Source organism: Chitinophaga sp. CCNWYY40 (assembly GCF_037483205.1).
Lineage (GTDB): Bacteria > Bacteroidota > Bacteroidia > Chitinophagales > Chitinophagaceae > Chitinophaga > Chitinophaga ginsengisegetis.
On sequence record NZ_JBBHLF010000010.1, the window covers coordinates 115,344 to 173,014 of the forward strand.

At 46.3% G+C, this 57,671-nt stretch carries 43 protein-coding genes (2 of these 43 cut by a window edge); 16 read left to right on the forward strand and 27 right to left on the reverse strand.

Features of this window, described 5'->3' with window-relative positions:
• The 7 genes from V7S65_RS31085 to V7S65_RS31115 all read right to left on the reverse strand — a co-directional run.
• Window positions 1-75, reverse strand: the 5' portion of a protein-coding gene (locus V7S65_RS31085) for a hypothetical protein (protein ID WP_336389453.1). It extends 1,233 nt beyond the left edge of the window; 75 of the gene's 1,308 nt are visible here — the first part of the coding sequence; its start codon is at window positions 73-75; its stop codon lies off the left edge, out of view.
• Between the two features lie 21 nt (window positions 76-96).
• Complete coding sequence (locus tag V7S65_RS31090) at window positions 97-1,209, reverse strand: fasciclin domain-containing protein (RefSeq protein ID WP_336389454.1); 1,113 nt, start codon at window positions 1,207-1,209, stop codon at window positions 97-99.
• 29 nt (window positions 1,210-1,238) lie between these two features.
• Window positions 1,239-2,441, reverse strand: coding sequence for a hypothetical protein (locus tag V7S65_RS31095; RefSeq protein WP_336389455.1), 1,203 nt, complete (start codon window positions 2,439-2,441; stop codon window positions 1,239-1,241).
• Window positions 2,442-2,443: 2 nt separating this feature from the next.
• Window positions 2,444-4,135, reverse strand: a complete 1,692-nt coding sequence (locus V7S65_RS31100; RefSeq protein ID WP_336389456.1) for a hypothetical protein — start codon at window positions 4,133-4,135, stop codon at window positions 2,444-2,446.
• Between the two features lie 3 nt (window positions 4,136-4,138).
• Window positions 4,139-7,531 carry a TonB-dependent receptor gene (locus tag V7S65_RS31105; protein ID WP_336389457.1) on the reverse strand — a complete coding sequence of 1,131 codons (3,393 nt, stop codon included), beginning with the start codon at window positions 7,529-7,531 and terminating at the stop codon, window positions 4,139-4,141.
• Window positions 7,532-7,660: 129 nt separating this feature from the next.
• The gene (locus V7S65_RS31110) at window positions 7,661-8,668 is read right to left on the reverse strand and encodes a FecR family protein (RefSeq protein WP_336389458.1); all 1,008 of its coding nucleotides are present in this window, start codon (window positions 8,666-8,668) and stop codon (window positions 7,661-7,663) included.
• Window positions 8,669-8,800: 132 nt separating this feature from the next.
• On the reverse strand, window positions 8,801-9,391 hold the full coding sequence (locus V7S65_RS31115) for a sigma-70 family RNA polymerase sigma factor (RefSeq protein WP_336389459.1): 591 nt from the start codon (window positions 9,389-9,391) through the stop codon (window positions 8,801-8,803).
• 115 nt (window positions 9,392-9,506) lie between these two features.
• Here V7S65_RS31115 and V7S65_RS31120 point away from each other — a divergent pair, with 115 nt between their 5' ends.
• Window positions 9,507-10,016 carry a hypothetical protein gene (locus V7S65_RS31120; protein ID WP_336389460.1) on the forward strand — a complete coding sequence of 170 codons (510 nt, stop codon included), beginning with the start codon at window positions 9,507-9,509 and terminating at the stop codon, window positions 10,014-10,016.
• Between the two features lie 242 nt (window positions 10,017-10,258).
• Here V7S65_RS31120 and V7S65_RS31125 read toward each other — a convergent pair whose 3' ends face one another.
• The 11 genes from V7S65_RS31125 to V7S65_RS31175 form a co-directional block, all read right to left on the reverse strand.
• The gene (locus tag V7S65_RS31125; RefSeq protein WP_336389461.1) at window positions 10,259-10,474 is read right to left on the reverse strand and encodes a hypothetical protein; all 216 of its coding nucleotides are present in this window, start codon (window positions 10,472-10,474) and stop codon (window positions 10,259-10,261) included.
• A gap of 563 nt (window positions 10,475-11,037) precedes the next feature.
• Window positions 11,038-14,346, reverse strand: coding sequence for a TonB-dependent receptor (locus tag V7S65_RS31130; protein WP_336389462.1), 3,309 nt, complete (start codon window positions 14,344-14,346; stop codon window positions 11,038-11,040).
• 29 nt (window positions 14,347-14,375) lie between these two features.
• The gene (locus tag V7S65_RS31135; protein ID WP_336389463.1) at window positions 14,376-15,398 is read right to left on the reverse strand and encodes a fasciclin domain-containing protein; all 1,023 of its coding nucleotides are present in this window, start codon (window positions 15,396-15,398) and stop codon (window positions 14,376-14,378) included.
• A gap of 18 nt (window positions 15,399-15,416) precedes the next feature.
• Window positions 15,417-16,415, reverse strand: a complete 999-nt coding sequence (locus tag V7S65_RS31140) for a fasciclin domain-containing protein (RefSeq protein ID WP_336389464.1) — start codon at window positions 16,413-16,415, stop codon at window positions 15,417-15,419.
• Between the two features lie 15 nt (window positions 16,416-16,430).
• On the reverse strand, window positions 16,431-17,699 hold the full coding sequence (locus V7S65_RS31145; protein WP_336389465.1) for a fasciclin domain-containing protein: 1,269 nt from the start codon (window positions 17,697-17,699) through the stop codon (window positions 16,431-16,433).
• Window positions 17,700-17,721: 22 nt separating this feature from the next.
• Window positions 17,722-18,756 (reverse strand): fasciclin domain-containing protein, encoded by a 1,035-nt coding sequence (locus V7S65_RS31150; protein WP_336389466.1) that lies wholly within the window; start codon window positions 18,754-18,756, stop codon window positions 17,722-17,724.
• A 40-nt stretch (window positions 18,757-18,796) separates the two neighbouring features.
• The gene (locus tag V7S65_RS31155) at window positions 18,797-20,092 is read right to left on the reverse strand and encodes a hypothetical protein (RefSeq protein ID WP_336389467.1); all 1,296 of its coding nucleotides are present in this window, start codon (window positions 20,090-20,092) and stop codon (window positions 18,797-18,799) included.
• A gap of 36 nt (window positions 20,093-20,128) precedes the next feature.
• The gene (locus V7S65_RS31160) at window positions 20,129-21,922 is read right to left on the reverse strand and encodes a DUF4397 domain-containing protein (RefSeq protein ID WP_336389468.1); all 1,794 of its coding nucleotides are present in this window, start codon (window positions 21,920-21,922) and stop codon (window positions 20,129-20,131) included.
• A gap of 45 nt (window positions 21,923-21,967) precedes the next feature.
• Window positions 21,968-25,390 carry a TonB-dependent receptor gene (locus tag V7S65_RS31165; RefSeq protein ID WP_339546961.1) on the reverse strand — a complete coding sequence of 1,141 codons (3,423 nt, stop codon included), beginning with the start codon at window positions 25,388-25,390 and terminating at the stop codon, window positions 21,968-21,970.
• Window positions 25,391-25,469: 79 nt separating this feature from the next.
• A complete protein-coding gene (locus tag V7S65_RS31170) occupies window positions 25,470-26,423 on the reverse strand; it encodes a FecR family protein (protein WP_336389470.1) in 954 nt (317 codons plus the stop codon).
• Window positions 26,424-26,510: 87 nt separating this feature from the next.
• Window positions 26,511-27,095 (reverse strand): RNA polymerase sigma factor, encoded by a 585-nt coding sequence (locus tag V7S65_RS31175; protein WP_336389471.1) that lies wholly within the window; start codon window positions 27,093-27,095, stop codon window positions 26,511-26,513.
• Window positions 27,096-27,401: 306 nt separating this feature from the next.
• Here V7S65_RS31175 and V7S65_RS31180 point away from each other — a divergent pair, with 306 nt between their 5' ends.
• Window positions 27,402-28,193: a hypothetical protein gene (locus V7S65_RS31180; RefSeq protein ID WP_336389472.1), complete on the forward strand. Its 792-nt coding sequence runs from the start codon at window positions 27,402-27,404 to the stop codon at window positions 28,191-28,193.
• A 96-nt stretch (window positions 28,194-28,289) separates the two neighbouring features.
• Here V7S65_RS31180 and V7S65_RS31185 read toward each other — a convergent pair whose 3' ends face one another.
• On the reverse strand, window positions 28,290-29,960 hold the full coding sequence (locus V7S65_RS31185) for a hypothetical protein (protein ID WP_336389473.1): 1,671 nt from the start codon (window positions 29,958-29,960) through the stop codon (window positions 28,290-28,292).
• Between the two features lie 169 nt (window positions 29,961-30,129).
• Between V7S65_RS31185 and V7S65_RS31190 the strand changes: the two genes are divergently transcribed.
• Window positions 30,130-31,095, forward strand: coding sequence for a hypothetical protein (locus tag V7S65_RS31190; RefSeq protein WP_336389474.1), 966 nt, complete (start codon window positions 30,130-30,132; stop codon window positions 31,093-31,095).
• Window positions 31,096-31,100: 5 nt separating this feature from the next.
• On the opposite strand, the gene V7S65_RS31195 is transcribed toward V7S65_RS31190, so the two are convergent.
• Window positions 31,101-31,673, reverse strand: a complete 573-nt coding sequence (locus V7S65_RS31195) for a hypothetical protein (protein ID WP_336389475.1) — start codon at window positions 31,671-31,673, stop codon at window positions 31,101-31,103.
• A gap of 443 nt (window positions 31,674-32,116) precedes the next feature.
• Between V7S65_RS31195 and V7S65_RS31200 the strand changes: the two genes are divergently transcribed.
• The 12 genes from V7S65_RS31200 (at window position 32,117) to V7S65_RS31255 (ending at window position 46,109) form a co-directional block, all read left to right on the forward strand.
• Entirely contained in the window at window positions 32,117-33,337 is a 1,221-nt protein-coding gene (locus V7S65_RS31200; RefSeq protein WP_336389476.1) for an acyltransferase family protein, read from the forward strand.
• Window positions 33,338-33,475: 138 nt separating this feature from the next.
• Entirely contained in the window at window positions 33,476-34,237 is a 762-nt protein-coding gene (locus V7S65_RS31205; RefSeq protein ID WP_079472419.1) for a polysaccharide biosynthesis/export family protein, read from the forward strand.
• 8 nt (window positions 34,238-34,245) lie between these two features.
• Window positions 34,246-36,609, forward strand: coding sequence for a GumC family protein (locus V7S65_RS31210; RefSeq protein WP_336389477.1), 2,364 nt, complete (start codon window positions 34,246-34,248; stop codon window positions 36,607-36,609).
• Entirely contained in the window at window positions 36,602-37,948 is a 1,347-nt protein-coding gene (locus tag V7S65_RS31215; protein WP_336389478.1) for a flippase, read from the forward strand. Before V7S65_RS31210 ends, V7S65_RS31215 begins: the two co-directional genes overlap by 8 nt.
• Window positions 37,945-38,637 (forward strand): FkbM family methyltransferase, encoded by a 693-nt coding sequence (locus V7S65_RS31220; RefSeq protein ID WP_336389479.1) that lies wholly within the window; start codon window positions 37,945-37,947, stop codon window positions 38,635-38,637. Before V7S65_RS31215 ends, V7S65_RS31220 begins: the two co-directional genes overlap by 4 nt.
• Before the next feature lies 1 nt (window position 38,638).
• Window positions 38,639-39,286 carry a class I SAM-dependent methyltransferase gene (locus tag V7S65_RS31225; RefSeq protein ID WP_336389480.1) on the forward strand — a complete coding sequence of 216 codons (648 nt, stop codon included), beginning with the start codon at window positions 38,639-38,641 and terminating at the stop codon, window positions 39,284-39,286.
• Window positions 39,286-40,191 (forward strand): hypothetical protein, encoded by a 906-nt coding sequence (locus V7S65_RS31230; protein ID WP_336389481.1) that lies wholly within the window; start codon window positions 39,286-39,288, stop codon window positions 40,189-40,191. The genes V7S65_RS31225 and V7S65_RS31230 overlap by 1 nt, the downstream gene beginning before the upstream one ends.
• A gap of 13 nt (window positions 40,192-40,204) precedes the next feature.
• Window positions 40,205-41,614, forward strand: coding sequence for a hypothetical protein (locus tag V7S65_RS31235; protein WP_336389482.1), 1,410 nt, complete (start codon window positions 40,205-40,207; stop codon window positions 41,612-41,614).
• Window positions 41,614-42,717, forward strand: a complete 1,104-nt coding sequence (locus V7S65_RS31240; protein ID WP_336389483.1) for a glycosyltransferase family 4 protein — start codon at window positions 41,614-41,616, stop codon at window positions 42,715-42,717. Before V7S65_RS31235 ends, V7S65_RS31240 begins: the two co-directional genes overlap by 1 nt.
• Window positions 42,714-43,454 (forward strand): FkbM family methyltransferase, encoded by a 741-nt coding sequence (locus tag V7S65_RS31245; protein WP_079472427.1) that lies wholly within the window; start codon window positions 42,714-42,716, stop codon window positions 43,452-43,454. The genes V7S65_RS31240 and V7S65_RS31245 overlap by 4 nt, the downstream gene beginning before the upstream one ends.
• Window positions 43,451-44,641: a glycosyltransferase family 4 protein gene (locus V7S65_RS31250; RefSeq protein ID WP_336389484.1), complete on the forward strand. Its 1,191-nt coding sequence runs from the start codon at window positions 43,451-43,453 to the stop codon at window positions 44,639-44,641. The genes V7S65_RS31245 and V7S65_RS31250 overlap by 4 nt, the downstream gene beginning before the upstream one ends.
• A gap of 64 nt (window positions 44,642-44,705) precedes the next feature.
• The gene (locus V7S65_RS31255) at window positions 44,706-46,109 is read left to right on the forward strand and encodes an undecaprenyl-phosphate glucose phosphotransferase (RefSeq protein WP_079472429.1); all 1,404 of its coding nucleotides are present in this window, start codon (window positions 44,706-44,708) and stop codon (window positions 46,107-46,109) included.
• On the opposite strand, the gene V7S65_RS31260 is transcribed toward V7S65_RS31255, so the two are convergent.
• Complete coding sequence (locus V7S65_RS31260) at window positions 46,106-46,810, reverse strand: FkbM family methyltransferase (RefSeq protein WP_227024696.1); 705 nt, start codon at window positions 46,808-46,810, stop codon at window positions 46,106-46,108. The two genes, V7S65_RS31255 and V7S65_RS31260, sit on opposite strands and share 4 nt — an antisense overlap.
• A 276-nt stretch (window positions 46,811-47,086) precedes the next feature.
• On the opposite strand from V7S65_RS31260, the gene V7S65_RS31265 reads away from it, so the two are divergent.
• A complete protein-coding gene (locus tag V7S65_RS31265; RefSeq protein WP_336389485.1) occupies window positions 47,087-47,776 on the forward strand; it encodes a DUF3592 domain-containing protein in 690 nt (229 codons plus the stop codon).
• Window positions 47,777-47,791: 15 nt separating this feature from the next.
• On the opposite strand, the gene V7S65_RS31270 is transcribed toward V7S65_RS31265, so the two are convergent.
• From V7S65_RS31270 to V7S65_RS31295, 6 genes are all read right to left on the reverse strand, one after another.
• The gene (locus tag V7S65_RS31270) at window positions 47,792-48,871 is read right to left on the reverse strand and encodes a hypothetical protein (RefSeq protein ID WP_336389486.1); all 1,080 of its coding nucleotides are present in this window, start codon (window positions 48,869-48,871) and stop codon (window positions 47,792-47,794) included.
• Window positions 48,871-50,415: a hypothetical protein gene (locus V7S65_RS31275; protein ID WP_336389487.1), complete on the reverse strand. Its 1,545-nt coding sequence runs from the start codon at window positions 50,413-50,415 to the stop codon at window positions 48,871-48,873. The genes V7S65_RS31270 and V7S65_RS31275 overlap by 1 nt, the downstream gene beginning before the upstream one ends.
• A gap of 191 nt (window positions 50,416-50,606) precedes the next feature.
• The gene (locus tag V7S65_RS31280) at window positions 50,607-51,683 is read right to left on the reverse strand and encodes an alpha/beta hydrolase family protein (protein ID WP_339546970.1); all 1,077 of its coding nucleotides are present in this window, start codon (window positions 51,681-51,683) and stop codon (window positions 50,607-50,609) included.
• Window positions 51,680-53,662 (reverse strand): TlpA disulfide reductase family protein, encoded by a 1,983-nt coding sequence (locus V7S65_RS31285; RefSeq protein WP_336389489.1) that lies wholly within the window; start codon window positions 53,660-53,662, stop codon window positions 51,680-51,682. The genes V7S65_RS31280 and V7S65_RS31285 overlap by 4 nt, the downstream gene beginning before the upstream one ends.
• Window positions 53,663-53,682: 20 nt before the next feature.
• Complete coding sequence (locus V7S65_RS31290) at window positions 53,683-55,041, reverse strand: RagB/SusD family nutrient uptake outer membrane protein (protein WP_336389490.1); 1,359 nt, start codon at window positions 55,039-55,041, stop codon at window positions 53,683-53,685.
• 22 nt (window positions 55,042-55,063) lie between these two features.
• Window positions 55,064-57,671, reverse strand: partial view of a SusC/RagA family TonB-linked outer membrane protein gene (locus tag V7S65_RS31295; protein WP_336389491.1) — the 3' portion only. The gene runs 944 nt beyond the window's last position; only the last 2,608 of its 3,552 coding nucleotides appear in the window; its start codon lies off the right edge, out of view; it ends in the stop codon at window positions 55,064-55,066.

Genomic DNA, 57,671 nt, shown 5'->3' on the forward strand with positions numbered 1-57,671 from the left:
CGGCAGTGTAAACTCATTCTTCTTACAGCCTCCACACATGATCGCAAACAAACAAATAAGTATATAATATTTCATTTTCAAAATACTTTATGGTGATTACTTTTTAACAGCCCATTCCGGTTTCACCAGCAAGCCTGTCATATCATGCAGTACGCCGTTTTCGCAGAGATGATCCATGTTGGCAAAATCCTTTATACTTCCGCTTACCTGCTGATAAACCTGGTTGCCCGAAGGATCTTTAGGAGATGACCAGGTGATTAAATAGTAAGGGATGCGATTGGGGTATATTCCTTCTTCATAGGCTATCAAACTAAATGAGCTGCTATCATTCCTTACAAAGGTATTATAGCTCGACTCACTATTAATGATTTCAAAGACAACCTTATCTGAAAGAAAATAGCGCTTATTGTAGAGGATATAAGCTCCAAAAAGGCGGGCGCCAATGTATTTACCGGCTTCCAGCGTATCTATATCACTTTGGCCAAGACCAGCATCCGCAAATGCTTTATTGTTGGGAGCAAATATGGTAAAAGGACCAGCTCCTGCCAGTTCATCCCATAAGCCAAATTTCTTCAGACCAGATACGAAGATGCTGTAATCAGCATGAGCGGACAGCCAATCCTGTACTGTTTTACCGGGATAAAATTTCATCACTTTATTCAGCACGTGCAGTATACCATTAGCCAGCGGTACATCCTTCCGGTAGGCCATGCTACCGCCGAAATACAGTTTATTATACGGGTATGCAGCATTACCGGGGGCATAAGTAGCGAAAGAAGTGTACAGTTCGGTACCTGCCAGTGTCATATAACGTACATCCACTCCATTCACCGGCACTTCTGCCTCTGTTAAACGCCTGGGAAGCATATGGTAGCTCATCATCTGCCGCAGGCTATCTTTGTTCATTCTTTTAAAATCGTCCGGAAATTGTATGCCCAGTTCATTGAAAGCCTGGTTGTAAGGCGCCAGTATGGTAAAGGGCCCTTTACCATTAAGTGTTTCAGTAAGACCCGTATATTCCAGCGCTGCATAAAACAGGCTAAAATCATAATTATTCTTTAAGAAATCGCCCGCAGGGCGCATGTTATCATTTGGCTTAGGCAAAGTAAGATCTGCATGCTTACAGGAAGAAATCGTAAAAGTGCAGAGGACAAACAATGCGCAATAAGCTATCATCCCAAGTATTTTATCCTGATATCTGATACTCATATCTTATTTTTTATGTTCATAGCTGATGACTAATATACCGGGGCCGGATACTTCCGTTGCACAGTAGTGAGATAAACCCGGCTGTTCACTACCTCGATAGTGCTCACCGTAGCAAACGTGCGGGGATTGTACACCCCCGAATGAATGTTGACCAGCAGATTAGGCAAATTCATCCCATTATTTTTAAAGGAAACTCCCATGTTGGCAGGACTTCCATTAACAAGGCAATTAATGGCGGCGAAATTTCCATAAGTCTGGAACGTGCCATTGCCCGACGAGTTGTAAGGATTGTCGGCTATATCCAGGCCCGGCAACAGGAACTCAAAACGCTCCCAGATATCCGTACGGATACCATCAGCTGCCACATCGGCCCACAACGGAAAGCTGTAATAGGGGCTTACAATATTGCTGCCGCTGTCCCGTTGCAATGCACCCAGGAATTTGCCCCTGTAGTTACTTAGAAACGGAGCCGTTGCCGGTTCCTGTTGATTTTTGAAGAGTGTCAGGTAGATGTTCATGTTGTCTTTGATACCACTCCTGAAAGATCTCAGTTCAGCTCCTGAAGGCTTTAAACTATTATCCGCCTGCCAAAAACCTTTGGCGCTGTAGTTATAAAAATTGACATACACCAGCGAGTCGGACAGTGGCAGTTTATAAAAATTTTCCTGACGCAAAACCATTCCCACTCTCTTTGCATTAAAATCCTTTTGCAGTATATGAAGCGTATACACTTCCCTGGCGGTAAGCTCGATAGTAGTGTCAAGTAATACATCACGCTTTAGCTTATCGTCCAGTTGAAAGAAAGGAACTTCATTACGTGGACGATAGAGGAACATGATTCTTAATCTTCCCGACGGAACCTGCGCCCAGCTGCTGAGATCAAACCCGTTCAACACCGGTCCGGCCAGTACATCCCGTTTGCCCGGATATTCAGGATTATTTACCGATGTGCTGTTACCTATCTGGGAAGGATATGGCGGAGAGTAGGAGTCGCGCTGATCCAGGAAATTTTCTACCACCTCACCTCCTACCGGCATCCCGGTGGCATCCAGTGTTGGATTGATGATCATGCATAGAAATGGTACCTTATTGTCCTTTTCTGACATGCTCAGGATATAGTTAAGATTATTAAATACCCGCAGATAAGCAGGCTCCTTAATTTGCGTATATTCCGACTTGCTGCAGCCATATATTAAAAACAACAGGCAGAGCACTGATAGCTTTGTCTTCATATTTATCTCGTGTGTTTTACAATGATCATTCTGGCTTTATCTGATAACTCCACATTGGTTCCCGACCGGCCAATCAGCGCAATGGTGTATACACCCGGCTCCTGGTCGGGCAAGTCGCGTCCGGCATTTTCATAAAGCGCTTTGCGCATAATAAAGTCCTGGCTTTTCAGCACGGGAATATCTGAAGCCCAGATACCCGGTACTATCCCAGGTGCAGAACGGTAGGCCATCATCTCAAATGCAGTTTGCCAGTAAATTCCAATTGAATAGGGCTGTTGTAATAATGGCAGGCCAGGTTGCAGGTTAATACCCTCTGTTATCAACTTTCCATTATCCTGCGTAAAAGTGGTGTAAGGATTATCCGGCGACAGGTTAAGAAAACGCCTGCTGAAGAAGAAGCCCGACTGCAGGATGTTCCCACTGGGATCATCCACATTGCCGTTACCGGTGTATTGGGTTCCACTAAGATCATTAGCCACTAACACTAAAGATGCAGTACCTGTTGTAGTTGGATATAACCAGGCGGTATAATTTTGTGCCGGGCGGAGCACCTGTTCCGTTTTGGCGATCACCTTACCTGATGCATCCGTTGCTTCGATAACATGTTGCCCCTGTACATAATTGCCATAAGCGGACGTTTGCCCGAATGAAAGTGCTTTTGCCAGATCGATACCATCGATGCGGAAACCTATCGTTTGCCTGCCTGTAAATGCATTCACACCCTGCAAACGGCTATAGGTAATATTGCCGCCCGGACTCACATCTGTAATGACCCGGAACGCATTCTGAACGGCGCCGCTTTGTACTTCCCACGGCGAAGCATCAAAATTGAAATCATAAGGCGCTACTACAATGGTATAAACTCCGCCGGGCTGAAAAGTAGTGACCGGTGCATAAGTGAGGTTGGTAGAAGCAATTTCGTTGTTCCTGATGGCAGTTATAGTAGAAGTAGGCGGATCAATGGTTATTTCGGTAGTACCGGGAACCTGGCGGCCATCAGGCGTGAGCACCCGGAACTGGTAAGTGCCATAAGGCAATTCCACATATCCGGATACCCGTTTCTCCAGGGTAACATTACTGGTTTCAGGGGCTACCAGTGTACCATCAGCATAAGCAAGACTTAAAGGCCCTATAAGATCCTCCATTTGTCCACGGGGAGAAATAACCCCATATTTATACTTCGCGCATAAATTAATAATGCGGATCTTAAAATGATCTGGCTTCGATGGCTGTGCTATTCCCCGCTCTACCGTTACATATTCGGGCTGGCCGCTGATATCCATATTTGTCAACAAATAGTAATCCAATGGCTGCACACGATCTCCCTTCAGGTTCAATTCCGGGTTATGAATACCTTCACCGGGAACCGTAAATTTCAATTGTAATGATCCGTCTGCACCAAACAAATCCTGTGGCACCTGCCAGGTAGCGCCCATACGGCCATCCTTTGGGAAGTAGTCCGTGCCCGGGTATTTACCCGCATCCGGATCATTTGCCTCCCGCTCAATAAAATTAGTCAGCTTATTTCCATTGGCAATTACCTGGTTATATCCCCCAAGATTCACAATACGCAGATTGGAAAGCGTACGGTTATTAACCTCTGTCCGGTTATCCCGTTCCACATTCATTTTTTCCTTTTTACAGGAAAACAGAATGACAAAAAGAAGCAACAACAAACTTAATTTCTTCTTCATAAATTAAAACAGATTATAGGTGAAACCCAACATCACTTCGCTGCCACGCTTATAGCTGCGGTTTACATATTCATTCCCATACCATTTGCCACCGGTATAAGGATTGGCATAAACAGTTTTGATAGCGGGGTTGAGAATATTTTTGGCATATCCTTTAAACAGCAGGCGCCTGTTGATATGCTGGCTGAATACAAAATCCAGTACCGCCACAGGGCGGGTATACAAGTCAGGTTCGCCGGTGAGGTTAATCTGTACAAGACGCTCTCCCACCATATTAAAAGTCATGGTAAGATCTGTTCCCCAACGTTTATTATTATAATTCAGCCAGGCATTCACGGAGTAAGGCGCCTGTTCAAACAACGGACTGTTTTTTGGCGTATAGCGGTCGAGCGACTTATTTGCGGCATACCGTTCCGGGCTTTTGCGGATGTTACTCTGTGCCAGCAATAAATTGGAGCCCAGGAAAAAATGACGCGCCGGTTCCCACAACATGCCCAGGTCTTTCACCACTTCCAGTTCAACACCCCAAACAGAACCGGTGTTGGGATCGTTCTGAAACTGAATGGTAGGGAACTCCGGGTAAGTAGCTGCCAACCCATCCGTTTTAAGATTAAACACTTTCACTAACTGGTTCTTTATCTGTTTCCCAAACACAGATACCGCCAGTACTTCACCCGGATTGGGGAACCACTCCCAGCGGAAGTCCGCATTCTTCGACTCCTGGTTAATCAGATTCGGATTTCCTACCACCAGGCCCATCTGAAAGGCATCAAACTCAAACACGTTGGTAATTTCACGCAACTCAGGACGCGCCAGCGCTGTATTGAAAGCGCCGCGGAAATTCATTTTACCGTTTAGCGTATAAACAGCATTCACAGAATAATAAGGCTTGTAACTGGTTTTGTACACCGAGTTGGGTTCGGTAGGCACCAAGGGAACACCTTTGCCCGGCACCGTAAGGGCAGGATCCAGGAATACACCGGATGTATCTACTGCAGAACCAATGTCGGTCATCTCAAAACGCACCCCGCCGGCTATACGAAAACTGTTCGTTAACTTCAGCGCGAGCATGCCATAAAAAGCATTGGTAGCATAATAGCCGTCGTAGTTATTGGGTGATTTCTGACTGTTATACAGAAAGCCGCCAACAGGCATCATACCTTCGTTTTGCCCGGCAGTGGGCAGCTTCACACCAATAACGCTATTGCCCACCAGGCGGTTGAGGTCTCCTTCCACATCGTATAACGACAACGCCCCTCTGCTGGAAAAATTAGACCCCGGCAAAAAAAGCTGGTTCTCCGCAAACGTGCGTTCACGAAAAAGATAGTTCGCCCCAACTTTCAACTCCTGGTGCTGACCCAAAAAAGGAAAGGGTATAGAGAGATCTGCTTTGTAGTTATAATTCTTTTCATCCAGGTTGCGCCAGCGACGGCCATTAGGCTCTGCCTGTATGATGCCATAAGAGCCAAAACCGTTCACATAGCCGGAAGTGAGTGCATACAGATGTTTGGAATAAACAAACTGCGACAAATTGTTCTGATAATACCCACCGCCTCTCGGCGTATAATCCGCCAGTGAAACAAAACGATAATCCGGGTCCTGCTGGGTTGATCTGGAACTCGCCATGTTATAGCTGAGTCGTGGTGAGTATTCACCCGCAACAAACTTGTGCTCCCCCTGCAAATTAAAAATATGAAGCGTGCGGTACGTTTGCCGGAGCGAATAAGTAGTACTCGCCACATCGCCCGGAAGACCGGTATACTCATAATGTCCGGACAAATGCGTAGCCTGCGTTTCACCACCCCAGCTACCTAAATACTGCGCACTGATTTCATGACGCGGGGAGAAACGGTAAGTTAAACCTGCCAGCACACCATAGTTCAGGGTTTGCGTGCCTGTGTTTTCTTTATAGGTGAGGTACTTCCCCATCTGCAGGTTATTGGGCGTAATGTAATTGGGGATGTTACGCGGACTGTAAACATCCCTGTTCCCCGTTACTACTCCCTGGTAAATACTATACCTGGTAAGGTCTCCGCCGGTAATGTCCGTGGTGCGGCTGTAATAATTTCCTCCCAGGATCACACCTATTTTATGCTTCCTGAATACATTATAGCTGTTACCAAAAGTGGCAGAATAAAGCTGGTTCATCGGGGCCTTCCGGTACTGCGTAGTCATTACCGGGTCAAAGCTTTGCATGATGCCATTAATGCGGTCCACCTCTTTATAAGCGGTGGTGCTGAAATTGCTGTTGGCAATCATTTTATGAATGCTCCCCACTCCTTCCGGATATTGCCTGGCAAGATCTTTAAAGTCGGCCGATAATTTTTTATTCGTGACGCGCTTACCGAGAAATCCCATCTCACTATTCCAAAAGCTATTATAACTGCCTCCCATACCAATGTTCGAGTTAACGCCTGTTTGCGCAATCACTTCCACAATAAGGCTGTCCGGAACTGATTTTGTTTTCAGTTCCACGATGCCTGCGGCAGCATCCGCCGGTTTGTCCGGCGTCATGGTTTTATAAATGGTAATGTTATCCAATAAGGAAGCCGGTACCAGGTCCAATGGTATCGTACTGCGATCAGGATCGGAAGATGCCAGCCGCACGCCGTTCAGCTGCCCGATCACGCTCCGGTCGCCCAATCCGCGAATAGCCACATATTTATCGTCCGTAACAGTTACACCGGATACCCGCTGTAGCGCCTGCGTAGTAGTAATACTCCCTGTTCGCTCAATTTGCTGGGCAGAGATGGCATCCTGGATAATGAAAGCATTTTTACGTTCGTTCAGCACGGCAATTTCTGTGCGGGTATTACGACGGGCCTGCACCGTTACTTCTCCCAATGTTTTTGAAGTATTGTTAAGGGTCACCCTGATATTACTACTCAACGCATTTACACGTACTTCATGGGTTTGATAGCCCAGGTAGCTGAATACCAGTGTAGCGCCTCCATCGGGAATGGGTATGGAAAAATTGCCATTGCCATCGGTAGCGGCGCCGGTGTTGCTATCCTTTACCTTAACTGATACACCGGGCAAAGCAGTTTTTCCATCTGTGTCAAACACCGCCCCACTCAGGCGTGCTTTTGGAGGAAGAGAAAGAATAATATAGCTGTCTTTGTCCTGGAACATCACGCCTACATCTGCCTTCATCCACTCCAAAGCCTCCCGGACACCGGCTTCCGGCTTTCGCAGACGTATAGTGCCGGCTAACCGTTTGCTGGTTGCTTCGTCGAAGGTGACTACAGCGCCGGTTTGCGCTTTTATTAAATTAATCAGTTGTAACCCGGTAATTTCCTTTTGCGGGAATTTTAATTTCTTTAGTAAAACCTGGGCTGTTGCCGCATTTATAAACAATACAAATACCAGAAATGGAATTAATAAAATTTTTCGCATGTGTCTGTTTTATACATCAAAGTGGTGTACTTAAAATTGTTTTATAGGCTATGTTCTGATACTGCAGAAAACACCGATGGAGTCATTACATTTCTCTAAAATCAGCATGACATTTAATCAGGAATCCTATTAATAAATAATGACCGATCTGTTATTTACTTTATACTTAAAGGCGCCTGTTCTTGATAAGATATCCAGTACAGTAGATAGCGGTTGCTTTGTAAAGCTGGCGGTCAGCTTTTTATTTCCAATGGCCGGTTGGCTGATCCTAATTTTAACGTCATACCAATACTCCAGCTCCTGGCAGATATCTGCCAGCGGAGTCAATTCATATGCTAATTGTTCACGCACCCAGGCAATATGCTGCAGGGTATTAATTTTCCGGATGGTAAAATCGCCCATGGCGGAAATGGTCATCTGCTCATCTGGCGCCAGTAAGCCTAACTGATGGGCGCCATACTCCACACTTACCTTACCGGTATGCAGTGTAACAGTTTGCTGGTTGGCCGCCGCAGGGGCGTTGATTTCAAATGAGGTACCCAATACCCTGGTGGTCAGTTCGCCACTGCTTACATAAAATGGTTTGTTCTCCGCAGGTTTAACATCGAAATAAGCTCTTCCTGTTACCGTCAGCGAGCGGTCGGTTTGGTTATAGGTGTCGGGATACCTGAGCCTGGTACCTGGAAACAGTGTAACCGTACTACCATCCGACAGGGTGATTTTTTTGAGACTTCCTTTGGGTGCTTCAACTTCCTGGTAAGAGGTAACAACCGCTAACTGGTTTTTTGTATTTACAGCTGCCTGTTTTTCAAAATAAATGCTGGCTACACTAATACAAAGCACCGCCACAGCAGCCGCCACCGCGTATTTCCAGTAACGCCTGTTGGGCGCAATACTGTTTACAGGATGTTTGCGGGACTGGAATTCATTCCATGCGACATTCAATTTTTCCTGGCCGGGGTGCAGTGCAGCATCGTCGTCAAAACTACTTTGCGCTTCCTTTAAACATTGCGTTACAAACTCCTGGTCTACGTCCAGTGCCAGGTACAATTCAATCAATGCTGATTCTTCAGGAGTGCTTTCCGCTTTAAAATAACGGATAAGTAAATTTCTATCCGGACGATGTAATGCTGCCATTATTGTTTGTTTAAGCATCCTCTATTAAGGACCCTACACAAAGAACAATGCTTATCAGGCGAACAACAGCTATCCGGAAAACAAACTTAATATTCCGTTAACATTGGGGCTAACGGCGCCACACACACGTTATTAAACGAGGGAGAGTGTTGGTGAGACTACTATTAAGAAACTAATGATTTCAATATTTTCATGAAACTCGTCTCTCATTACTTTAAGAGAGGCTTTGATATGGTTGTTAACCGTATTTACAGAAAGACCTGTACGGTTGGCTATTTCCTGGTGACTCAATTGTTCTTCCCGGCTCATCAAAAAAATCTTTTTCCGCTGACTGGATAACTTAAGCAATGCTACTCGGTACCGTTCCCGGATCTCCTTCATGGTAATTTCAGACTCAGGCATCACGCCTAATTTCATCAACGGAACATCATCAATCGGTTGAGATACAAGTACTTTCTTTCTCATAAAGCCAGCAATCTGCTGACGCATAATACCAAAAATGTAGTCATCAAACTGTTCTACGCCGGCAATACGCGCCCTGAACTGCCAGGTTTTCAGCAGTACATTCATTACCAGCTCTTCTGCATCTTCATTATTCTGCACTATTCTCAGTGCGGCAGCCAACAGCCGCGGGTAGAAATGATCAAATACGGGTCTGAAGGCCTGTTCATCCCCCTCTGCCCAGGCAGCTATTTTTTCTTTTATCTGAAAATTTGTCGCCATCACAAGTATTTGCGGTCTAAATGTAATACTCGTGTGTTAACTAACTATTAATAAGTTTCACCCCCGATCAGTAACATTCGCAGTCTTCATCCGTTAAATTAAACAAACCTCGATTATGAAAGCAAACATTTACTTCTTTCTACTTCTAATCTTATTTACATCTTGTAAAAAGGACAATATTGCTTATAAAAGCGATTTCAATAAGAGTTATCAGGCATGGATAAACTTCAAAGAATCGTCTGGTAATTCTTATCGTTATGCAATTGCTACCTCTTCATGGACAGGATCCAGTTCAGAGACTATTATTACCGTAAAAGAAGGGAAAGTCATTCAGCGTTCGTACATCGCTAAAAACCTTATTCCTGCAACTAATCAGTTGGAGATAATCGAAGAATGGATGGAAGATGAAAGCAAACTGGGCTCTCATGAACGAGGAGCCACTTTCAGAACTTTAGATGAGATTTACAAAGAAGTAAAAGACAAATGGTTGTTGAAAAGGGACCATGCAGACACCTACTTTGAATCAGGAAATAACGGGATGATATCCACTTGTGGATTTGTTGAAAAGGGTTGTCAGGACGATTGTTTCCAGGGCGTTCACATAAATTTTATTGAAAAGATCTAGTTTAACAAAAGATAAACAATCGGGGATACGAATTATAAGGGATATTTTTTAAAGGAGCTTACCATTGCAAATGGCACATACAGAAGAGGGCGTCTCATGAGACGCTTTGGGGTAATAGCTATCCACTTAAAATATTGAGGTATTCTGAATCAATATAAAGATATGAAAATTAATGCTTACCGGATCATTGTACCTACTATTGGAAATTTAGCCAGCAAAGCAAGAGAGAATCAAAAAAGCCTTCAGGTCGCCAGTGTTGCATTGTTGGTAATCAAAGCCAGATTAACAGGCACGGGTATTCCTAGAACATCAAGATATACAGTAATATCGATAGTGACTGCGCTACTTTTAGCCTTTAAATCAAAATTTCTTCCATGTTCCGTATGAATCGTGCCTGCACTTTCCTTTGCAAATAACAGCATTGTTAAAATGCCAGATAATAATAAGAGCTTTCTCATTTTTTTAAATTTTAGTGGTTAAAAAAAATTAACGAAGGTTTTGATCATTAGTCAGGCTACCTGCATAACCTGCGCCTGAGAAGCCAGGCGTAAAAAGGTGGCGACGCACAGCTGTGGAGGGCTTAAAATGTAAATTGCTTTCATTGGATACGTTTTTGGTAAGAAGAATCTGTTATTCATACAGCGAAATTTCCTGGAAATCTTACTGGTTGTAAGGTTATTATCTTCACTGGATTAATACATTCAAAATACTATTACAATTGTGGGTTTGAAGATTACACAAAAAAGGGTTCGGATTAAAAAAATCGGGTCTATTAACAAAATGCCAGATAACTATTGCAATACCTGTTCAAGAAAGGGGCAAGCCGTTGATTTACACATGAATTTACTGCCTTCTTTAAAATGAACCAAATTTACTATGTTAATGGGACCAGATCATGTTCCGTTTCTCCTGTGGCAGAAATATAAAGTACGTTATCAGGTATAACGAAAAGAAATAGAGCAGCCACAGGAAATAATCCTGTGGCTGCTCTATTTTATGCACTCATACCGTCAGGCGGTTTTTAGAAACCATACCGCAACCCAAACTGCATCTGCCAGCGCGACGCCATTAAATCGGTGGAATAAGGCTTTCCCGGATCCCTGAACTTGTACACCGGATACCCCTCCGATTCCACTCCGGGGATGTAAGGTACCAGTCCTACGCTGGAAGTGGAGTTATAGGTATTGGAAGCAAAATAAGACAGGCCCCATTGTTTCGAGATCAGGTTCGTCAGGTTCAGGATATCCCAGGTAAAACTTATTACATGGTTCTCTCCACTCGTAGTGCGCTTAATAATAAGATCCTGCTGGAAATGAAAATCTACGCTATAGTTCCAGGGCGTACGTGCCATATTGCGTTCTGTGAACATGCCCCTGCGGGAGCTCAGGTATTCATTATTATCAATAAACCGGTTAAAGGCATCCGCTTGTTGCTGGGCGGAAACAGGCTGCCCCTGTTCATCCACGTAGCTCTTAAAGAAGCTGATGGCCTGTCCTGCATAAGGAATGTAAGCGAGGCTCACCTGCTGCGGCGTACCCTGGGCGGTATAATTTACAAAGCCATACGTAAAGGGGCTGCCGGACTGTACACTGCCGAACAGGGAAAAGGTACTGGCTGTTACCCTGTTCCAGGCGTGCATATACCTTACCTGTGCAATAATGCGGTGACGCAGGTCAAAATTTGAATAGGCCAAACCGGGGTTGTTAGGATTTAATGCCTGGTTCAGCTGCCAGTTACTTTCCATAGAGTTACGGATACCATTCGACACATCTTTTGATTTACCGTAGGTGTATGCCACAGAAAAATTGAGCCCCATGTTAAATGTTCTGCTTACCTGCCCGGTGATGCTGTATTTATATCCCTTACTGGCATTAGACAATTCATAGGCATTGGCAAGCCAGGGATTTACGCTGCCGGAATACACGGGTTGGTTACGCCTGCCAGTGGCCGTATCATAGGCATAATAAGTGGGGTTATCCTTCAGGTTCACCTGCTGAAACAGTACGTCCTTAATAGTTTTAGTAAAAAGCCCTTCCAGGAGGTATTTAAATCCGGCGCCGTCGGTATACTCTACCGCAACGCTGCTGCGCAATACCTGCGGCATTACAAAACGGTTATCGATTACATCTACCTGTGTGGTACCTGCATTGGCATCATTCACCGTTTTTCCCTGGCTACTCACAAAACCCGCAATGCCGGGATGAGGATTATTGGGATCGCGTTTTAACGGATCGGTGCCGGGTACAAAAGGCGACGCTTCACTACCGGTGGCCTTTTGATCGTACGACCCATAAGTATCGCCGGTATTATAAAAAGCATACCCCAGCCATGCAAAAGGAATACGCCCGGTAAACAGACCGCTTCCACCGCGGATGATCAGGCGCTGATTGCCCAGCGGATCACCCCGGAAACCAATACGGAAAGAGGCTTGTGGTTTATTCAGGAATTCTTCGTTGATCTGGTTCAGCGGTGTGTATGTATAGCTACGACCAAAAGTAGGATCGGTTTCCGCTTGCTTTACTTTCCAGCTCAGATCCGGTTTTTCAGGCAGTAACGTTTTATCGAGCCGCACACCCAGCGTAAGCTTAAACCGGTCGCTGATCTGCAGTTCATCCTGTACATATCCACTCAAAAAATTAATGTTGAACACCGCTTCAGGATGATCGAGTATATAATCGCGGTCGTTGTTTTTATAGTTAAAACTGCCTTGTACACGGGCTACTTTACCTGCCAGGTAATCCGCGATACTCTGATAGGTAACACGGCCATTCCAGCTATTCACAAAACCGTAATTTACTTTATACAACTCGTTATGTGTGCCCAGTGTGAGCGTATGTTTTCCCAACCGCCAAAACACATTGTCGCTGATCTCGAACGTACGTTGCTTCATATTAAAGATAGCGGCTTCGCGGTCGGTACCCAGGAAGATGGTCGAACCAGGATCCTTACCTACAATCTGTACCTGCGGAAAATCGGCGCTACTCAGCGGATCACGGCCGTCGTGAATAAACGAGGCGCCCAGGATCAGGCTATTGGACAAACGGTCGGTAAATCTTGTTTTAATCTCCCCTACCGTTGAACTTTGATTATTCTTTTGCTTATAAGCAATGCTGGAGAAGCGGAAGTTAAACTGATCCCTTTCCATATTAATGGCTTCGGAAAGAATGGTATTGTTGCGGATGGTTATCTGCGTTTTGCTGTTTACGTTCCAGTCAAGCCGGTTAAAGAATTTCTTCGACCGGGAATAGGCATTCACCACGCCATAAGACCCCGGATCGAAATTATAATTGTGAACAGTGTAATTGCGGATGGCCTCTGCATCCGCCTGGCTCAGGATCGTAGCGGAAGCGTTGCTGCCGACTACCTGCTGGATAACGTCCTGCCGCTCGGTCACTTCCTCATTGGTAAAGAAGAACAATTTGTTTTTAATAATCGGGAACCCCACCCTGAACCCCGTCTGGTACTCGTGAAAACCAGCATCCATTTTAGCGTTCTGTTCCTGGCCGGTACGGTCGGGGCCTGTCACCGCAGCATTGCGGCCATAAGCATATATAGATCCGGTAACAATATTGGTACCACTGCGGGTTACGGCGTTGATACTGCCTCCTGTGAAATTACCGATTTTGATATCGTAGGGCGCCAGGTATACCTGCATGTCTTCTATGGCATCAAGCGAAATAGAATTTGTACGGGTAGATGATCCGGGCATGTTGGAAGTACCTGTCTGACCGCCAGCCGAAGCGCTGAAACCAATGGCATCGTTATTCACGGCTCCATCCACCGTTACGTTGTTATACCGGAAGTTACTCCCGGCAAAAGAGTTATCCCTGGAACCCTGCGGTACCATTTTCGTAATATCGGTGATGCTGCGGCTGATAGAAGGAACCGATGCAATCTGATCGCGGCCAATATTTAACCCTGTGCCATAGGTATTGGCCTTTGCTTTACTTCTTCCCGTGCCCTTAACAGTTACCGTACCCAGTTGCGTAGTGGCGGCGCTCAATGCAAAATTAAGGGTCAAAGGCTCTCCCAGCCGGATCTGCGCCACCTGCTGTCCCTGGGCTTGCATACCAATGCTGTTCACGGAAATCAGATAAGGGCCGCCCACACGGATGCCGGGAATGCTGTAACGCCCGTCGGCCGTGGTAACAGCGGTATACTTCGTACCGGAAGGTAAGTGAATAACGGTAATGATTGCCCCGGCAACCCGGTGTTGGAGCGTATCAGTAATACTACCGTTAATGCCGGTACTTGTTTCCTGCGCCTTCAGCACGAAGGAGGAAAAAAGCAGCAACAGCATATAAAAGGCGGATTGTATAATTTTCATCATTTTCATGGTATGCTTATAAAGCTTGAAAGTTATTTTAACAGGAGCACCTGGTTTACCTCCTGCACAATGCCATCCACGGCCAGTAAATCAGTTTTACTAATCTGCACATCCGGATAATTAGCCAGCGTTTTGATAGTCAGCCCGCTTTCCCTTACGGAAGGCGATGTTAAATAATCGCTGCCGCCCATGCCGTTCAGTACAAAGCCACCGGTAAAATCGGATACCGTACGGGAGTAAGTGGAATTATCAATTGCACCAGGGTCTTCAACAAGATAACTGCCAATGTATGCATGGGATCTTACGAGTACCGCAAGCGTTTCTATATCCGTCATCGTTTCTACGTAATCAACAGAGGGAATACCATAGCGGATAAAGGCATCATTATCCGGAGCGAAAACAGTTTTACCATTGGTACGGAACAGGTAATGCACGGTGCCGAAATAATTCGGAAACCTCACATCCAAACAACGGTTGATTACCGCATTAAAGATGGAAAGTTCCGGCGTATTGGCAATGAGTGCCAGCACGCTATCTTTGGGAGCAAACGCGCACCTGTTCATCTTATGTACTACCGCATCACCAAGATTAATATTGGGTTCTTTCATGGCAATACCATTAAAAAAAATACCATAGTAGTTTTTAGTAAGAATGGGGCGTTTGTCAGAAAGCGTCAATGCACTTTGACGGAAAAACCCGGCCAGCGTGGAGCTGGATATACGGCCTTTCACCACCATATATTTCAGCATGGCCAGCAAAGAGTCCTTGTTCATGGCATTGATCACGGCAGGCGACATACCCTGCGCCATAAAAGCTGAATCTACCGGTACAAAAAAAGTATAGGGGCCACCGGATAAGTAAGCGCTATCCTGCTGCAAGCCGGACCGCTGCAGCGCGGCATTGAAAATAGCGGTATTTTTTTCTGCCGCTATATATTGCTGCAAAGACAAACTGCTGGTATCTTCACCCGGCGGAGTGGTATCCTTTTTACAACCGGCCATGATCAGTACTCCCAGTGTAATAAGCCTAAAAAAATGTATCCTGCGATGTAACATATCTTCCTGGTTTTGTATTTATAGAGCAAGTATCTCTGTGATCCTGTTAACCACACTTTTCCCTGCCACTTCGTTATTGATCGGTTGATTCTGTGTATTGGTGAACTTAATCTGCGCGGGCTGAAACGGATTAATGCCATTACTGTAGAAATAATAATAGTACTTTATATCGTGGCCGCTGAGCGTAGGATAGCACACCGTATCGTTATTATTCTTCTTGAAATCATCCTGCATATCGCTGCTGAAATACTTGCCTTTGATGATATGGTTTTGCACCAGCGCTTTCAACATAACGGGATCGGCCCGCAACAAGCTGTCCATTGTGCTGATGCCCAGTCCCAGGGCAGCCGTATTGGCATTCGTAAACGCTGCATTCAGCGGAGCCATCACCGTGACGGTGTCTTTCTCAAGGGCCGCATCTATCCCTGCCCTTGCAATCGCTGCGGAGAACATAGACAGATCAGGATCTCCAGAAATACGTCGTGACAACGATGAATACAGCGCCGGTGGAATAATAGTGCTGATGACCTGGAGGGTACCATTGGTGGCCTCATTGTCGGCGGAGGTGATATTCGTGCCATTGATGGTCATCACCGTATCGGAGCCATTCACATATTTACTGAAATAAAGATCGGGCCCCAGCAGCGTTTTCAGCGGTTGGTTCCTGCCCGCCGGCCATGTTTTAAACACCTGCTTTCCGGGGATGATGAGGTAATTCATCAGGCCCACTGCATAGTCAACATCCCAGTAACTGTAATAAAACAACTGGTCAGATTTCATCACCAGCAAGGTATACGGTCCGTCTGCACGAAGTGTATCCTTCAGCCAGGGAGCATCATCGGTCTGCATTTTGGTGTAGTAAAAAAAATTATAGTTCGCTTCTAACTGGTATTGTATCCGGCCGGTGTAACCTTCCGGGTAATTGATCACCGGCGCCTGTTCAGCTTCCCTGGTGCAGGCGGTCAACGCATATAACGCAAGCATGCTGATGACACCACATTGTTTGATAAAGTTCATGGTACTGGCGTTTATTTAATTCCTGATAAAAAGTGTATTCACTTTATACACCACTCCGTTCCTGCCAAAAAAATGATGGGGATACTGCGCGGATGGATCTTCTGCCGGCACTGGCGTCCGTGGCTTTCCCGGATCTACACTCCATTGGATGTAAGGAATGTTATTCACCGCACTGAATACCAGTGACGGAAGTTTCATAAAATTCCCTCCATCATAACCCTTAAAAGAGGATTTCACATACACGTTCATACCGGTGTTATTCACCATCATGCTGTTGTAAGCCAGGTCTGCATATAATAGAATTGCTTTTGCCGGGTTGGTATTGAGATAATCAAAAACCACATGTCTGCGCAAAACACTATCCATGGGAGATTGATAGGTAAAAGACGTGGACCCATCCACAAAAGCATAATCAAGGATATCACTAACCGTATGCAGGCCGGCTGCTTCAAAAGCCGCGTTGGTGGGGGCAAAAACAGTGAGGCAGTTACCGGGTGTCCATGTATTCAGATTATTGTAGTTGTAGATACCTTGTTTCTGAAAAATAAGAGTGTCTTCATACTCCCCATATTCAATATTGTAAAGAGAACGATTGATGCTATCCACTATTTTCAGTGCATTATAGTACAGACTGAGGTCTGGTTGCGACCGGATAAAATCCATAATGGTGTGACCGAAAGGTGGAATAATTACTTTACGGGAGGTAAATATATAGCCGTTTGCCGCTCTGATGAGCGAGGTAGTATCGCCTACTCTTTCATCATTTACGTACAGGCCATGACCAGCATAATACTTCACAAAAACCGGCAGGGGCTGACCTGGCATGTTAGTCCAGTTACCGTACTGGCCCGGATAAGGCGGTACGTTCACCAAAGTAGGCGCTTTTATAGGGAGCACCGCACTCCCCATATCCTCCGCACTCAATGCGCCTGTTATGATGTGATAGCCAATCAGTTTTTTCAGCGAGTCAACCGAAAGCGTATTAATCACCTCCTTTGTAAACCCGGCTGCCAGCATCGCTGAATCCGACGGCGCCAGTACCGTGTAATTCACAACAGCAGAATAGAGGTCGCTATCCAGCCCGCTGCGGGTTACTGCCTGGAAAAACAAAGATGCTTTGCCGGCCTTCAGCGCATCCCCCACATTAGCAAAGGGAGCAGTCTTTAAGGGCAATGAGGCTTCCAAAGAAGTGTCGAGATTTTTTACACAGGACAACAACAAACCCGGCAACCAGGCAATCGCCACTATCCACCCGGTAGTCTTTCTGAAACGTAAACAGTTCATAAACTCAATATTTTATCTGATGTTATTTTCTAGCGTTATCGGGATATACCAAAGGCGAATAGCAATCAATCAGTACCCCGTTACCTGTAAGTGCGCCCGGGGTTTCCGGGTTCATGTATATCTGATCGCCAAGGCCCCATACGTAGTAATCAGGATTGGCGCCGGCATTCAGCGGCACCGCATACACTACGGTTTGTGCATTATCAAATACCACTGCTCCCTCCGGTTTAATGTAATACTGTATACTGTTTGGACTACCCCAGGAAGCAGGACGAAGCTGGAAATCACTGAAGAAAAAGAGCCTGTCTTCAAATATCTGTGCATCGAATAAAAACTTTTTGTGGGTCAGCGTATCCAATTCGTTCAAACTTTCCTCGCTCATAAAATAATCGTCGCTGATCGCCAGCACTACGAAAGGCCCCTTACCATCCAGTTTGTCGAGCAGTCCGAATTTGCGGAGCGCTGCTGCAAACCGGCTATATGCAGGATTGTTCACCAGCATTTCTTTCAGGTTAGCAGGAGGCAGCGCCAGTACTTTAGCTAAGAGGTGCACGATGCCATTCGCTACCTCCACATCCCGGGAACTCCCAAACGATAACATAAATACGCCATTCACCGTTACCATTCCCTGCAATTGCTTGCTGATATATAACTCACGGTTGCTGATGCTCAGGAATTTATTATTGAGCGCCACCGGAATAGATGTTTCAGGAAGTTTTCCCGGCAAAATATGATAGGATAGCAGTTCTTTGAGATAGGCCACGTCCATTTTTCCGAGGCTATCCGACGTAATACCAGATGCTGCAAAAGCGGCATTATCCGGTGCCATTATTGTAAAAGGTTTACTGGTGTCTTTAAGGGTTTCTGCCAACCCTGTTCTCAGCAGTGCATCATACAGCATACTGAAACTGTAATTATACTTCAGGTAATCCATCATCGAGGGCCGGGGCGCCACAGGCACTTCTACTGTAACATCTTTCAGGAAATCATCTTTACAGGCACTGAATGATAACAGTACCAGGGAAAGAAAAATAAACACCATTCTGGAAAATTTCATTATTATCATTTTAGGATTAAACATTTTAACCGCCCGGTATTTACTGCGGCACTTCATTAAAGGCCCGCTGCATCTGCATCATATAGATCCGGTCATAACATATTTCCAGGATAGCTACCGTAGGGTAAACATGAATGCGGTTTTTACTATTCACAATTAAATTCAGGTTGGGCAAATACCTCCGTACATAAGGGTTGCTCTGATCATAATATTGCAGGGTAACCGGACTGGCAGAACAATTCAAACTGAATACCTTCGTTTGACTGGCGTTATAATTGTAAAAATCAAAGCGCACAAACGGCAGGTCTTCATCCTTCTGAACGCCGTTGGTAAAGTGGTTATCCTGCTGCAGGTTGCTGGGAAATGTTTTGAGGGTGCTATCTTTATAAAAGAAGTAAGACCGGGGCAATAAAGGCAGCGACAAATAAGATGTAACCCGGCCCTGCCTTTTACTGGAAATGGTGGTAAAGAAAAGATCCTTCATATTCATCACCGTCAGCACATTGCTATAAATGCCGGTTGGCGGAACCACCACTACATCCCTCATTAAATACGAGTAGTAAATATTCATCGTATCGGCAAACAGGTTAAGGAAGCCATGTTGTGCCGCCAGTGGATAATTCCCGGAGATATTATCGAATCCCACATAGATCTTGTCCGCTTCAAAAGACTGCTTATAAAAGTTTTCCGTTCTCATATAAAGTCCGTATTGCACAGGACTTTCCCGGTTGGTTTGGATCGCTTCCAGGGTGTATACTTCTCCGGGTTTTAATTCCACCACCGTATCAATCAGTATATTTTTTCGTACTCTTTCATCCTGTTCCGAAAAGGGTACATCATTTTTAGGACGCACCACAAAAACGATCCGGTGCCTGCCTGGTTTTACCTGCGCCCAGGACGACATGTCGAAACCATTCATTGCCGGAGCAGCAGGTACATGTGCTTTGCCGGGATATTCAAAATTGAGGATGCCTGTATAAACCGGCGCGCCGTTCGGACTGCCAATCACCGTAACCGGCGCCGAAGGGTCAGTATCTGCATCTGTAGGGTAAGACTGGCTCGCCAGCCGGCGGGTATTCAGATAATCACACATCACCGGTGCGCCAATAAACGCGCTATCGGCCGCCTTTTCCGGGTCCATTAAAAAAGTAAGAAAAGGGTTAATCCCACCGATATCAGTTGGCTCCACACCGGAAGCAATACTGTTGAATACCCGGATATACGCGGCATCTTTTATCGGTTCTTCCGGGCTGTACTTTGTGCAGCCCGAAAGGATCACGCACAACAGGATGATGCAAAGCAACCTGTTTTTTGTCAGAAAGTTTTTTGATACCATACTTGTAATTATTAGTGATGAACCGTATTGCCGCAACTATTTATTATGCTTGATGACTATCATACGGGCCTTTTCCGTGGCCGGTACGCCTGTACCTGTTCTGCCAATGAGGGCCACGGTGTATACGCCCAATTCTGCCCAGGGTTTCAGGCTTTCTGAGGTATACAACGCTTTGTTGGCAATGAACTGGTCTTTCACATTCACCGGCGTTACATTCATCAGCAGCCTGCCCGGCAGCTCAGGATACTTACCTGGCGTACTCTCATAGGCCCGGATCGTTGTGATGCTACCCTGCCCTATGTTCGCAGGATTAGCGGTTCCCAGTGTTTTTTTACCAATGCCGTAACTCAAAAAAGGATCTATGTCAGGCGCCTTATTAGACAGGATATTATAAGTAGCAGGAGCAGGCAGATTGTGGTAATAAGCATCATAGTCTATCAACAACGCATTATCATTTGTAAAGGTGGCTGCGGGCACATCGGGCGAGAGATTTAAGAACCGGGTGCTCCAGGTATAAAACTGCTTTCTCAGCAGGCCGCTTCCATCTCCGCCCGTATTATTTCCATAATTATCGAATGAAGTGGCGGTCATGTTTACGGCGGAGAACAATATACCGGCGCTTCCATCCGCCTGCAGAGTGGCCCATACCGTATAGTTATCATAAGGGTATAACGTGAGCGGTTTCTCCGCCAGTTTTTTCCCCGCAGCATTTGTAATGCTCACTGTATGTTCGCCCCGAGTAAGAATACTATATCCGCTGTTTTTCCCAAAATCAAGTTGCTCTCCCACCGGTGTTCCATCTATCAACACGTTTACAACAGCGCCTGGAAGCGCATTTGCAGCCTGTACCCTGGCAAATGAAAAATTCACGTCGGGATTGATATCCGTTACCACCCGGTAAACATTCATGTTAACACCTATCTTCTGCACATCGCCGGCGCCGTCGTCGTACTTATCATTATAGATCATGGCGGCTGGTGATAACAGCATTGTGTAGGCGCCACCTGGTTTATATGTCCTCACCGGAACAATAATGCCTTCCTGTGGCTGTGGCAGTGGTTTCTGGGATTGAAAATCGGGTTGTACCGGCAGTTCCGTTAATTGTTTGGTGACGTCGATAGAAGCGCCATCAGCGCCAAACAATTTGAACTGGTAAGCGCCGTATGGCAATTCCACATAGGCGCTCGCCGTATTCGGGGCAATATTACTGAGCAGGGGGCTTACGGGAGTGCCATCGGCAAAGGTAAGTGTTACAGGCCCTGTAAGACCCAGTGGGTCCTGGTTCTGCTGGTAATTAAGAATGCGGATTTTGAAATTCTGCGCTACTGCAGGCGGGTTGGCCTCCCGGTTGAGGATAACGAAATTAAAGGCATCCTTTTCACCTACCACCCGGCGGAAAAGATAGTAGTCCTTCGGTTGCAGTGTATTATTCAGGATCGTTGTATCGATGGTCTTCTGGTTAATCGTTAAGCGAATCTGTGCGTTACCATTTTTATCCAGCAGGAAAGTAGGTAATATAAAAGGGCTGCCACCTGCGGCTGCTTTCCAGGCTTCTTTCGGAAAGTATTGCAGGCCCAGTTTTGTGACGTTACCAGTACCCGCTATTACGGAGCCAAATCCATCTTTCACGCCGTAAGCCGTGAGCGGAATATTATTGATGGCCATGTCCACATCGTAATCCGTGAAATTGAACAGGCGGATATTGGAATTGGATACTTTGAGCGCGTCCTGTGACGAAGGATTTACATTATCGGCTTTTTCCTTTTTACAGGCTGTTGCCAGCAGCACGGTAATGAAGGCTATTCCATTTATAATTGATCTTATGCTCATGTTAAAATGCATTTTATATGTCAATGTTGCTATCATGGCCGTTGCTTAAAATATGCTATAGGTGATGCCCAGGGCTAACTCCATTCCTTTGTAGTATTTGCGGCGCACATAGGTTTCCCCGTGGTATTTCCCTTCGCTTCCCGGCGTGGTATAAACTTCCATGAAGGCGGGGTCCAATATATTTTTCGCAAAACCTTTTGCGGAGAAATGTTTATTCAACCGTTGGCTGAATACGAAATCCAGTACCGGGGCGGGCCGGTCGAAAATGTCGGGGGCGCCATCCAGCTGCACCTGTATCAGGCGGGAGCCTACCATATTGAAGCTGGTGGTGATATTGGTACCTGTTTTTGCGCCAACGAAATCGAGGTATACGTTAATGGAATAAGGGGCCTGTTCAAACACCTGCGTTTTTTCCGGTGAATAGCGGTCTATCGTCCTGGAAGCATTCAGCCTCGCAGCGTTCTTGGTAATGTAACTGGCAGCCAGTAAAAAGTTAGATCCAACATACAGGTTCTTCAGGCGGGGGCTGAAAAGACTGAGATTCTTTTTTACTTCCAGTTCTATGCCGTATACCTTTCCCTGGTTGGGATCGTTCTGGAATTGTATAGCCGGAAATTCTGTGTTCACTGCCTGTGAACCTTGAGACGTGTATAAAAAAACTTTGTTCAGTTGATGGTCGATGATCTTTCCAAACACGGAAACCGCGATCACTTCACCAGGGTTCGGAAACCATTCCCAACGGAAATCGGCACTTTTTGTTTCCTGATTCTTTAATGCCGGGTTACCGATAACAACGGCAAACTGGAAGGGGTCGAATTGGGAAATGCTGGTAATCTCCCTCAGTTCAGGCCTTGCCAGCGCCGTGCTGTATGCGAGGCGGAAATTCATATCCTCCTGTAGCGTGTAAGTAAGGTTGGCCGAGTAATAAGGCTTGTACCCAATATTTAAGCCGGTACCGGGCCGGGATGTTTTGAAGGTAAATCCCTGGCCGCCTGCATTTACGTTAGTGGTATCTACCTGCGCCCGGATGTCGGTTGACTCGAAACGTACCCCACCTGTAAGCCGCAACTGCGGCACCAGGTGCAGGTCTACCATTCCGTAAAAGGCTTGTGTTTCGTAAGTTCCCCGGTAATTATTGGGCGACTTCTGAATCTGGTACAGGAAGCCACCGAGGCGGGGCGCGCCTTCATCATCGAACGTGCCGGATGGCTGCAGGCCTATATTCTGGTAAGACACCAGTTGGTTCATATCTCCCTGAAACGCACTGCCGGTTACCGGTGGCAGTCCCAGGATATTTTCTCCATAACTTCTTTCTCTTCTTAAAAAATTATATCCTGCTTTAAAAAGCTGTTGCTGTCCTTTTATTGTAAAAGGTTGCGTCAAATCTCCTTTAAAATTATAGTTATGTTCCTCCAGGTTGCGGAAGCTGCGCCCATTGGGGTTAGTTGCCAGTGCAGCGCCATCTTTTCCGATGCCATGCACGGTTCCAAACACCAGTGCATAAATATCGGAGCCCAGCCCTATCCCGCTCTCATCGATATAACGTGTGGTGCTTAAATGCGCCAGGTTACTAAAGCGATAGTCAGGATTATTTTGCCGGGAAGTAGACGTACTCAGGTTATAACTGATACGTGTTGAATTTTCCCTGTTGAGCAATTTGTGCTCTCCCTGGAAGTTGAACGTATTGAATTTTCTATAGGTTTGCTTCAACTGGTTGATAACGTTGTATACCGGAAATGTGAGCCCGGTATTGGTCCAGGCGCCATCCAGGTTAGACCCAATGGACTCTGCCCCACTGCTGCCGATATATTGCGCCTGTATTTCATGACGGGTGTTGAACTTATAGGTAAGCCCTACCAGTGAGCCGTAGTTAAGTTGTTGCTTACCGGTATTTTCTTTATAGCTCAGGTATTTTTCCAAACGCGGAAAATCGGGTGTAATGTAACTCGGAATGTGCAGGGGGCTGAAAATCCTGGAATCGCCGGTTACCACTCCCTGGTAAATGCTGTATTGATTCAGTTCTCCCTGGTAAATGTCTTCAGTACGGTTGTAATAGCTGGCACTCAGGATGACGCCTAATTTGTGGCCGTGGAATACATCAAAACTATTACCGAAAGCAATACTGTAAATCTGGTTAGGCTTCGCGTTCCGGTAGCTGGTACTTAACACCGGATCGAAAGACCGCATGAGGCCATTCACGCGATAGGCCTCAGCGGCGGCTTCCTGGCTATAGCGGCTCTCAATGAATAGTTTCTGAATCTGTGGCAAACCACCCGGATACTGGTCCTTTAAAGCATTGAAACCCGGCGTAAGATCGTGCTCTTTCACCCGCTGCCCGAAAAAGCCCAGGTCATCATGATAAAAGCCATTCACTTTCCCACCCAGCCCTACGTTCGTATTAAAGCCGCCCTGTGCCACCAGTTGGATGGTCAACTCCGTGGGTACCGACTTGGTTTTAAGTTCCACGATACCAGCGGATGCATCCGCCGGATGATCCGGTGACGCCGTTTTGTATACCGTAATATTATCCAGCAGGTTTGCAGGAATAAGGTCCAGCGGTACCGTGCTTCTATCCGGATCGGAGGAAGAAAGGCGGGCGCCGTTCAATTCGCCAACCACGCTCCTGTCGCCCAGGCCACGAATAGCTACATATTTATCATCTGTAATAGTAACGCCTGTTACACGCTGCAGCGCCTGTGCGGTAGTGATACTGGCTGTTTTTTCAATGTTCTGGGCGCTGATACCATCTGATACGATGGCTGAATTTTTCCGCTCTTTTAGCAACTCATTTTCCGTACTCACTTTACGCCGGGCAGATACCGTTACTTCTGCCAGTGATTTTACATCTAACTCCAACACTACTTTAAAAGTGGTCCGGTTTCCTACCCGGATCTCCTTTTTAGTGTAGCCGATATAACTTACTACCAGTACTGCATTCTGGTCCGGCACCTTGATCTTAAAGTTACCGTTAGCATCCGTGAGCACATTGGTACGGGTGCCTTTCAGGTAAATGATTACGCCCGGAATGGGGGCATTATTTTTCCCGTCTGTTACCTGTCCGGTGATCAGCATTTCCTGTTGACCTGCAGCCGGATGCACATCCGTTTCTGTTTTACGCACCACTACCTTTCCTTCCATCAGCTGCCAGGAAAATCCTGACCCATTCAACACCTGGTTCAGGATGGCCGACAAAGGCTGTCCTGCGAATGAACCGGTAACCGTGGTATACACCTGCCGCAGATCACTGGGCTGGTAAACGAAAGTAATGGCACTTGCCGTTTGCAACCTTTTAAGGCAGGTAATAAGGTCTTCTTCCCGGAAACTGATCCTTATTTTTTTGTCCGTAAGTTGTTGTGCAAATGCACACACAGAGCAGATAACGCAAGCGGTAGCTATAAACAGTACCCGGCTGTGTTTTCGCTTCCAGTTTCTATGTAACCCCAATAATTTTCGTAAAAAATTTTGCATTTATATTTAAATTTTAGACATAAGAATCCTTGTTCATTGCGTTGCAATGAAAATTTAAGACCTGACAGAAATGCTGATACTATCTCTTAATGATGACGGTGCTGTCTTTCAGAAGGGAATAGCTTAACCCTGATGAAAAGCAGATCACTTCCAGTACTTTCTTCCTGGTTTCGTTGCGGTTGAAAGAACCGCTGAATGTGTCACTTTCTTTTAATGTGCCGTTGGCTACCGTTATTCTCATGCCATAATATACCTGCAACGTTTTCATGACAACCGTTAGTGGTACTTCTTCAAACACCAGTTGTTGCTGCGTCCATGAGGTAGCTGCTATCGCATCCATATCATATTTTATATTCGACTGCCGGGAAAATTTATCGTATTTCACCTGCTGGTTGCCACTTAAGATGGCCAGTTTTTGTGCGCCCTGGTTTACCTGTACTTTTCCCGTTAATACGGTTACACTTGCCTCATAGCCGCTTTTAGGATCGGCCACTTCAAAGGATGTCCCCAAAACCTGGATATCCAGGTCCCCGCTTTGTACACTGAAGGGCGCTGTTGCATCCTGTTTAATGTCAAAAAAAGCGGTGCCGTTTAACAAGGCATTGCGGCGACTTCCGCGGTAGCGTACGGGGAAACTGATACGGCTGTTTTGCGCCAGCGTTACCTGGCTGCCATCGGGCAATGTGAGTTGTTTGATTTCATAGGGACCGGTTTCCATCGTTTTGATGGCCAGCGGACTTATATGATCCAGGAGTGGCTCCCGCAGTAAATACCCCGTGATAGCTGTACCTATCAGCAATGCCCACAGCGCCGCCACTTTCATCCACCGGATGCCTGGCTTGCGCAGCGACACGGGTACGGGCTTAATGGCCGCCCAGATCCGCTCTTTGATAACCGTTTTTTCTTCGTCGAAAAAATTAGCTTTTTCCGCTTCTCCTATCAGCATATAAGCATCGACCATGCGTTTTTCACGTGGCGTGGCTGTACCCTGCTGATATCTTGAAAACATTTCCCTGATTTGGCTCTTATCCATACTTTTTTAGTTGCGGCTTTTATCCTCATAAAAAAAGGCGCTTTAAGATAAGCGCCTAAAAAAGAGATTTGGTACCGGTGTTCAATGTTACCGTAGTGTTATCTCCTGTAATACTGCCAGCAATAAGGTTTGCATAATGGGTTTCCGCAACCTGGAAAGGGCTATTGTCAGTTGATTCTTAACGGTTTGTTCAGAAATTTGGAGTTTGCTGGCAATTTCCCTGGTAGACAGATCTTCTTCCCTGCTCAGGCGGTAAATCTGCTGCATGCGGTCGGGAAGCCGCTTAATTTCCCGGTCAATTAATTCGTTCAGTTCCTCGAGGCTTAGTTTATCCAGCACGTCGCTGAATACCGGCACTACATATTCATTAGCCCCCTCAAGGTCTACCGTGCGCCCCGTCATATTTTTCAGGGCATCAATCACTTCATAAGAAGCCGATTTATACAGATAAGCCTGCAGTGAGGCTTTGATATTCCGGGAGGCACGGTGTTCCCATATTTTCATGAACAGCCGCTGCACAACGTCTTCCGCATCCTGCCTGGAGCGAAGCCGTTTCCAGGCGAACAGGTAGAGGCCTTCCCAGTACCGGTCGAAAAGGACCTTAAAGGCTTCAGTATCGTCCTGTTTCAGCCGTTCCAGCAGTTCTATGTCATTGGGTAAGGAGTTCTCCATACGGTGCAGGGCTTGACAAATAATAAGTAATAAGTGTACCTGATCTTTGTTTACACAGGTACCACACGCCTGCAAATGTAGAACGCCCTTTCCTGAATCAAAGCATTATCAAATTGTTAACGCCCTCCTTACTCTCGGCATGCCCCATTATAGGATAACCTATAGATAAGTCATAGATGAGTCATAGTTAAACCATAGATAACCCATACCTATAAGATACAGGTTATCTATGGGTAAACATTGTTTTATTTCCGGGTAAAATATGAATATACCTGGAATGTACCCAGAGAAATAAATGTATCAATTATGGCTTATTTTACTAATGGTATCACCTTCGTAGGCGCAATAGGTAATATGACGGCCTATAAAATGAGGGGATCTGACAAAGTTATTATCCGCGGCAAGGGAGGCGCCTCCAAAGAGCAGATCAGGCATTCCCCGCGGTTTGAACGGACCCGGGAAAACAATGCCGAATTCGGTGGTTGCAGCTATGCGTCCAAAGCGATCAGGCACACATTATTTCCGGTAAAGCACCTGGCCGATTACAATTTCACGCCTACCATGAATAAACTGGCGAAAAGTATCCAGTTACTGGATAAAGTGGGCGAACGGGGCAAAAGGGACATACAGCTATCCCGGCATGGTTATTTGCTGGATGGGTTTCAATTAAATAAAAAGACCCCATTTGATAGTGTGCTTCGCCGTCCCATCAGTTGTTCTATTGAAAGAGAAACAGGAAGTGCGGTGATACAACTTCCATACCTTAAACCCGGATCAAATTTAATGATGCCCTGGCAATATCCTTTTTTCCGGATTATCATTACGTTCGGAATGGTGGCAGACGTTGTATACAACGAAAACGGTTACCAAAACCGGGAAGAGCTACCGGTGCCAACAACGGTATACACGGAGTGGCAACCGGTAAAGCAGGATTTTAAGGCGCAAAACATTGCATTGCAACTCACGGACCTGGAAGGATTGGATGACACCAAAATGCTGTTAGTTGGCATTGGTATTGAAATAGGGATGCCCATCACCAACGAAGTGATTGATGTGGTTAAATATGCAGGTTGTGCAAAGATCCTGGCAACAGGGTGATCTGCCTAATACTGCAACCTGAACTCATTGGCCCTAATCAGGACTATGGAAGTGTGACATGGCAGGAGCCAGTAAGTGATAGTGTTTATCATTCAGCTATTCCCTGATATACATTTCATAAGTGTAGGTGAATGATTTTTTTGCGCCTGCATCTACGGCCAGTTCAAAATCCAGTTGTCGCCCCTGGTTGATATCGTTTTTGTATTCAAGATTCAGTGACTGGCTATATTTGGTACTGGCCGAAGTAATAGCACCGCTGATCGTTTTCTGCACCTGTATATCCGCCAATCTGCTTTTGCTGTTAATAACAGTAATGGTACCTTTTACTGTAGCTAAGGTGTATTTATACCCATTATATGTTTTGGCTTCTTTTTTCACCGAAACAAGCGCTTCTTTTTCCCGTACCAGGATATCCGGCGCAGTGGTAATAAATATGGGCGTAGAGGAGCCTTTGGCTGTAAACTTAAGCACATCCTGTGCAATGGGCTTTTGTGTATTTTTTTGTAAGATTAAAACAGCGCCTGATGTAAATGGATTGTCGGTGTTATTATAGATTTCAACAAAGTGGTTCACTTTGTTGGGCGTGGCGCCACGCCCTGCATGATTCGCGGCTTCCATTTCTTCTGATGCCGTCCCCTCTTCGCCGTTTACCTGATAGGTACTCATGACAGATGCGGGCAATACTGTTTTATAAAAATGGTGGATTTTTACGGGTTTATTAAAAACAGGATATTGCGCCCTTTCCCCTTTGCTGAGGCTGATGTTTTTTAGTGTATAAAAATAAAGGTCTTCGTTTTCTACGGCGGTATTATCAGGCGATGACGCCTGTTCCGGCATTACAATAGATTCTGCAGCTCTGTCCCTGGCATAATCCGCCCTCATTTGTATGGCATTGCTGTATATATTGGCGTTTTCTACATTCCCGGTACTGCTGAAATTGAGCAGGGTAGCCAGCGTGATAGCTTGCGAAAAATTGGGTACCCCCATCACAAAATCAACATCTGTATTTTTAATATCTTCTACATTGTTATTTACTTCTGCCTGCAGGTTAAGCGTGGCTTCTGTTTCAGACACCAGTTGCAATTGATAAACGGGTGTCCAGCTCAACCCGTTTTGCAGGTACATCATGGTAAAAGATTGCTGCCCGCTTTTGGCAAAATGTACCGTAACTATAGGTTTTTGAACGGCAATGCGTGCTGTGGTAGTGCGGCTGGGCTTATCTTCAAATGTAATTGTTTTGATGGTGGCAGGTTCTATGCCTATCCATTTACCATTCATCTTTAGTAAAAGAACGGGGTTGGCAGGGGCATATATCCGGTCGAACTGGTATTGCCCACGATATACATTAGTCAATTGCATTTGCTGCAACTGCAGCCTGCTGTTAATTTCTTCGGGCAGGTCAAAGTCTTCCACACTGCCTTTGTAAGTATTATTATCGGTGGTAACAATCGTAATATTTTTGCCTTTGTTGGCATGCAGCAACTCTAAAAAGCTGTTGGCTTTTCTTTCCTGTATTTCATTTACCTGCTCTACCCGGCTGCTCACGCGGCTTACAGGGTTGGTGGAACCGGCAAACCAATAAGTGCCAAATAATGCCACCGGAAGATTGTTGAGCCTAAAGCCACTGTCGGCCACCTGGGCTTTTATTTCTTTTACTACAAAGGACTGCCCGTTTTTAAATACCGATAATGATTTGGTTACTGCATTTTCCTGTGCTACAAGCGTTGTACCTGTAGCAAGTAACAAAGCCAATAAAATAAATTTCATGTACATAGTTGCTGTTTACTTCCTGTAAAGCTAAGGTTCTATAACGATACACAATGATAAGCACAATTGCTTCATAATAACATCCCTGGAAACAGGTATAATAACTTGTGCATATTCTCTTTAATTTCGGGGTTTAGTACAGGGCGTAAGCATCAAACAAGAAAAGAATATGATTATTAACTCCGGCTGTCAGGCGCTTAGTCCGGAAGATGAAAAACTGGTACGTTGGTGGCGTAAAAAGTATAGCAGGCAAGTCAGGCTATGGGCCAGCCTTCTCGTACTCCCTCTCCTGTTGTTAGCCTTGTTTTTTATTTTTTTCAACCAGGAAGAAAAGCTGCCGGCCTATATATTTATGCTTTCCTTTATGCCATTTGCCTCATTCTTTGTTTATAAGCTGGTGGGCGTTTTTGGTAAAATGAGGCAAACCCATACTGTTCTGCGCAGGGGACTGAAACAGGTGACCACGGGTACACTATTGGAGGTGAGAGCAGATAAACATCTGCTCACTTATACCGTAGACAATAACACCATAAAGGTAGTTGCGCCGGGACCTTTAGAGCACGTTAGCGACAGCCTTTTTTTGCCGCGGGCATTAATAGTATTGGAATGGCTTCCCATAACCGTACAACATAATATACTACTGGGCGTACAATATAAAGATGTGCCCGGGGCGACCAGCATCGCCGAACCCACAAGCGCAGCAGAAAAAGCGCCCCTGATGATGCGCTGGAACCGCCGCACCATCAAAATACTATTCTTCACATTCGCAGGTCCGTGGGCAATCTGCCTGATGTTTTCTGAAAGGGCGCGCGAACCTGAAATAATGTTCGGCATGCTGCTTTTCTTTGCAGCGATTGTTATTTTTCTGGCAGGGTTCGCCCTGATTTTCAATCGCCGTGTACAAAACGCTGAACAAAAAATAGCCCTTACCGGTGTCATTACAGAAGTTTTTGTTTCCCGTTATGATAACGAAGGCAGTGGATATACCAGGGTATATTGGTACCGTATTGGTAAGCAAATTGTATCGGGATACCTGGATGATGACCGCTTCCTGCCCGGTGATAAAGTTTGCTGTATTTATCTGGCCGATAAAAAAGGTACGCAGCATGGGCTGTTCAGCATGGCGTTGCTATAGAGCGGCTATTTCGTTTTCAGATCGATGGTGATAAACTCCGAATCCGGCAAAATGATGTTTAGCTGCTCATACTCCTTTTTGTATGTCACCTTCGCACCTTTGGGCAACTGGTGGCCCCATGCCACATGATCTTTGGCCAGTATTCCCGAAACAAACGTACTATCGGTAGCGATGACCGCCTTGCCTGTACAGGGCCAGCCAAACACCAGCTGATCATGCGTAAGTGTAACGTTCCATGTATCGGGGTCATTGATAACAACCCCTATGTAATCTTTCACCTGCAGATTGAAAAAATAGGTGGGCTTTGTCAAATGAACCGAGTCAACATCCATCAATTGCGCCTGGTTCCTGTAGTTCATATCAAAATCAGTTTGGTAATAAACCGTATCGTTTGTTGAAAGGGCAATACCTGCTATGGTTTCGGGCTGTTTTAAGATAAAGGTATGGAGCGCCTTTTTCTGCCTGAATTCCCGGCGGCTTTTTCCGTCTTCAATCGATCCGCTCACCAGTACCCACATCATTACTACCACGGGAAACAGTAATACGGCGGCGCCGATGCCGGAAATCCATCTTAGCACGCGGGGGTTTTTCCTGCGAAGGCAAACCCACAGGAACAAACAAGCTAAAGGCATGGTAACATACCAAAAGTAAATCGTGTATATTAAATATTCTCCGAAGGGGCCGTAATGAAAGTCCATCAGTTTGTTTTAACCAGTATTACCATTCACCGGATTACTTTTTTATCCGCTACAAAGATAGCCCTCACATTATGATTGCATATACCAGGAAACAGGGAGTTATTTTATCGGGGGTAACAATGATCACTCACCGGTTGGGTTACTCTATAATATAACGTAATCCCTCCTCAAAGCCCTGTTCATTTTATTCATTTTGATCACTTCGTATCCATTTCATCCTTTATCCATGCTAACCTTGTAACTATCAGTATTATAATTAAATTACTATTGTGGAAATGATCGTAGATACCGTCAATTGATCATATTGCTATCGAAATACCCTAATGACTTCTAACCAAAATCCTCCTCAGCATTTTTACGCTCTTGACGCTATCAGAGGTATTGCAGCTATGATAGTGGTTTTATACCACTGGCAATTCTTTTATTATGCAAACGACATCTATGTACAGAACGGGTACGAGAAAACAGCGCTCCCGTGGTACAAGTACCTCTCTGTTTTCTACACCGATGGGATGGTAGCCGTGGATCTGTTCTTCCTGTTATCGGGATTTATATTCTTCTGGCTGTATGCAGAGCGGATTGCCACCCGGCAAATCAGCTTCCGCAAGTTCATCGTTTACAGGGTGAGCAGGCTCTACCCCATCCATTTTGTCACATTAGTGCTGGTAGCGGTGCTGCAATGGCTGATGCTGAGAAATGTAGGGCATTACTTCATCATACAATATAATGATAGCTATCATTTCCTGCTTAACCTCCTCTTCATTCAAAACTGGGGATTTGAGAAAGGCCCTTCCTTTAACGGCCCCTCCTGGTCTGTTTCCGTAGAAGTATTCCTGTATTTCCTGTTCTTTATCATTTGTTACCTGAAACTGGAAAAGAAAAAACTGCTGCTCTTTTTACTGATTCCCGTGGGCGCATTTTTACAATATTATTATAGCCTCATCGGAAAAGGTATGTTTACCTTTTTCCTCGGTGGCCTGGTTTACTACCTGTATGTGTGGATGATGAAAGAAAACAGGGCCAGAAAATATTTACCGGCCCTCACCGTTGTCACCCTGGTACTATGGGCAGCCATGCTTGCCGAATACCAATTCTCTTTCTTACAGGGAATATGGATAAAACTATTTCACCAGGCGATGCCGGACAAAAGCACCGAAACCGCATTGAGCCTCTTTGGCCAGCTCAGAAACTTTTTCTTCCGCATCGCCGTTTCTCCCTTCACCATTCTCACCCTGGCACTGTGGGAAACAACCAAAGGCATGCTCAACAGGAAGTGGGCGCTGCTCGGCAATTGCAGCTATGCGATGTACCTGATCCATTACCCGTTACAAATAATATTCGTTCTCGTAGTTGACCGGTTTCACATGAGCCGTCTTGTATTAAGATCACCAGGTACATTATTGCTGTTTTTCCTGTTACTGATCCCGTTAAGCATGGCCACTTATTATTATTTCGAACTTCCCGCTCAGGACAAGCTCAGAGCCCGGTTTTCCAAAGCAAACAAGACCCGTGTAAAGATAGCTGATGTTAATATAACGACTTAAAAGTTCCGTAGTGAAGGAGGTCCGTCACCTCCCTGTTAAAAAGAAAAACCTTTGTGTAGTAAATAATTACCGGATAAACTCCTGTATTCACACGTCATTTATTACACAATACCAGCATTGAAAAATTAATCACTAAATATGGGATTGAAATTTAGCTTACCCCTGATCCTGGCGTTAGTTATAGTTTCCGGATGCGCGAGCACCCAAAAACTGACCTATTTTAATGACATTGCAGCAGCGGCGGGCGCCGATTCCCTCAGCCGCATGCAGCAACTCAAAATACAACCCGGCGATATCCTGCAAATCACTATTACCACCCTCGATAAGGAAGTATCGCAGATCTTTAATCCCAACATCGCCGTTTCCGGCCCCGCAGCAGGCAATGGCATGGAACAGGGATACCTGGTAGACAGCACCGGTAATATTTCCCTGCCGGTGATCGGGAAAATAAATGTAAAAGACAAAACGACCGCCGCCATCAACGACCTCGTATCACAGGAACTGGAAAAAACAGTGCGTAACGCTTATGTATCTACCCGCCTGGTTAATTTCAGGATCTCGGTGCTGGGCGACGTGGCACGCCCCGGCTCCTTCAGGATCGGCGCTGAAAGGGCCTCTTTGCTGGATGCATTAAGTATGGCCGGCGACCTCAACGTAACGGCTAAACGTGATGATATCATGATCATCCGGGAAGTAAATGGCATCAAAACATATGCTTCCATTAACCTGAACGACAGCAAAACCCTTTCCTCACCTTACTATTATCTCAGCAATAACGATGTTATATACGTAAAGCCCGGACCCGACCGCAAGTTTGCCACGTCCAAAACAATACAGTTGCTACCAGCCATCATCGGCGTTATATCACTCATTACCACGATTGTCATTTTAAGTAAATGATCCGCGATATGAATCAACCAAAACCTACAAACAACAGGAACTCCGTTATAGATCTCAATGATCTTTTCCAGAAAATAGTGTTTCACTGGCCATTATACCTGTTAGTACTGATGGCGATGGTGACCGGCGCCATGCTGTACCTGAAGTACAAAAAACCAATCTATATGTCGAGCGCCAAACTATACCTGAAAGATGAAAAAAAAGGTGGTGGAGAAGAAATGGATGCACTCAAATCACTGGCGCTTTTTAACAACGGTAAAAATATTGAAAATGAGATGGAGGTGCTGAAATCCCCTATCCTGGTGGAAAAAGTAATCGCCGGCAATGGTTTCAACATCCGTTACTATATAAAAGGAACCGTAAAGAATGAAGAGATCTATAACCACCCGCCACTCCACCTCCGCGTGCTGGGCGACAGCTCAAAAGTAGGCAACTATACTTTTGATGTAACACGCGAAAATGACCTGCTGAAAATAAAACAGGTGAACTATACCACCGATACCAGTCTGCAGCTTACCGCACGGACCGGCGAACCATTCACCGTAGGGAAAGATAAATTCGTGATCACCTTCCCGCCACTAACCACAGGTACGCCCACCAATACGTTCCGCATCCGGGTAGATTCCGTACCGGAATACGCCTACGAAAAAATAGAGGAAATAGGCACCGCCCTTGTTAACCGCGATGCCACCGTGATACTGGTAAGCTACAAAGACCCCGTTCCTGAAAGAACGGCCGACTTCCTCAACTCCCTGCTGGAAGCCTATAATGACTATACCCTCGATGATAAAAACAAAGTAGCATTCAAAACCATTCACTTCCTGGCAGTAAGGATCGATTCATTAAAAGAAGAACTGGGACTGCTGGAAAAACAGGAAGAGAATTTTAAAATACAAAGAGGCATCACAGATATTGACGCCAGTTCCAAACTGGCACTGGAACAGGTAAAGGAAGCGGATATCCGGCTCAGTGAAGCCAACCTGCAGCTTTCTGTATTTGACCAGGTAGACGGCTATATCAGCAACCCTTCCAGCGATTACCCCTTTGCACCCGTGCTTGGCAACATCGATCAAACGCTCACCTCCATGATCAACCGGTATGAAGAAGCGCTCAGGGAAAAGAAACGGCTCTCTCTTTCGCTGAAACCTACCAGCGATATCCTGCAAAACGTGGAATCGCAAATCACCGACACGCGAAAAACCATCAAAGATTATATTGCCGGCTACCGGCGCAATGCAGACGTGGTGCAAAGAAAAACACAGGCCAAGGTAAACCAGATACAAGGCAAAATAGCGAACATTCCTACCTACGCAAAGGAATACATCAACATCAAAAGACAACAAGGCGTTAAGGAAAACCTGTATCTCTATCTGCTGAAAAAGAAAGAAGAAGCATCGGTGGCTTACGCCAGCAACGTGGTAGATAATAAGGTGATTGCTCCCGCGTTTGTACCCGACAAACCCATCACCCCCAAAAAATCACTGGTGTTCATCGGCTTTATTGCAGCAGGACTGGTACTTACCAGCGCCTATATCTATCTTAAATATTTCCTGAACCCAAGTGTACTCAGCAAAAAAGAAATAGAACAGGTATTCGACCTGCCGGTGATCGCAGAAATTTACCAGCAGGAAGAAGGCGCGCGCGATATGTCGCTCCAGAACCGGTCCGTACTGGTGGAACAGGTTTTTAATATGCGTACCAACCTGAAGTTCCTCCTCACCGGCATAACCAGCACGCCCACCATCCTGCTTACATCCAGTATATCGGGCGAAGGGAAAACGTTCCTGTCGGCCCACCTGGGCAACTCCTTAACCGTAAGCAATAAAAAAGTAGTGCTGCTTGAACTGGATCTCCGGAAACCGAAACTCTCCCAATTCCTCGGACTGGATCACAACGTGGGGGTTACCAACTATATCATCGGTAATAAAACCATTGAGGAGATCATCAAAAAAGTACCCGGTACCGATGGCCTCTACCTGGTTTCCTCCGGCCCCATTCCACCCAATCCTATAGAGCTGATCGAAGGAGAACGCATGGCCGATTTGCTGGCGCAGCTGAAAGACCTGTTCGATTACGTGGTGATTGATATGTCGCCCATCGGTATCGTATCTGACGCAAAAAGTATTTCGCACCAGGTGGATTGTGCGCTGTTTGTAGTGCGGTACAATTTCACGCTCAAATCCAAACTGATACCCGTATCAGAAAACATAAGGAAAGGGTTCTTCAAAAAAACCGGGATCATCTTTAACGGTATAGAACAGGATACTTTCTACCCTTATTATTACTACGATCATTATTCATACACAGAAAATAAACAACATAATCATACCTGGTTATCATTGATGAAAAAAATAAAACAGCGCATTGCATAAACTATTTGAAAATAGCGGTTGGCTCCTGGTTGATAAGCTCAGTAAACTTTTCCCGGGCATTATCATTATGGCGCTTATTGCCAGGCACCTGGGTCCGGAAGAATTCGGGATCTGGAACTATGCGCTGGCCCTTACCACTATTATTGGCAGCGTGGCCATATTGGGAATGGATAAACTCGCCGTGAAAGAGCTGATCAATAACGAGCAAAAACAGGGCACTATTGTGGCTACCATTATCCTGATGAGGATTGTTGCCGGCGCTCTGTGTATGGCAGTAAGCACCGGCATTGTACTGCTTACGGAAAAACACCGGCAGCTTTATCTTTACTGTACCATTTTTTCCGCACTTATCATCCTGCTACAGTCTTTTGATGTACTGGATTATTTCTACCAGGCAAAGAACAATGTTAAAAGGGTCATTATTCCTAAAGTAGCGGTATTCCTTGCTTTCTGCGGGATAAAGCTGCTCATCATATACTTTGATGGCACCCTCATCACATTCCTGTGGGCTTCTGTTATAGAATTAGTGGTTACCTATTTTATCATCATCGTAGTATATATATCCGGTAACACGCACGTTTTTACCTGGCGTATTGATACATCGTTGGCGCAAACGCTGCTGGTGCAAAGCTGGCCGCTGATGCTTTCCAACCTGGTAGTGGTGCTGTTTATGAAGATTGACCTGGTGCTGCTGGAGACGCTCGCCACCCCGGCGGAGCTGGGAAAATATGTAGGTGCTGCCCGGATCTCCGAGCTATGGTATGCCATCCCCTCTGTGATATCTGTAGCGGTATTGCCGGGGCTCATACAAAAGAAAAAGATCAGCCGGCAGGCATACCTCGTGATGCTGGAAAAATGGCTGCGGTTGTCCTTCTGGCTGAGTGTTGCCATTGCCTTGGTGGTTACTTCAACAGCGCATATCATTATTCCATTCCTCTATGGTCCGGGTTACGTGGCAGCGTCGTGGATGCTGATGATCCATATATGGGCGGGTATTCCGGTATTCCTGAGCATCGTTATGGTGCAGTACCTGTTTGTAGAAGGAGAATACAAAATTTACCTCTATGGCAATCTTTCCGGCCTGGTGGTGAATGCGGGTATCAATTTTTTCCTGATCCCTCTTTATGGTGGAACCGGCGCCGCCATTGCCACGGTAGCAGCGTATACCACCGTTTATGGCATGTTGCTGCTGCTCGACAAAAGCGGCCAGGGATACCTCCTTACCAAAAAAATGTTCCATCCCTTACTGGTATTTTCTGATATAAGACAAGTATACAACAGCCTGAGGATTTTCACCGCCAGCCTGGTTACCCTAAATCAAAAACACTATACCAAATGAACAGCATGAAAAATATCGCGGTAAAGTTAGTTACCACCTTATTTCCCCGGCTCAGTTACGGTGTGCGTGCTTACAGTTCAGAAGGAGAAGACCTCATTCTGAAAAGGATCTTCGACCAGAAAAAGAAAGGGGTGTATATAGATGTAGGTGCACATCATCCGTTCAGGGTATCCAATACCTACCTGCTTTACAAAAGAAACTGGACCGGCATCAACATAGATCCGCTGCCCGGCTCAAAGGCATTATTCAATAAACACCGGCCCAAAGATATTAACCTCGAAATAGGTGTGTCCGTAGTAAAACAACAACTTACTTATTTCATCTTTAACGAACCTGCTTTAAGCACTTTTTCTCCTGAAAAAGTAAAAGAATATACACAAATACCGAAGTACCGGGTGATCAGGGAAAAGAAGGTAGATACGTGGCCACTGGCAGATATTCTCGATACTTATCTGCCAAAAGATGTTACCATAGATTTTATCACTATCGACGCCGAAGGGCTTGATATGGAAGTACTGCGCTCCAATAACTGGGATAAATACAGACCCGCATATGTACTGGCAGAATCATCACCATTTGAGGTACTTCAAACAGACCGCAGTGAGTTATGCCAGTTTATGCAACAGGTAGGATATAGCATGTTCGCCAAAACCTATTACACTTACTTCTTTAAAAACATGAACACGTAAAATGTCCGGAAGCAGGTTATATGTACAATATGGTTGCGGCCCTTTTTCGGCGCCCGCCGGCTGGAAAAACTACGACTCCTCGCCCACGCTCAGGATTCAGCAAATTCCCGTGATAGGGAAACTGCTGAAACCTGTGATGCACGTGTCCTTTCATAAAGATGTATTGCCGGGCGATATACTGAAAGGTTTGCCTGGTATTAAGGAAAGCTCCTGTGATGGCATCTATTGTTCGCATGTGCTGGAGCATCTTTCTTATAACGACTGCCTCCTGGCAATCCGGAATACCTTTCATATCCTGAAGCCCGGCGGATACTTCCGGTGTGTGCTGCCCGACCTGGAAGGCGCTGCCAGGAGATATATTGATCAGCTGAGGAATAACGACCCGAAAGCAAACACCGGGTTTATGGAAGAAACGCTGCTGGGAAAAGAAAACCGGATTCGTGGCATGAAACAGCTGGTACAGCTGGCCCTGGGTAACCGGGAACATTTATACATGTGGGATCACCTGTCGCTATCACACCAGCTGGCCGCAGCAGGATTTAAAAACATACGGCACTGTGGTTTTAACGACAGCAGTGACACGATGTTTAAACTGGTGGAAGAAGAAATCAGATTTAATAACGCCGTTGCATTGGAGGCAACAAAATGATGTTACACACGCCGGTCTTATTACTGGTATTTAACCGCCCTGAACAGGCATTGCTTGTATTCAGGCAAATCAGGCTACAGCAGCCGGAGCAACTGTTTATTGCCGCCGATGGCCCGCGGCCGGACAGGCCTGAAGACGCTGCGCTGTGCGAGGATACAAGAATGGCTGTTTTAAAAAGTATCGACTGGCCCTGTAAAGTAGAAACCCTGTTCCGCCCGCACAACCTGGGTTGTGGCAAGGCGGTTAGTTCGGCGATCGACTGGTTCTTCAGCCATGTTGAGGAAGGTATTATACTGGAAGATGATTGTGTGCCTGATCCCTCCTTCTTCCCATTCTGCACCACGCTGCTGGAGAAATACCGGTTCAATGACACCATTATGCATATTCACGGCGGCAATTACCAGGCGGGCATCCTGCGGGGAAATGCTTCCTACTACTACTCCCGCTATGCGCATATATGGGGATGGGCTACCTGGCGACGCGCGTGGCAATATTACGATTTTACCCTTCAGCGGTACCGGCATGTATCCCGGGAAGGGCTCAACACTTTCCTGCAATCAGAACTGCAATCTATATACGACAAGCGGGTTGATACCTGGGATATCCAATGGTTTATGACTGTATGGTTTAATAAAGGATGGGTAATTACGCCCAATATAAGTCTTGTTAAAAATATTGGTTATGGCAAAGATGCCACCCACACCCGTGTTATCCCACGGTGGTTTAAAAGGATACAATACGGCACCATAGCGGATATCATTCATCCCGGCAGCAGTAACATCAACGAGGAAGCAGACAGGTATACCATCAACACCCTGTACAGTCCAGGCAGGTTATTCGTCAAACTAAAAAAAATAGTAAAAAACAATACACTGTTGTACAACCTGTACAAACGTATTTCCTGATCAGTAAATTTATATGGAAACCGGATACAGTAATCTTCAAAGTAGCAATTTTTTTGTGGAATGTTTCAGGGAAAGCATGCCCCTGATCATTGCGGCAATTTTACTATACCTGTATTACAACAAGCGGATCTCTATTATAGACGCGCTGCTCTATGCTTTTGCATCAGAAGCTTATACGATGCTGGCTATCGGGCCTACATTTACCGCTACTTTTTTTGTGGGCATGTTTATCTTCCTTGAACAGGCGCATCAGCTCTTTACAGGAAAGCAATTCATCCGGAGGGAATATCTTTTCCTGCTGCTGTTACCATTGATATCAAATATCACGGTATTCCTGATCACACAACTTTATAAAGATCCTTTCAGTTATCCCGATGGTAAACTCTTTGTTTTCTATACAAAGCCTCTTTACTTCTACCTGAAAACCTATCTTCCCTGGTTTGCTATTGGCGCCAGGATAGTACAGGACCGGCAGCAGCTTTCATTCGGGCAGTTTGCTGCCACCATCAAGAAGATTGCTGGTATATCCTGTATCATTGCCCTTATCCAGATTTCCGTACAGCTTATTTTCCGGAATGTGGCATTAAGTGAGCTGCTTGGGCTGCAAAGCCGTTACCTGATGCAGGAAATCAATGGCCCGCTGGGATTGCGGGTACAGGCATTATTCGGGGAACCTAAAATATTCAGCGCCTTCCTTTCTTTAGCAATCCCTTTGTTTATAAAAGACCGGAATTACAAGGCCACAGCGGTAATGATGGTAGCAGGCATACTCACTTCTTCCCAAACGTTCTGGGTCAATATCCTGGGTGGCGGGCTCCTGTATTTATGTTTGCCCAAACTGATGTCGGTAAGATGGAAAGTACTCAGCACCCTGGGTATGATCGTTGTCCTTTTTCTTGGGGTAGCCGCCTCTAAGGAATACTTCCTGAAACACTATATGGCTAACCGTAATCAGCCGGTATACCAGATGCTCTTTGAAAGATCCGCTTACCGTTATGATACCGAAATATGGGGTAAGAATAATATCATTCTCGGCATTCCGCTGCAAAGGGATATGGAACTGCCGGTGGTGGATTTCCTGCGGGATGAGCCTTATTTGCTGATATCTGGTTACGGCGCAGGCAACAGCACCTTTATTCCTTCGAGTTATTTCTTCGGGCAGCTCAGCTACCAGAGCCGCATAGAGGGAGTTGGCGGGCGCAATCTCAATATGCGCTGGTTCTTTATCCTGGCAGAATTCGGGGCCGTTTCCCTGTTCTTCTTTTTCCTGATACTTACCAGAACAGGACCGGATGTGCCACCTTTTCAGCGCAACTACCTGGCGTATGTGGTGGTGTGTTTCTTTTTCAGCCAGATAGATCTTTTCCTGATAATAGTAGCATTACTCTGCGCATATAATAATGAATCCGTAAACGAAAAATGATGCAGGTATTTTTGGATAATATCGTATTCTCTATTCAGAAAGCAGGTGGCGTATCTGCTTACTGGTATGAGCTGTTGTCCGGCATGTGCAACAGCGGGCTGTCCATCGGTTTCTTAAACGCACGCCCGGGGTCCGATAATATCTTTGAACGGAAAATAGAATACCACCGGTTCAACTGTATCCGTGAAAGCTGGATTCCCAGCAAGTATCTCCGCTATCTGCCGGTGCGCTACCAGCTTCCGGCGGCAGCGGTTTTTCACGGAGGATACCTGCGCGTTTCCCCCCAGAAAAATATCCTCAACATCCTGACGGTACATGACTTTGCGCACGAACGGAAACTGGCCTCGAAGTTTCCCCGCGGCCTCGCCAATACCCTGCAAAAAGCATACGGCATCAGGCGGGCCGATGGGATCATCTGCATTTCAGACAGCACCCGGAAAGAACTGCTCCACTTCTTCCCCGGCATAGATCCCGCAAAAGTAAAAGTGATTCATCATGGCATTGCCGGCGACTTCTACCCCATCAACAAACAGCTGCCGGTGAGCTGTTCGCTGGAAATAGATCTTCATAAAAAATTCATTCTCTATGTGGGCGCACGCAAGAACTACAAAAACTTTTTCATGGCGGTAAAAACAATGGAGTTACTGCCTTCATCCTATCACCTGGTAGTAATTGGCGGAGAATCGTGGAATAAAAACGAGATCAGCATGATGAAAGAAAAACTGGCCGGCCGCTATCATATTTTCCCCACTGTAAGCCAGGCCGACCTCAATATACTATACAATCATGCTTTCTGCCTGCTCTATACCTCCGCTTATGAAGGCTTCGGATTTCCTCCGGGAGAAGCCATGAAGGCCGGTTGCCCCGTGGTAACCACCAGCATGACCTCCATGCCTGAAGTAGTAGGAACCGCCGGGCTGATGGCCGACAGGGCCGATCCCCTGCTGTTTGCAGAAAAAATAAGATCACTTGAAAATGACACCTTCAAACAACAACTGATTACACAAGGACTCCAACAGGTGCAACAATTCACATGGGATAAAAGCGTACAGGAAACAATTGGTTTTTACAAAGATTGCTGGAACTACAAATTCTCGACATGAGTATTATTTTCAAAATTGCAGACACCGTAAAAGTATTCCTGACCTCCCGCAGGGGCCTTACCTCGTTGCTGGAAAAAGGCGCCTCCGTAGCCTCCACACAGATCTTACACAACTGCCGGCACTATATCCCGTCGCTGGGCGTAATTATAGATGTAGGCGCCAACCAGGGCCAGTTTGCTGTAGCTGCCAGTCACTTTTACCCGCAGGCGCGTATCCATTCCTTTGAACCCCTGCCGGAAGTGTTTCGCCTGCTGCAACGTAATACCCGCAGGCTCACCAGCATTAACACCTACAACATGGCGCTGGGCAACTCCACCGGAACGCTGGAATTTTACAGCAACGCGTATTCACACGCCAGCTCGGCGCTGCACGTGTCTGATCTGCAAAAAAATATGCTCCCAAAAACAGCCACTTCCAACCGGATACAGGTGCCCGTGCAGCGCCTGGACGACCTCCGTCATAAACTTCCTTTTATCCCCCCGGTACTACTGAAAATGGATGTTCAGGGTTTTGAAAAAGAAGTACTAAAAGGAGCGTTGCACAGCCTGCGGCAAATTGATTACCTCCTGTTTGAAACCTCTTTTGTTCAGATGTATGACGGCGAGCCATTGTTTGATGAGATGCACCATTTTGTGAAAGAACTGGGATTTGAATTCATAGCTCCTGTAGGATTCCTGCAATCGGAAAAATTACAGATCCTGCAAATGGATCTTTTATATAAAAGAAAGAAAGGATGAAAATTGTAGTTAACGACCATTCCGGCCACGCCTTTACATTACAGCTAAGCCGGCAATTCGCTGAAAGCGGGCATGAAGTATTGCATGCTTACTCCGTTTCTTTCCAGTCGCCCAAAGGAAACTTTGAAGACCTGCCCATGCGGGGACTTACCATACTACCCATTATGATCAAGGGTGAATTCGACAAATACTCGTTGTTAAAAAGAAGAAAACAGGAAATTGAATACGCCCGGCAGCTGACCGACAAACTGGATCTCTTTCAACCCAACGTGGTGCTGAGTGGCACAACCCCGTTGTTTGTACAGCAGCATGTGCAGCAATACTGCATCCGGAAAGGAATCAAATTTGTGTACTGGTGCCAGGATATTTACACCATTGCCATCCGGCAAATTGCCCGCCGCAGGCTGGGATTCGCCAGTTTTCCCATCTGGTATTATTTTAAAAAACTGGAAATAAAACTGCTGAAGAAAAGCGCGCATGTGATCAGCATTACGGAGGACTTCAGCGATCTTTTCGACAAATGGAAGGTGCATCCCAAACAGGTAACGTGTATCCCCAACTGGGCGCCGCTCCGGGAAATAACGCTTACGGCTAAAAATAACGACTGGGCCCACCGGCACCAGGTAGCAGATAAAACCTGCATTATTTATTCGGGCACACTTGGATTAAAACACAATCCATCTATGTTGTCCGCCGCGGCGGCTTATTTCCGCAAGCATACAAATGTGGTGTTTATTGTTATCTCCGAAGGATTAGGCGCCGCATTCCTGCAAAAAGAAAAAGAGAAACTGCAGCTGGACAACCTGCTGCTTCTTCCCTTCCAGGATTTCAGGGATATGAGCCAGGTGCTGGGCGCCGCGGATATCCTGCTGGCCATACTGGAAAATGATGCGGGTACCTATTCCGTGCCATCGAAAGTGCTCACTTACCTGTGCGCGAAAAAGCCAATCGTACTGGCCATGCCGCCGGATAACCTGAGCGCCGCGATTGTATTGGATAACAAGGCCGGCTATTGCATTTCGCCGGATAATGAACAGGGCTTCTGTCAGCATATTGAAACCCTGCTGGCAGATGCGGCACTAAGACAGGAAATGGGTCATAACGGACGGGCATATGCTGAAAGGAATTTCGACATCAAACATATTGAAAACAAATTTTTACAGGTATTTAATACGATCCTGAACTGATAAAGATTGTCGTTCGTAACCCGGTGCCATCCATACTATCCATCATCTTTTAATTGAGAACGTTATGAAACCCGGCAACCACATTAATTTCCTGCTACGACTCCTCATCGATTATGTAGTACTGATACTGACATTTTTGAGCACCCGTGAATATATTTCGGGTTTGGGAGATGTATTCTTTTCCGGCTTTAACCTGCTATTGCTGTGCATCAGCATCATCGCATGGACCGTTATTGGCATGTCGCTTCATTTATACGACGAATTCAGAACGAGGTCGTTCTCCTACGAATTTGTAGCCATTCTTAAAACTGTATTGCTTCACGCCTGTTTCTTCACGTTCCTGTTCTTCTATTGCTTTAAATACTATCCTTATCCCAGGACGTTCACGTTGCTTTATGCGTTCCTTACTTTTGTAAGCATTACGGTTGTTAAGTTTATTGTAAAGCAATCTTTGCTCCGGTTGCGGTCCAACGGTTATAATATAAAAAACATCCTCATAGTAGGTACCGGCGATACCGGTATGAAATTCTACAAAACAATTTTATCCAACGACCATTTCGGTTACCGGTGCGTTGGTTTTGTGGATGAGCAAACCAATCCCTATCTGAACGGCCAGTACCTGGGCAAAATATCAGACCTCACCAGGATACTGGAAAGCCATGAAATAGATGATGTAATTGTTGCCCTGCCGGAGACCTTAAACACGGAAATGGAAAATATTATTATTACCAGTGAGAAAGAAGCCAAACGGGTAAGGATCATCGCAGATTGTCACCGCTTCTGCACCTCTACAGCCAGTATGAACTTCTTTGGCAAATTCCCGCTGTTAACGATCCGTACTTCTCCATTGGATGACCTGGCGAAGCAACGGTTCAAACGCCTTTTTGAACTCTGCTTCACCACGGTGCTTTTTATTACCGTATTCAGCTGGCTGTTTCCGCTTATCGGGATACTGATTAAACTATCTTCACCGGGACCGGTGCTGTTCAAACAGGAGCGTTGGGGACTGAAGAATAAAAAGATCACCTGTTATAAGTTCCGGTCCATGACCAGGAACAGCGACGTGGTAGACGCCAGTGGCCGATATCTCCAGGCCACCCGGAACGACTCCCGCATTACTTCAGTTGGGCGCTTCCTGCGCAAAACAAATCTCGATGAGTTGCCGCAGTTTTTTAATGTGCTGATGGGAGATATGTCGCTGGTAGGCCCCCGCCCTCATCCCATTCCTTTACACCAGGAATCTAAAAATACCATACAAAATTATATGCTGCGGCATGTAGTAAAGCCGGGCATTACAGGCTGGGCACAGGTGAATGGTTGCAGGGGGGAAACGAGGATCTCCGGCCAGATGCAGAAACGTGTAGACTTTGACCTGTGGTATATTGAAAACTATAGCTTCTGGCTCGACTGCCAGATCATTTTCCAGACATTGATGAATATGATCAAAGGCGATAAGAATGCTTATTAACGCCAGGACTTTTTCAGGGCTACAATATTCTGGAAGGAAAAGATTTCATAGCTGGTACTGTTGTATTCTCCGAGGGCTTTGAGTCCGTCGGGTAGCAACCGGTAGAAGTCGTAGCCAGGTAATATGTCTACAATATCTTTGAAGAAGGTTCTGGAGATGATATTCATTTCATTGAACTCTACCTGTATCACATCCGCCAGGCCGCTGGCAATGGTTTGCCTGGCTCCTTTCAATACACTGAGTTCGTGTCCTTCTGTATCTATCTTCAGCAATGCTATCCGGGAGATCTCCTGTTGTGCTACAAATTCGTCGATGGTAGTAAGTGCAATGGCCACTTCCTCGGCTTTGCCCTTATGAAGATGTTCTATCACGCCTTTATACATGCTGGCATGTTCCGAGCCGCCATCTCCCTGGTAGTCGTAAATAGTGGCAGTGCTGCTCACCTCTCCTGCTCCCTGTGGTATGGCAGTGAAATTGTATGTTCCTGCTACAGCGCTTAGCTTGCGGAACGCTGCGGGGTGTGGCTCAAAAGCAAAGATGGGAAGGGTAATGCCGTTCTTTCTCAGCATAACCGAATAGTTGCCCATGTTGGCGCCAATATCCATGATCACCCCGGCGTCGAGCTTCCGGCGGGCTTTCAGGAATTTGATAAACGCCTTTTCCCCGGATACCGTATCATTTTCATGATTCCTGATACCCATGCCAAACATACTTAGCTTATATAGAAAGAGGTTCACAGGATAAAAGACCTTCCGGGCAAATAAGAGTACATACACTCTTTTAACAGATTTTCCGAGGGCATTCATAGTTTGATTATTGGTTGTCGTCAGGAGAATACTGCACTTTACTAAAATTACAGCTATTTATCCAGCCAGGCTTATTCACTTTATTCATTCCTGTTTAATGCCCGGAAGGCGCCCTGTTTCCTTATCTGTACAATTTGGTATCTTGCGCCCTTACCCAATTTGTTCGCCTGCATGAAACGTAGTTCAGTATCGCTTACTTTTAATATCTTCCTGGGAATTGGTTTGCTGATGGTTGCCGGCGCCTCGGTGATATACTACAATATCCGCCAATTCAATGCCTCCGCGGTCAAAACCAGCGGAACAGTGGTTGACCTGATAGCCAAAGGCAAGCGGTCTTACGCCCCGGTGGTTACCTATTACGATGAAGCGGGTGTGAAGCATCGCTATATTTCCAGCGTTTCTTCCAATCCTGCCGGTTACGAAATCGGGGAACGCGTGGGCATGTATTATGACCCCAAAAATCCGGATGATGCAAATATAGCTGGCTGGCGGGAGTATTTTGGCGCTATCATAGTTGGTGGCCTCGGGTTAGTATTCAGCCTGATCGGACTGGGTTATTATATTGTGAGAAAGGTGAGCCACTCGCGCAGTGACCAGCTGAAGCAATCGGGGCTCCTGGTTCAGGCCGACTTTGATTCGGTAGAAGTCAACCGGTTTGTTCACGTTAACAATCGTCATCCTTTTTTTATCCGGTGCCACTGGAAAGATCCGCTCACCGGGGAAAGCCGCCATTTCAAGAGTGGCTTTATCTGGTCTGACCCTACCCCGGCGATTGGCCCTGATAAAAAAATAGATGTATACATAGATAGAAATAATCCACGCAGGTACTACGTGGATATTTCTTCTTTTGAGCAGCAGTAAAAACTACGGGCTGTATCATTGCACACGCTGCTGTTGCTTCAGCAACTTAGCCCTGTCCAGGTCTTTTTTCGCTTCTTTGATATTGATCTCATTAGCCAGCTGCGTTTTCAGCCTGCCTCTGTTCTCAAAGAATTCGGCGTGTTTATTATTAATCATTATTGCCTTATTGAAATCTTCCAACGCAGAAATCTCCTGGTTCAGCTTCAGTTTTATCTGTCCCCTGTTATTAAACATCATAGGGAGCTGGTTGCTGCTGACCCTATCAAATAATTTGTCGATCTGATCCAGTGCCTGCTGGAACTTTTGCTGCTGATACAACTGGTTGGTGCGGTTAAGCAGTTGTTCTATCCCTTCGGCCCTCACCAGGCTGTCGATGTTTAAAAAGCTGCTCAGGGAGGCGCCGGGCTGATTTACGAAATCATAGCCCTTCGCTATTGCCAGCAGCCGTTTGGCTTTGGTAGGGTGACTGCAACCTGCTTCGAGTTCCGGGGGAGGATGGTTATCAACCGCCATAATGCCCGACTCCGCGTTCTTTAATGTTCCATCCAGCTTCTTGATAATATACCCGGAGAAAAAATCTGCCGTTAATTCCCTTTGCCGGGAAAGGGCGTAAGTCAACGCCTGGTTCCGGACGGAGTGGCCCAGGAAATGGTGTCCCACTTCATGCGCGAAGATCGCAAAGGCTACCCAGTCTGTATTCTGGGCTACTAATTTATTGAGGTACCCGCGATTGTATAAAATATACCGGGTACTGTCGCCCCGGGTCATTACCGCTTTAAACACTGGTCCCGGGAAACTGCATTCATACAGGATGAAATTTGCGGCCACCTGGTTGTTACTATCCATCCCTAATAATTGCTGGATTTTAAGAATTACCATTGCAGGAGTAAAACCATCCGCACTTAATGATGGCTGCATATCGGGAATGCATTCATCTTCCAGCTGACTACTCACAAACCCGCATGAAAAAAGAAAATTACTATCCGCCGGTATGGTATCATTAAGCGGTTGTATAGCCGGGGCAACCTGGCTATATGCCTTATATTGCGTCAGCAGCAGCATGATGGCTGCGCATAACAGTATATACTTTGCCATTACCTGGTGAGATTATAGGTGATTGCCAGAAAATTTCCCCATTTGTAAAAAGACTCCGTTTCCACTGTTGTTCCCATAGTTGCTTTTGGTACAATCTGTCCTTCCTGGTATTTTGACGAAAGCAATGTTGCCTGCGTGAGCGTCCATCCGAAACTGGCAATAAACCGTTGTTCACGGCCTATAGCGGCAGAAACGCCCAGGTGATAATTAAACTTTGTGGTAGATCCGGTAGACAAGCTTACGCCTACGGCCAATGCAGGCTGAAAGTCCCACCCTGTTCTGTAATAAACGTGCATCAATGCGCCGAGGGCGGGTACTACTTTATTGCGGTTATCATTTTTTTCTATTTTCACATTATCCGGATCGCCGCTGATGCTGTCCAGCCGGTAAGACTGATCAAAAAAATTGTTATTCCCGAAGTTCAGAAAAAAGCCGGTACTGAAATCGAGTTTAAACCCGCCATACGTTCTGACAATAACGGGGGTTTGTATACCTGGGTCGGCGCAAATGGTGTTGTCTTTGGGTTCTATCTTAATATCAAATTTCAGTTCATCTTTATCTGCAATGGCTACCTGTCTTATCGTATAATTTACCGGGTTAATGACTTTATAACTATTCACTATTAAATTCTTCTGATCGAGCAGTTTATAGCTATCAATAATTTCGATGCCTTTTTTAACCGCCTCCTCATTGGATTGCATGGTTTCCACTCTTTCATTGGTCACCCTGATTGCCTTATCGAGGATAAGGTTATCGTTGGTAAAATCATCTGCTTTCGCAGTTTTCTTTACCGTTAACAGCTTTGCCATCAGCTTATCTGCATCTTCTTTAAAAGGCTTTGCGGCTTCATTAATTTCCTTCACCAGTTGCTCCAGGGTTGCCTTTTCAGTAGTGGCTACCTGCGTATAATGGTCCAGGATATTCGTCACCTGGGCAAGCAACAGTTCTTTTGATGCAGCGGCTGTTTCTTCCCCGATTTTATTATTGTTGACAAAAGTGGTGGTGGCAGCGAGCAGGTTTTTCTCTGCCTGGGGATAAGTACCATCGCAGGCATCCTTTATTGCGATCAGTTCATTTTTATAGTATAAACTATGTTGCAGTACCTCTACTGCTTTCTTAAATTTCTTCAGGCTCTCCCAGTAATTGTCCAGCTTATCATTCAACTTTTTATAGCTTGCTTTAAAAGGAGTTAGCTCCGCCTGCCACAGGGCTTTCAGTTTCAAAGCGCCATCATTAAATGAAAATGCGGGCCCGGCGGGCGGTTTAGGATCCTCCGAGGTATTAAGTTCCAGGGATGATCCATCCAGTTTTGAAAGAATTTCAGGTTGTTGCAGGAAGAAATTAGTGCTGGTATTATTTACCTGGATATTGTAGCGGCTTTTATTAATGTTGATGATCTCCAGTACAACCATATTTCCATGACTTACACGGCGTTTTATTTTTGATTTGGGTAAGTCCTGGTAATTAATCAGGATGGTATCAGGTGATTGCGCGTACAGATCTGCTACAGGCAATAGCAATAATAATGAAAGGAGTCTTTTCATGTGTGTAAGTATTAGGGATAAGGAATAACTAACCGGGGCTACGAAGTATTAATTTGTTCCAAAGTAAGAAATATTAATATATCTGCAAAGCTCTCTTTAGTTTTATTTCGCCCCTGTGAAAGCTGGCCTGCCTGTAACAAAAAAGCCACCCCTTGACAGGGATGGCCATCATCACTCTTTGATTTTTGATTTTATAAAAACGATTGCATCCAGTTTTTTATCGCAGTCCAGGCTTCCGGGGCAACATCACCTTTCAGCCGGGGCAGCTCCTCATTGGTGCAGCTTTCGCAGTGCAGGAGAAGATGATTTAAACCCGGCAATACTTTTACGGTTACCTGTGGGTTGCCGCTTTCCGTGATGGCAGCCAGGTTTTCCTTATAAGGCACCATGATGTCCTTATCGCCGTTCAGCGCCAGAAAGGGTACTTTAATCTGCTGCAGGAATGGCGCAGGGTTGTGCCGCAGGTGATACTGGTACCAGGGGCCGGTGGCCTGCCGGATATAAGATTCCAGGAAGAAGCGCATGTGATCTTCTTCCCCGGCTTTATCTTTTGCGTAGGCGCTGTCGTCCGCATGTTTCCATGCCGCATAGGTAGCACGGAGCCGTGGCTCCAGCTCCGGCGTATAGGCGTAGCGGTAGGCGGTATCAAACATCAGTGTGGTGATAGTATGATGCCGGTTTTTATCGTACGTTGAAATGGGCGCGGCATCAATGATAGCGCTGTTTTGCAGCTTCAGTGCCTCGATGCCGCTGGTGGCCAGTCCGGCGAGTGTGATCACAAAAGCCACATTTTTACTCCCTGCCGCCGCGATGATAGCGGCAGCGCCACCTTCGCTGTGCCCGATCAATCCTGTTCTGGTGACGCCGGGCTGCAGCCGCAGATAGTCGAGGGCAGCGAGTGCGTCGTCTGCAAAGTCTTTGGTAGTGGCAGTTTCATACACTCCATTTGTTTCGCCGGTGCCGCGGTCGTCTGTACGGAGTACCGCAACGCCCATTGCGGCAAGCGAATCTGCCAATGCTTTAAACATTTTATGGCCGGCCATTGTACCGTCGCGGTCCTGCTTACCAGTGCCGGATAACAATACCACGGCGGGAAAACTTTTGCGGTTAGCCGGAATGGTAAGGGTACCACCGAAACGGATACTTTTATCTTTGTTGCTGAAATAAACATTCCTGCTTTGGGGCGCGTCTGCCTGGCTATATACCCGCGGCAGGCACACCATCATGCAGATAACGATTACAGCTGAAAACCTCCCTGCGTTCCTCATCCTTCTTTCTTTAATAACTCAATGATATAAGATATCTCGTCTGCCAGGGCGCTCGGACTTCCTTTGTAACCAATTCCCAGCCAACGGATCATTCCATGCTGATCAATGATCGCCTTTGCCGGGATGCCGGAGAAAGACAATGTTTGGGCGTATTTGTTATAGGTATCATCGAGGTGACCGGAGGTACTGCTTTTAGCATCGAGTAATACGTTCAGGTGTAAATTCTTTGACTGAAGGAATTTTTTTATCTGGTCGCGGTAGTCCGGTTTGGTTTCCTGGGTGGCAATAAAGAAGAAGTTTACGTTCTTGTCTTTGCTGTATTTATCTGCCGCCATCTGCATGCCCGGCATGGCTTCTTTGCAGGGTCCGCACCAGGTAGCCCAGAAGTCCAACACTACAATTTTGCCTTTCATTTTGGCAAGATCGGCTACGCCGCCGGTGAGTTGTTCCAGTTTAAAGCCCGGCGCTTGTTTGCGGATCAGTTGTGCGCGCAATGCTTCCTGCTCTGCAGATAATACATCGGCGCTTTTCATGCCCTCGAAGTAAGCATCAAACCCTGTTTCTTTTTTGTGTTTGCGTACATATTCCTGTTTCAGCAGCGCAATTATTTCCGGCGTTGCCTTATTGGCCCTGGTGGCGTTTTCAGCAATCTGCATGGCATCTGCATGCTGGCCGGTATTTTCCAGTAAGGTAGCATACAAGCTGAGAAAATCAGCCCTTTCAGCGCCCGGTTGCTCTTTTACTTTCTCCATCCATTGCAGGGCGGCTTTATCATCGCCTTGTTTATGCAGCAGGGAGGCGTGTCCCATAAAGGCGGGTAACGCAAATTTCAGGACCTGTTCTTTCCATTGCAGCGGCGAATAAAACCGGCTGGCGGCGTCGCTCCTGTTAGTGGCATATGCTTCGATACGCTCCACCAGTTTTTTGGAGTATGGAAATGCATCTGCCAGTTTAATTTCATCGTGAGCCAGCGCGTTCATGATCAGGAGGCGATGAAATTCTGTAAGCGCTTCGAAAGGCGCCACGTCCATTATTTCATCCAGGTATTGCAGGTTTTTACCGGCCATCACCTTTTCATAAACAACGCTGCGAAAAGCCTTGTTATAATACATCTGCTGTATTTCCGTATTCACTCCTTCAAACTGCTGCGGCGGAAACTTTTTCACAAACTCCTGCCATATCGGATAGCGGCCACCGGCTGGCCCCTTGAACATTTTGAACACCATAGCGTCTCTCGCTGCCACCCCTGAAGGAAAACGGGCGATGATCACATTATTCATGGAGTCGGCGCGGTTCCTGTCTCCCAACAAATTTCTATACGCTTTACTTACATCCATTAATTCCGCTTCGGTAACATCTTTCAAACTACTTATATAATTAATTTCACGGCGGATGATGGTATCAGCGCGTTTCTCGCCGGTGCTTTTCAGGATCTTCATGGCGTTATAAAAAATAAGACGCCTGCTTTCCGGGTGATACCGGAGTTCGTTGTTCATCCAGAACATGGCTACTTCGTTGGTGATCTTCACCGTATCATCTACCGCGGGCGGTACTTCACCTATAAAGGAAGGTGTGCGTAGAAAAGCCCACGCAGCGTATGCAGTAGCCATTTGCCGGCCATCACGGGTGGACAACATGGTGGCATAAGTTAGCGTGCCGCCTTTATCCGTAATGCCGTTGGCGGAGAAATTACATACCAGCAACGCGGTTTTCTCCGGTAAATAATACCGGGTTACCCAGCCTGAATCGGTCATCTTCATTTGCAGGTCGTGCGCTTCCCATTGATTGTTGTTATAGAGATAGATCACGCCACTAACAGGCGCCTGTCCTTTCAGCCTGGTGTTTTCCGGGTTATAGCTGATGGTGACTGAATCCCCTGCTATAGCCCTTTCCGGCGATAGTTTCATTGCCTGTTGTGAAAAGGCCATTCCGGAGAACAACACACACGGCATCACAAAGGCCATTTTTACTTTATTCATCTGAAGATTACTTTTAGTGTTTATCTCGGGTTTTGTTCCAGCGACGGGTTCAGCTGGATATTATACAGCGGAATGGGAAACAGGTACCGGTTGCTGCCAGGCGTAAGCGTATATGTTTCGCCGGTGGCAAAATTGGTACGGGTAATATTTTCCGCAAAACGGCTGTCGGTAAAAAGACGTTTCTGATCAAACCAGCGGATACAGGTGAAGCATAGTTCCCGTCTTCTTTCCTGTAATACTTTTACCAACGCATCGGCTGCACTGGTGGCGGTCATCGGCGTAAAATCGAGTGCCGCAAAGCGTTTGGCCCGGAGTGTATTGATAGCGCTCATAGCGCCGCCTGCATCTCCTGCCCTGGCCCGGCACTCTGCTTTGATAAGCAGCATCTCCGGTACAGACGGACCAATATTGCGGTTACCGCCAATCACCGCTTCTTTGGAATAAACGCGGTAAGTATTTCCGGATAAAGTGTAATTACTTGTAAAATAGCTGTAGCGGTAATCTTTGGTGTCGTACAACGACAGCAACTGGCTGCTCATTACCTGCATAGCGGAATACTGGTGGCTCATTCCTGCTGTTTTGGAAAGAATGATTTCCGGGTTATCTGTGCGTTGCGGGTAGCTGCTCAGGGTGGCCAGGTCCAGTAACCCTGATTGGATCATCAATGCGTTATCTGCATTTTTTTCTGCCTCCGCATACTGTCCCATTTGCAGGTAGGCTCTTGCCAGCAACGCATAGGCCGCAGCTTTGGACGGATAAATATTGTAGGTATTTTTCTCCGGCAAATCAGGAACAGCAGCCTGCAGATCGGTCAATATCTGATCATAGGCCTGTTGTACCGTAGCACGGGTAGCTACAATGGCCACATCGGGTTCCAGCAGTAAAGGCACTCCCAGGTCGGTAGCTTTGCTGCTCTCATTGTATTGTTTACCATACATGTTTACCAGCGTGAAATAGCTGTATGCGCGGTGTACCCTGGCTTCCGCCAATACTTGTTTTTTCAGCTGTGTAGTACCGCCGTTACTGTTCATTACATCCCTGATCACCAGATTGCAGGGATAGATATTGGCGTAGAGTATTTTCCAGTCGGGGTCCGCAGCTACCACATCATAGTATTGCGCCGCCCACATATAGGCATTGCGTGACTCGGCCGATAAACCCTGTTGTATAGCGGCATCATTGTATACAATATCATCTGCGGTCATATCCGGCATATCTACCGAACGTTCCAGATCCTGGCGGTTATTCATCAGGTACCGGTAGTTCACATAGTCGGAAGGTGTAAGCGCGCCTTCGGTTTTTATATCGGTGTATTTGCTGCAAGCCTGGATAAGTGTGCCGGCAACAATAAAAAGGAGAAATATTTTATATCGTTTCATTTGACTGCGGTTTGAAGTAAAATCAGAAGCTGACGTTCAGTGAAAAATTATACGATGCAGATGGCGGCAATTTTACATTCCGGGCGCTCGGCGGAAAATCCGGATCTATGCCATCTTCGTTTTTTGTCCACAGTAACGCCAGGTTCCTGGCTGCACCGGTGAGGGAAATACCCTTAACAGGCAGGCGGTGGAACAATGCTGCCGGCACGTTATAAGTGAGCGACACTTCGCGTAACCGGATATGATCGCCGGGCAGTACATTGATATCTGCATTCGCGTACCTGATTTGCCCGGTGCTGTTACCACTGAGGCCGGGCACATTGGTGAAGGCTTCATCACCGGGTTTACGCCAGCGCTGATCCACGAGTTTGTTATAGTCGTAGTTCTGAAACCCGTAACGGCCAGGGTAATCACCGGGTACCGGCCGCTGGAATACATAGCCCAGTTTATAGGTAACCAGTACAAACAAAGAGAACCCTTTGTAGCGGACCGTTTGCCGGAGACTACCAAAATACGGAGCCGACAAACGGCCGGCGTTTTTCAGATCGCTGATATCTTTGGGCGATTGATAGATAGTCAATGTATCTCCCTTACCCCCTATCACGCGGGGGCTGCCGTTGCGATCCAGTCCGGCGTAACGGAAAACCATCAGGTAATCTGTGGGGAATCCTTTTATAGGACCGCCAACACCGCCGGATTGCAGCAGGGAGTTGGTAACATTATATCTCGCATCTGTTACCTTATTGGTGTTATAGGCGAATACCAGGTTGGCAGACCATTCAAATTCTTTGTTGCGGATAATGCTGCCACCGAGCGACAGGTCAATTCCTTTGCCCGTCAGGGAAGAAGTATTGCGGGTGATATTATCAAAGCCCACGGTATTATCGATCGGGAACGAAGCAAAGAGGTCGGTGCCTTTTTTATAATAGAATTCTACGGCTCCGTTCAGGCGGTTATCAAACAACGCATAGTCCAGTCCTACGTTATACACGCCGGTTTGTTCCCATCGCAGCGATGGATTGGCCGGTGATCCCACCGTTGAATAAGGATCAAAGGGGTATTGATAGTCGTTCAGCAGGTATAGCTGATCGTATGGCAATGCGGTGGTGCTGATGTTACCGTTTATACCATAGGTAGCGCGCAGTGTAAGTCCGCTTACCCAGCTAACGTTTTGCATAAAGTCCTCTTTGGACAATGCCCAGGCTGCGCCGGCCGACCAGAAAGGTTTTGCGCGGTACTTTTTATCGAGACCAAAGTTATTGTAGTCGTCGTATCGTGCGCTCCCCGACAGGGTATACTTACCTGCATAGGTATACGAAAAATTGCCGTAGTAAGAAAGATAACGCCTGCGCTTGGAGGAATAGTTTACGCCATATGGCACTACCGACTGGTAGCCGTCTACCGTTACATACGGGGTTACATAATCTACCGGCTTGCTATACTGCGTTTGTGTATTAAAGCCAAACATGCGGTTGCTGCCGGAGCCATCAATGGTTTGCCGGGCTTCCATACCCAGCAGGGCATTCACCTGGTGATTACCAGAGAAGTTCCGGTCCAGGTTAAGCTGTCCGCGGATGCTGTAATTATTTTTTGAATAATCCGTTGTTTCCATGATACCGCCCAAAGGAATACCATATACCAGTTTACCATTTGCATCAATGGAGGTAGCGGTATTCAGCATATTGCGGGTATAGTAGGAGCTGTCGCTGTTAAAGTTTTTTGCGCCGGAAGAAGCCCGTTCTGCCATATACTGGGCATTAAAGCTCAAACCTTTATACAGCGGGATATTTAAGGCAAAGGTGGCAGCGTAGTTACTTTCATTGGTGGTATTATCTGACAGGGCCAGTTCATTGATATAGTTGTAGCGCCAGGGCATATAACCCTTTGCCTCCAGGTTGCTGAGCCGGCCGGAGTAATAGGCGCGTGCATAATTTACGCTGTTGCCGTTATCGTCTACCAGCTGATCATAAGGCATCAGCGGGTTGGTGGAACGGCCGTATACACTGATCCCTTGTCCGCCGGTGCGGTAGCGAAACCAGCTTCCACGCAGGTTGGCAGACAGGGTCACATTTTTAAAGAAGGTAAATTCCTGGTTGGCCGTCAGGGTCATTCTTTCCCCGAACGTATTTTTGGTGCTGGTATTTTCTTTATCGTAGGCGCCGGAAACGAAGTAAGTATGTTTCCCGGTGCCGCCGCTCACATTAAGATCGTAGTGGCTGGTAGAAGCGGGCGTGAGCAGGTATTCTTCCACCTGTTTCCTGGAATCGCGTCCTTTCAGTACTGCAAATGCAGCATCTACCTGCGCCTGGGTTACCTCGCCTCTTTTAAGCCGGAACATCCAATCCACCGCCTCGCTGATGGGCCGTTGACTGGCAGCGGGCAAACTGGTGGGATCGGTGATAAATCTTTTGTTTACCAGCTCCTGCTCATAGTCGATCATCTGTGTGGCATTCATCAGCGGCAGCGAGGATAACCTCGGCTTGCCGTTTATGCCTAATCCTGCAGAGAAAGAGATGCGTGGAGCGCCATCATTTATTTTCCCTTTTTTGGTGGTGATCACTATTACGCCGGCAGATGCGCGGGCGCCCCATATAGAGGCCGCTGCCGCATCTTTCAGGAAGGTGATCTGT

Bases quoted from the DNA above. Each gene is read 5' to 3' on its own strand.
- V7S65_RS31090 (WP_336389454.1), bottom strand. From the start codon at position 1,209: ATGAGTATCAGATATCAGGATAAAATACTTGGGATGATAGCTTATTGC.
- V7S65_RS31095 (WP_336389455.1), bottom strand. From the start codon at position 2,441: ATGAAGACAAAGCTATCAGTGCTCTGCCTGTTGTTTTTAATATATGGC.
- V7S65_RS31100 (WP_336389456.1), bottom strand. From the start codon at position 4,135: ATGAAGAAGAAATTAAGTTTGTTGTTGCTTCTTTTTGTCATTCTGTTT.
- V7S65_RS31105 (WP_336389457.1), bottom strand. From the start codon at position 7,531: ATGCGAAAAATTTTATTAATTCCATTTCTGGTATTTGTATTGTTTATA.
- V7S65_RS31110 (WP_336389458.1), bottom strand. From the start codon at position 8,668: ATGGCAGCATTACATCGTCCGGATAGAAATTTACTTATCCGTTATTTT.
- V7S65_RS31115 (WP_336389459.1), bottom strand. From the start codon at position 9,391: ATGGCGACAAATTTTCAGATAAAAGAAAAAATAGCTGCCTGGGCAGAG.
- V7S65_RS31120 (WP_336389460.1), top strand. From the start codon at position 9,507: ATGAAAGCAAACATTTACTTCTTTCTACTTCTAATCTTATTTACATCT.
- V7S65_RS31125 (WP_336389461.1), bottom strand. From the start codon at position 10,474: ATGAGAAAGCTCTTATTATTATCTGGCATTTTAACAATGCTGTTATTT.
- V7S65_RS31130 (WP_336389462.1), bottom strand. From the start codon at position 14,346: ATGATGAAAATTATACAATCCGCCTTTTATATGCTGTTGCTGCTTTTT.
- V7S65_RS31135 (WP_336389463.1), bottom strand. From the start codon at position 15,398: ATGTTACATCGCAGGATACATTTTTTTAGGCTTATTACACTGGGAGTA.
- V7S65_RS31140 (WP_336389464.1), bottom strand. From the start codon at position 16,415: ATGAACTTTATCAAACAATGTGGTGTCATCAGCATGCTTGCGTTATAT.
- V7S65_RS31145 (WP_336389465.1), bottom strand. From the start codon at position 17,699: ATGAACTGTTTACGTTTCAGAAAGACTACCGGGTGGATAGTGGCGATT.
- V7S65_RS31150 (WP_336389466.1), bottom strand. From the start codon at position 18,756: ATGAAATTTTCCAGAATGGTGTTTATTTTTCTTTCCCTGGTACTGTTA.
- V7S65_RS31155 (WP_336389467.1), bottom strand. From the start codon at position 20,092: ATGGTATCAAAAAACTTTCTGACAAAAAACAGGTTGCTTTGCATCATC.
- V7S65_RS31160 (WP_336389468.1), bottom strand. From the start codon at position 21,922: ATGAGCATAAGATCAATTATAAATGGAATAGCCTTCATTACCGTGCTG.
- V7S65_RS31165 (WP_339546961.1), bottom strand. From the start codon at position 25,390: ATGCAAAATTTTTTACGAAAATTATTGGGGTTACATAGAAACTGGAAG.
- V7S65_RS31170 (WP_336389470.1), bottom strand. From the start codon at position 26,423: ATGGATAAGAGCCAAATCAGGGAAATGTTTTCAAGATATCAGCAGGGT.
- V7S65_RS31175 (WP_336389471.1), bottom strand. From the start codon at position 27,095: ATGGAGAACTCCTTACCCAATGACATAGAACTGCTGGAACGGCTGAAA.
- V7S65_RS31180 (WP_336389472.1), top strand. From the start codon at position 27,402: ATGGCTTATTTTACTAATGGTATCACCTTCGTAGGCGCAATAGGTAAT.
- V7S65_RS31185 (WP_336389473.1), bottom strand. From the start codon at position 29,960: ATGAAATTTATTTTATTGGCTTTGTTACTTGCTACAGGTACAACGCTT.
- V7S65_RS31190 (WP_336389474.1), top strand. From the start codon at position 30,130: ATGATTATTAACTCCGGCTGTCAGGCGCTTAGTCCGGAAGATGAAAAA.
- V7S65_RS31200 (WP_336389476.1), top strand. From the start codon at position 32,117: ATGACTTCTAACCAAAATCCTCCTCAGCATTTTTACGCTCTTGACGCT.
- V7S65_RS31205 (WP_079472419.1), top strand. From the start codon at position 33,476: ATGGGATTGAAATTTAGCTTACCCCTGATCCTGGCGTTAGTTATAGTT.
- V7S65_RS31210 (WP_336389477.1), top strand. From the start codon at position 34,246: ATGAATCAACCAAAACCTACAAACAACAGGAACTCCGTTATAGATCTC.
- V7S65_RS31220 (WP_336389479.1), top strand. From the start codon at position 37,945: ATGAACAGCATGAAAAATATCGCGGTAAAGTTAGTTACCACCTTATTT.
- V7S65_RS31225 (WP_336389480.1), top strand. From the start codon at position 38,639: ATGTCCGGAAGCAGGTTATATGTACAATATGGTTGCGGCCCTTTTTCG.
- V7S65_RS31230 (WP_336389481.1), top strand. From the start codon at position 39,286: ATGTTACACACGCCGGTCTTATTACTGGTATTTAACCGCCCTGAACAG.
- V7S65_RS31235 (WP_336389482.1), top strand. From the start codon at position 40,205: ATGGAAACCGGATACAGTAATCTTCAAAGTAGCAATTTTTTTGTGGAA.
- V7S65_RS31240 (WP_336389483.1), top strand. From the start codon at position 41,614: ATGCAGGTATTTTTGGATAATATCGTATTCTCTATTCAGAAAGCAGGT.
- V7S65_RS31245 (WP_079472427.1), top strand. From the start codon at position 42,714: ATGAGTATTATTTTCAAAATTGCAGACACCGTAAAAGTATTCCTGACC.
- V7S65_RS31250 (WP_336389484.1), top strand. From the start codon at position 43,451: ATGAAAATTGTAGTTAACGACCATTCCGGCCACGCCTTTACATTACAG.
- V7S65_RS31255 (WP_079472429.1), top strand. From the start codon at position 44,706: ATGAAACCCGGCAACCACATTAATTTCCTGCTACGACTCCTCATCGAT.
- V7S65_RS31260 (WP_227024696.1), bottom strand. From the start codon at position 46,810: ATGGGTATCAGGAATCATGAAAATGATACGGTATCCGGGGAAAAGGCG.
- V7S65_RS31265 (WP_336389485.1), top strand. From the start codon at position 47,087: ATGAAACGTAGTTCAGTATCGCTTACTTTTAATATCTTCCTGGGAATT.
- V7S65_RS31270 (WP_336389486.1), bottom strand. From the start codon at position 48,871: ATGGCAAAGTATATACTGTTATGCGCAGCCATCATGCTGCTGCTGACG.
- V7S65_RS31275 (WP_336389487.1), bottom strand. From the start codon at position 50,415: ATGAAAAGACTCCTTTCATTATTATTGCTATTGCCTGTAGCAGATCTG.
- V7S65_RS31280 (WP_339546970.1), bottom strand. From the start codon at position 51,683: ATGAGGAACGCAGGGAGGTTTTCAGCTGTAATCGTTATCTGCATGATG.
- V7S65_RS31285 (WP_336389489.1), bottom strand. From the start codon at position 53,662: ATGAATAAAGTAAAAATGGCCTTTGTGATGCCGTGTGTGTTGTTCTCC.
- V7S65_RS31290 (WP_336389490.1), bottom strand. From the start codon at position 55,041: ATGAAACGATATAAAATATTTCTCCTTTTTATTGTTGCCGGCACACTT.